This is a genomic window from Herbaspirillum sp. NPDC087042, from assembly GCF_044745245.1.
Classification (GTDB): domain Bacteria; phylum Pseudomonadota; class Gammaproteobacteria; order Burkholderiales; family Burkholderiaceae_D; genus Herbaspirillum.
Window position 1 is genome coordinate 115,093 of the sequence record NZ_JBIUZW010000003.1, and the last position, 57,671, is coordinate 172,763.

The 57,671-nt window shown below is 63.7% G+C and carries 51 protein-coding genes (2 of these 51 only partly in view); 19 read left to right on the top strand and 32 right to left on the bottom strand.

Annotated features, from left to right (window positions below; all coding sequences use genetic code 11):
* The 3 genes from ACIPHN_RS06245 to ACIPHN_RS06255 form a co-directional block, all read right to left on the bottom strand.
* Positions 1–2,592: the 5' portion of an MdtB/MuxB family multidrug efflux RND transporter permease subunit gene (locus tag ACIPHN_RS06245; protein WP_400434265.1), read on the bottom strand. The gene continues 567 nt to the left of window position 1, outside the view; 2,592 of the gene's 3,159 nt are visible here — the first part of the coding sequence; it begins with the start codon at positions 2,590–2,592; its stop codon lies off the left edge, out of view.
* 12 nt (positions 2,593–2,604) lie between these two features.
* Positions 2,605–4,224, bottom strand: coding sequence for an MdtA/MuxA family multidrug efflux RND transporter periplasmic adaptor subunit (locus ACIPHN_RS06250; RefSeq protein ID WP_400434267.1), 1,620 nt, complete (start codon positions 4,222–4,224; stop codon positions 2,605–2,607).
* 382 nt (positions 4,225–4,606) lie between these two features.
* The gene (locus tag ACIPHN_RS06255; RefSeq protein ID WP_400434270.1) at positions 4,607–5,137 is read right to left on the bottom strand and encodes a Spy/CpxP family protein refolding chaperone; all 531 of its coding nucleotides are present in this window, start codon (positions 5,135–5,137) and stop codon (positions 4,607–4,609) included.
* A gap of 226 nt (positions 5,138–5,363) precedes the next feature.
* On the opposite strand from ACIPHN_RS06255, the gene ACIPHN_RS06260 reads away from it, so the two are divergent.
* Entirely contained in the window at positions 5,364–6,101 is a 738-nt protein-coding gene (locus tag ACIPHN_RS06260; protein ID WP_400434273.1) for a response regulator, read from the top strand.
* Entirely contained in the window at positions 6,098–7,483 is a 1,386-nt protein-coding gene (locus tag ACIPHN_RS06265; protein ID WP_400434276.1) for an ATP-binding protein, read from the top strand. The genes ACIPHN_RS06260 and ACIPHN_RS06265 overlap by 4 nt, the downstream gene beginning before the upstream one ends.
* A gap of 82 nt (positions 7,484–7,565) precedes the next feature.
* Here the strand turns inward: ACIPHN_RS06265 and trpS are convergent, their stop codons facing one another.
* The 3 genes from trpS to ACIPHN_RS06280 form a co-directional block, all read right to left on the bottom strand.
* Positions 7,566–8,624, bottom strand: coding sequence for a tryptophan--tRNA ligase (trpS, locus tag ACIPHN_RS06270; RefSeq protein ID WP_400434279.1), 1,059 nt, complete (start codon positions 8,622–8,624; stop codon positions 7,566–7,568).
* A 273-nt stretch (positions 8,625–8,897) separates the two neighbouring features.
* Complete coding sequence (locus tag ACIPHN_RS06275) at positions 8,898–9,461, bottom strand: glycine zipper family protein (protein WP_400434281.1); 564 nt, start codon at positions 9,459–9,461, stop codon at positions 8,898–8,900.
* Positions 9,462–9,528: 67 nt separating this feature from the next.
* Positions 9,529–9,858, bottom strand: a complete 330-nt coding sequence (locus ACIPHN_RS06280; RefSeq protein ID WP_400434283.1) for a hypothetical protein — start codon at positions 9,856–9,858, stop codon at positions 9,529–9,531.
* A 364-nt stretch (positions 9,859–10,222) separates the two neighbouring features.
* On the opposite strand from ACIPHN_RS06280, the gene ACIPHN_RS06285 reads away from it, so the two are divergent.
* The gene (locus tag ACIPHN_RS06285) at positions 10,223–10,672 is read left to right on the top strand and encodes a hypothetical protein (RefSeq protein ID WP_400434286.1); all 450 of its coding nucleotides are present in this window, start codon (positions 10,223–10,225) and stop codon (positions 10,670–10,672) included.
* A 106-nt stretch (positions 10,673–10,778) separates the two neighbouring features.
* Here ACIPHN_RS06285 and fumC read toward each other — a convergent pair whose 3' ends face one another.
* From fumC to rpsP, 8 genes are all read right to left on the bottom strand, one after another.
* The gene (fumC, locus tag ACIPHN_RS06290) at positions 10,779–12,167 is read right to left on the bottom strand and encodes a class II fumarate hydratase (RefSeq protein ID WP_400434289.1); all 1,389 of its coding nucleotides are present in this window, start codon (positions 12,165–12,167) and stop codon (positions 10,779–10,781) included.
* Positions 12,168–12,396: 229 nt separating this feature from the next.
* A complete protein-coding gene (locus tag ACIPHN_RS06295) occupies positions 12,397–12,747 on the bottom strand; it encodes a DUF3579 domain-containing protein (protein WP_400434292.1) in 351 nt (116 codons plus the stop codon).
* A gap of 357 nt (positions 12,748–13,104) precedes the next feature.
* A complete protein-coding gene (locus tag ACIPHN_RS06300) occupies positions 13,105–14,064 on the bottom strand; it encodes a CobD/CbiB family protein (RefSeq protein WP_400434295.1) in 960 nt (319 codons plus the stop codon).
* Positions 14,065–14,230: 166 nt separating this feature from the next.
* Positions 14,231–14,902 (bottom strand): CoA pyrophosphatase, encoded by a 672-nt coding sequence (locus tag ACIPHN_RS06305; RefSeq protein WP_400434298.1) that lies wholly within the window; start codon positions 14,900–14,902, stop codon positions 14,231–14,233.
* A 167-nt stretch (positions 14,903–15,069) separates the two neighbouring features.
* Complete coding sequence (gene rplS / locus ACIPHN_RS06310) at positions 15,070–15,453, bottom strand: 50S ribosomal protein L19 (RefSeq protein WP_400434301.1); 384 nt, start codon at positions 15,451–15,453, stop codon at positions 15,070–15,072.
* Positions 15,454–15,645: 192 nt separating this feature from the next.
* Positions 15,646–16,398, bottom strand: coding sequence for a tRNA (guanosine(37)-N1)-methyltransferase TrmD (gene trmD, locus ACIPHN_RS06315; RefSeq protein WP_400434669.1), 753 nt, complete (start codon positions 16,396–16,398; stop codon positions 15,646–15,648).
* Positions 16,399–16,471: 73 nt separating this feature from the next.
* Positions 16,472–17,086 carry a ribosome maturation factor RimM gene (rimM, locus tag ACIPHN_RS06320; protein ID WP_400434304.1) on the bottom strand — a complete coding sequence of 205 codons (615 nt, stop codon included), beginning with the start codon at positions 17,084–17,086 and terminating at the stop codon, positions 16,472–16,474.
* Between the two features lie 71 nt (positions 17,087–17,157).
* Positions 17,158–17,412 carry a 30S ribosomal protein S16 gene (rpsP, locus tag ACIPHN_RS06325; protein ID WP_400434671.1) on the bottom strand — a complete coding sequence of 85 codons (255 nt, stop codon included), beginning with the start codon at positions 17,410–17,412 and terminating at the stop codon, positions 17,158–17,160.
* A gap of 305 nt (positions 17,413–17,717) precedes the next feature.
* Here rpsP and ACIPHN_RS06330 point away from each other — a divergent pair, with 305 nt between their 5' ends.
* The gene (locus tag ACIPHN_RS06330; protein ID WP_400434307.1) at positions 17,718–18,140 is read left to right on the top strand and encodes an NINE protein; all 423 of its coding nucleotides are present in this window, start codon (positions 17,718–17,720) and stop codon (positions 18,138–18,140) included.
* A 91-nt stretch (positions 18,141–18,231) separates the two neighbouring features.
* Here the strand turns inward: ACIPHN_RS06330 and ACIPHN_RS06335 are convergent, their stop codons facing one another.
* From ACIPHN_RS06335 to ACIPHN_RS06385, 11 genes are all read right to left on the bottom strand, one after another.
* Positions 18,232–20,016, bottom strand: a complete 1,785-nt coding sequence (locus tag ACIPHN_RS06335; RefSeq protein WP_400434310.1) for an acyl-CoA dehydrogenase — start codon at positions 20,014–20,016, stop codon at positions 18,232–18,234.
* Positions 20,017–20,112: 96 nt separating this feature from the next.
* Positions 20,113–21,042 (bottom strand): electron transfer flavoprotein subunit alpha/FixB family protein, encoded by a 930-nt coding sequence (locus tag ACIPHN_RS06340; RefSeq protein WP_400434313.1) that lies wholly within the window; start codon positions 21,040–21,042, stop codon positions 20,113–20,115.
* 2 nt (positions 21,043–21,044) lie between these two features.
* Positions 21,045–21,800, bottom strand: coding sequence for an electron transfer flavoprotein subunit beta/FixA family protein (locus tag ACIPHN_RS06345; protein ID WP_400434315.1), 756 nt, complete (start codon positions 21,798–21,800; stop codon positions 21,045–21,047).
* 228 nt (positions 21,801–22,028) lie between these two features.
* On the bottom strand, positions 22,029–22,988 hold the full coding sequence (locus ACIPHN_RS06350; protein ID WP_400434317.1) for a 2-hydroxyacid dehydrogenase: 960 nt from the start codon (positions 22,986–22,988) through the stop codon (positions 22,029–22,031).
* 175 nt (positions 22,989–23,163) lie between these two features.
* Positions 23,164–24,114, bottom strand: coding sequence for a sugar kinase (locus tag ACIPHN_RS06355; RefSeq protein ID WP_400434320.1), 951 nt, complete (start codon positions 24,112–24,114; stop codon positions 23,164–23,166).
* Positions 24,115–24,156: 42 nt separating this feature from the next.
* Positions 24,157–24,900, bottom strand: coding sequence for a sugar phosphate isomerase/epimerase family protein (locus ACIPHN_RS06360; protein ID WP_400434323.1), 744 nt, complete (start codon positions 24,898–24,900; stop codon positions 24,157–24,159).
* On the bottom strand, positions 24,897–25,631 hold the full coding sequence (locus ACIPHN_RS06365) for an amino acid ABC transporter ATP-binding protein (RefSeq protein ID WP_400434326.1): 735 nt from the start codon (positions 25,629–25,631) through the stop codon (positions 24,897–24,899). Before ACIPHN_RS06365 ends, ACIPHN_RS06360 begins: the two co-directional genes overlap by 4 nt.
* Complete coding sequence (locus ACIPHN_RS06370; protein WP_400434329.1) at positions 25,618–26,268, bottom strand: amino acid ABC transporter permease; 651 nt, start codon at positions 26,266–26,268, stop codon at positions 25,618–25,620. The genes ACIPHN_RS06365 and ACIPHN_RS06370 overlap by 14 nt, the downstream gene beginning before the upstream one ends.
* On the bottom strand, positions 26,268–26,963 hold the full coding sequence (locus ACIPHN_RS06375; RefSeq protein ID WP_400434332.1) for an amino acid ABC transporter permease: 696 nt from the start codon (positions 26,961–26,963) through the stop codon (positions 26,268–26,270). Before ACIPHN_RS06375 ends, ACIPHN_RS06370 begins: the two co-directional genes overlap by 1 nt.
* A gap of 157 nt (positions 26,964–27,120) precedes the next feature.
* Positions 27,121–27,924: a transporter substrate-binding domain-containing protein gene (locus ACIPHN_RS06380; protein WP_400434335.1), complete on the bottom strand. Its 804-nt coding sequence runs from the start codon at positions 27,922–27,924 to the stop codon at positions 27,121–27,123.
* Between the two features lie 239 nt (positions 27,925–28,163).
* Entirely contained in the window at positions 28,164–29,285 is a 1,122-nt protein-coding gene (locus ACIPHN_RS06385) for a LacI family DNA-binding transcriptional regulator (protein WP_400434338.1), read from the bottom strand.
* 379 nt (positions 29,286–29,664) lie between these two features.
* Between ACIPHN_RS06385 and ACIPHN_RS06390 the strand changes: the two genes are divergently transcribed.
* The 7 genes from ACIPHN_RS06390 to ACIPHN_RS06420 all read left to right on the top strand — a co-directional run bounded on the left by ACIPHN_RS06390 (position 29,665) and on the right by ACIPHN_RS06420 (position 37,687).
* Entirely contained in the window at positions 29,665–31,794 is a 2,130-nt protein-coding gene (locus ACIPHN_RS06390; RefSeq protein ID WP_400434341.1) for a TonB-dependent siderophore receptor, read from the top strand.
* 513 nt (positions 31,795–32,307) lie between these two features.
* A complete protein-coding gene (locus ACIPHN_RS06395; protein WP_400434344.1) occupies positions 32,308–33,495 on the top strand; it encodes an acyl-CoA dehydrogenase family protein in 1,188 nt (395 codons plus the stop codon).
* Between the two features lie 140 nt (positions 33,496–33,635).
* Complete coding sequence (locus ACIPHN_RS06400; protein WP_400434347.1) at positions 33,636–34,595, top strand: ABC transporter substrate-binding protein; 960 nt, start codon at positions 33,636–33,638, stop codon at positions 34,593–34,595.
* Positions 34,596–34,598: 3 nt separating this feature from the next.
* Complete coding sequence (locus tag ACIPHN_RS06405) at positions 34,599–35,396, top strand: ABC transporter ATP-binding protein (protein ID WP_400434350.1); 798 nt, start codon at positions 34,599–34,601, stop codon at positions 35,394–35,396.
* Positions 35,393–36,211 carry an ABC transporter permease gene (locus tag ACIPHN_RS06410; RefSeq protein ID WP_400434353.1) on the top strand — a complete coding sequence of 273 codons (819 nt, stop codon included), beginning with the start codon at positions 35,393–35,395 and terminating at the stop codon, positions 36,209–36,211. Before ACIPHN_RS06405 ends, ACIPHN_RS06410 begins: the two co-directional genes overlap by 4 nt.
* A gap of 74 nt (positions 36,212–36,285) precedes the next feature.
* Positions 36,286–36,846, top strand: coding sequence for a nuclear transport factor 2 family protein (locus tag ACIPHN_RS06415; RefSeq protein ID WP_400434355.1), 561 nt, complete (start codon positions 36,286–36,288; stop codon positions 36,844–36,846).
* A gap of 28 nt (positions 36,847–36,874) precedes the next feature.
* The gene (locus tag ACIPHN_RS06420; RefSeq protein ID WP_400434358.1) at positions 36,875–37,687 is read left to right on the top strand and encodes an alpha/beta fold hydrolase; all 813 of its coding nucleotides are present in this window, start codon (positions 36,875–36,877) and stop codon (positions 37,685–37,687) included.
* A 15-nt stretch (positions 37,688–37,702) separates the two neighbouring features.
* On the opposite strand, the gene ACIPHN_RS06425 is transcribed toward ACIPHN_RS06420, so the two are convergent.
* From ACIPHN_RS06425 to ACIPHN_RS06435, 3 genes are all read right to left on the bottom strand, one after another.
* Positions 37,703–38,026, bottom strand: coding sequence for an antibiotic biosynthesis monooxygenase family protein (locus ACIPHN_RS06425; RefSeq protein ID WP_400434361.1), 324 nt, complete (start codon positions 38,024–38,026; stop codon positions 37,703–37,705).
* 83 nt (positions 38,027–38,109) lie between these two features.
* Positions 38,110–39,000: an NADP-dependent oxidoreductase gene (locus tag ACIPHN_RS06430; protein WP_400434364.1), complete on the bottom strand. Its 891-nt coding sequence runs from the start codon at positions 38,998–39,000 to the stop codon at positions 38,110–38,112.
* A gap of 153 nt (positions 39,001–39,153) precedes the next feature.
* Complete coding sequence (locus ACIPHN_RS06435) at positions 39,154–40,080, bottom strand: LysR family transcriptional regulator (RefSeq protein ID WP_400434367.1); 927 nt, start codon at positions 40,078–40,080, stop codon at positions 39,154–39,156.
* A 194-nt stretch (positions 40,081–40,274) separates the two neighbouring features.
* Between ACIPHN_RS06435 and ACIPHN_RS06440 the strand changes: the two genes are divergently transcribed.
* The 3 genes from ACIPHN_RS06440 to ACIPHN_RS06450 all read left to right on the top strand — a co-directional run bounded on the left by ACIPHN_RS06440 (position 40,275) and on the right by ACIPHN_RS06450 (position 44,144).
* Positions 40,275–40,781 carry a flavin reductase gene (locus ACIPHN_RS06440; RefSeq protein ID WP_400434370.1) on the top strand — a complete coding sequence of 169 codons (507 nt, stop codon included), beginning with the start codon at positions 40,275–40,277 and terminating at the stop codon, positions 40,779–40,781.
* 283 nt (positions 40,782–41,064) lie between these two features.
* Positions 41,065–43,308 (top strand): catecholate siderophore receptor Fiu, encoded by a 2,244-nt coding sequence (locus tag ACIPHN_RS06445; RefSeq protein ID WP_400434373.1) that lies wholly within the window; start codon positions 41,065–41,067, stop codon positions 43,306–43,308.
* Positions 43,309–43,463: 155 nt separating this feature from the next.
* On the top strand, positions 43,464–44,144 hold the full coding sequence (locus ACIPHN_RS06450; protein ID WP_400434376.1) for a Fe2+-dependent dioxygenase: 681 nt from the start codon (positions 43,464–43,466) through the stop codon (positions 44,142–44,144).
* Between the two features lie 98 nt (positions 44,145–44,242).
* Here ACIPHN_RS06450 and hutH read toward each other — a convergent pair whose 3' ends face one another.
* Both hutH and ACIPHN_RS06460 read right to left on the bottom strand, forming a co-directional pair.
* Positions 44,243–45,871: a histidine ammonia-lyase gene (hutH, locus tag ACIPHN_RS06455; protein ID WP_400434379.1), complete on the bottom strand. Its 1,629-nt coding sequence runs from the start codon at positions 45,869–45,871 to the stop codon at positions 44,243–44,245.
* 29 nt (positions 45,872–45,900) lie between these two features.
* The gene (locus ACIPHN_RS06460) at positions 45,901–47,160 is read right to left on the bottom strand and encodes a urate hydroxylase PuuD (RefSeq protein WP_400434382.1); all 1,260 of its coding nucleotides are present in this window, start codon (positions 47,158–47,160) and stop codon (positions 45,901–45,903) included.
* A 550-nt stretch (positions 47,161–47,710) separates the two neighbouring features.
* On the opposite strand from ACIPHN_RS06460, the gene ACIPHN_RS06465 reads away from it, so the two are divergent.
* The 5 genes from ACIPHN_RS06465 (at position 47,711) to ACIPHN_RS06485 (ending at position 55,870) form a co-directional block, all read left to right on the top strand.
* A complete protein-coding gene (locus tag ACIPHN_RS06465; protein WP_400434385.1) occupies positions 47,711–48,655 on the top strand; it encodes a LysR substrate-binding domain-containing protein in 945 nt (314 codons plus the stop codon).
* Positions 48,656–48,892: 237 nt separating this feature from the next.
* Positions 48,893–50,287 (top strand): nucleobase:cation symporter-2 family protein, encoded by a 1,395-nt coding sequence (locus ACIPHN_RS06470; RefSeq protein WP_400434388.1) that lies wholly within the window; start codon positions 48,893–48,895, stop codon positions 50,285–50,287.
* 253 nt (positions 50,288–50,540) lie between these two features.
* On the top strand, positions 50,541–52,304 hold the full coding sequence (locus ACIPHN_RS06475; RefSeq protein WP_400434391.1) for an allantoate amidohydrolase: 1,764 nt from the start codon (positions 50,541–50,543) through the stop codon (positions 52,302–52,304).
* A gap of 578 nt (positions 52,305–52,882) precedes the next feature.
* A complete protein-coding gene (locus ACIPHN_RS06480) occupies positions 52,883–54,289 on the top strand; it encodes an 8-oxoguanine deaminase (RefSeq protein ID WP_400434393.1) in 1,407 nt (468 codons plus the stop codon).
* A gap of 24 nt (positions 54,290–54,313) precedes the next feature.
* A complete protein-coding gene (locus ACIPHN_RS06485; protein WP_400434396.1) occupies positions 54,314–55,870 on the top strand; it encodes a methyl-accepting chemotaxis protein in 1,557 nt (518 codons plus the stop codon).
* Between the two features lie 61 nt (positions 55,871–55,931).
* Here the strand turns inward: ACIPHN_RS06485 and pyk are convergent, their stop codons facing one another.
* Positions 55,932–57,350 (bottom strand): pyruvate kinase, encoded by a 1,419-nt coding sequence (pyk, locus tag ACIPHN_RS06490; protein WP_400434399.1) that lies wholly within the window; start codon positions 57,348–57,350, stop codon positions 55,932–55,934.
* Positions 57,351–57,545: 195 nt separating this feature from the next.
* On the bottom strand, positions 57,546–57,671 hold the final stretch of the coding sequence (gene glxR, locus ACIPHN_RS06495) for a 2-hydroxy-3-oxopropionate reductase (RefSeq protein ID WP_400434402.1). 762 nt of this gene lie beyond the right edge of the window; the window shows 126 of its 888 coding nt (coding positions 763–888); the start codon falls outside the window, past its right edge; it ends in the stop codon at positions 57,546–57,548.

Sequence of the window (57,671 nt, forward strand, 5' to 3'; positions counted from 1 at the left end):
CGCCAGGATCAGCCACAGGGTATTGGACAGCGAGGCCTGGAAGGCCAGCGCCGCACCCTGGAAGTTGGTGACGGTGGAGGACGGCATGCCGATCTCGTCCTCGGCAGCCTTGATGGCCTTGACCGCCTCGCCCAGGGACGCGCCCTTGGCCAGGTTGAAGGACACGGTGGCCGCCGGGAACTGGCCGATGTGGTTCACCACCAGCGGCGCGGTGCGCTCGGTGACGGTGGCAATCGAGGACAGCGGCACCTTGCCGCTGGCCGAGGTCACCAGGTAGATGCTGTCCAGCGCCATGGGGCCGTGCTGGAATTCAGGCTTGACTTCCATCACCACGCGATACTGGTTCGATTGCGTATAGATGGTCGAAATGAGGCGCTGGCCGAAGGCGTTGTAGAGCGCATTGTCGATGGCGGCCGTGGTGATGCCCAGGCGCGAGGCGGCATCGCGGTCGATCTGGATGTAGGCCTGCAAACCCTGGTCCTGCAGGTTGGTGGCCACATCGGCCAGCTCCGGCTGTTGCTGCAGGCGCGCGATCAGCTTGGGCACCCAGGTGCTGAGCATGTTGGGATCGGCATCTTCCAGGGTGAACTGGTATTGCGTGCGCGAGACGCTATCCTCGATGGTCAGGTCCTGCACCGGCTGCATGTACAGGGTCACACCCGGCACCTGCTGGGCCAGCGTAGGTTGCAGGCGGCGGATGACATCGGCGGCCGAGACGTCACGCTCTTCGTGCGGCTTCAGGTTGATGAGCATGCGGCCGCTGTTGAGGGTGGCATTGGTGCCATCCACACCGATGAAGGACGACAGGCTCTCGACGGCCGGATCGGCCAGTACCACCTTGGCCAGCTGTTGCTGCTTCTCGCCCATGGCGCCGAAGGAGACCGATTGCGTGGCTTCCGAGATGCCCTGGATCACGCCGGTATCCTGCAGCGGGAAGAAGCCCTTGGGTACGAACACATACAGCAACACCGTCAGGCCCAGCGTGGCCACGGCCACCAGCAGGGTCGACTTCTGGTGTTCCAGCACCCACTCCAGCATGACGCCATAGCGGGCGATGATGCTGTCGAAGAACACCTGGCTCTTGTGATAGAACCAGCCCTGCTCTTCTTCCGGCTGATGACGCAGCAGGCGCGCGCACATCATGGGCGTGAGCGTGAGCGAGACCACCGCCGAGATCAGGATGGAGACCGCCAGCGTCACCGCGAATTCATGGAACAGGCGCCCCACCACATCGCCCATGAAGAGCAGCGGGATCAGCACGGCAATGAGCGAAAAGGTCAGCGAGATGATGGTGAAGCCAATCTGCTCGGCACCCTTCAGGGCGGCCTGCATGGGCTTCATGCCCTCTTCGATGTAGCGCGAGATGTTCTCGATCATGACGATGGCATCGTCCACCACGAAGCCGGTGGCAATCGTCAGGGCCATCAGCGTCAGGTTGTTGATCGAGAAACCGGCCAGGTACATGATCGCGAAGGTCCCCACCAGCGACAGCGGCACCGCCACGCTGGGGATGATGGTGGCCGGCACATTGCGCAGGAACACGAAGATCACCATCACCACCAGCCCCACCGAGAGCAGCAGCTCGAACTTCACGTCCGACACCGAGGCGCGGATGGTGGTGGTACGGTCGGTCAGGATGTGGACGTCGATGGAGCCTGGCAGGCTGGCCTGCAGCTGCGGCAGGATCTTCTTGATGCTGTCGACCACGGCGATCACGTTGGCGCCGGGCTGGCGCTGGATGTTCACGATCACGGCCGGCTGAGCGTTGGCCCAGGCCCCCAGGCGCACATTCTCGGCGCCGTCGATGACGTCGGCCACGTCGGAGACGCGGATCGGCGCGCCATTCTTGTAGGCGATGATCAGGTTGCGGTACTCGTCGGCCGAGCGCAGCTGGTCGTTGGCGTCGATGGTGGAGGCGCGGGTGGGGCCGTCGAAGCTGCCCTTGGCCTGGTTGACGTTGGCGTTGCCGATGGCGGTGCGCACATCATCCAGGTTCAGGCCCAGCGCGGCCACGGCGCGCGGATTCAACTGCATGCGCACGGCCGGACGCTGGCCGCCCGACAGGCTCACCAGGCCCACGCCGGAGAGCTGGGAAATCTTTTGCGCCAGGCGCGTGTCGATCAGGTCCTGCACCTTGGGCAGGGGCATGGTGCTGGAGGTCACCGCCAGCGTGATGATGGGGGTGTCGGCCGGGTTGACCTTGCTGTAGACCGGCGGCATCGGCAGGTCCGAGGGCAGCAGGTTGCTGCCGGCATTGATGGCGGCCTGCACTTCCTGCTCGGCGATATCGAGGTTCAGGTCCAGGTTGAATTGCAGCGTGATCACCGAGGCCCCGCCGGAGCTGGTGGAAGACATCTGCTTCAGGCCCGGCATCTGGCCGAACTGGCGTTCCAGCGGCGCGGTCACCGAGGAAGTCATCACGTCCGGACTGGCGCCGGGGTAGAGGGTGACCACCTGGATGGTCGGATAGTCGACTTCAGGCAGGGCCGACAGCGGCAGCAGGCGGTAAGCCACGATGCCCACCAGCAGGATCGCCAGCATCAGCAAGGAAGTGGCGACCGGCCGCAGGATGAACTGGCGCGAGGGATTCATGCGTGACCTTGTTTATTTTGCGCCGTTGCCGTTGTTGTTGCTGCTACCGTTGCTGCCATTGCTGCCATTGCTGCCGGTGCCACCATTGCCGGCGGCCTCGCGCTGGCGACGCAGCTCCATCATCTTCTGGCGGCGCTGGTCTTCGGGCAGCTTCTTGATCTCTTCGCCGAATTCGCCGGCGTCGATGCGCTTGTTGATCTCGGCCCAGCGCTTCTGGCGCTCTTCGTCGCTCAGGCCAGCCTGGCCACCCTGACCGGCCGGGGCGCCCGCTGCACCCGCTGCACCCGCTGCACCTGGTGCGCCGCCCTGCCCTTGCCCCTGACCGCGCTTGCCATGGCGGCGCGCGTCCGGGTTCTCGGTGGTGAGCTTGTTGGCCGGATCATCGGCACCACCACGGGTGACGGCTTCGACCTTGGCGCCTTCGCGCAGGCGGTCCAGGCCATCGATGACCACGGTTTCGCCCGCGGCCACGCCGTCGGTGATAACGGTCAGGTCATCCTGTACCGGACCAGTCTTGATGTTGCGCACGGTGACGGTGTTGTCCTGCTTGACCACATACACGAACAGGCCCTTGGCGCCGCGCTGGATGGCCGCCGTCGGAATGACGGTCGCGCCCGTTTCGGTATTGAGCTGCAGGCGCACGTTGACGAACTGGCTGGGGAAGAGCGCGTAGTCCGTGTTGGGGAACTGGGCCTTGAGCTTGACGGTACCGGTGGTGGAATCGACCACGTTGTCGATGGTCAGCAGCACGCCATCGGCCAGTTTCTTCTTCTGTTCGCGGTCCCAGGCCTGGGCCGGCAGCTTGCGTCCGGTCTGCAGCTGGCGCAGCACGGCCGGGATATTGTCTTCGGGGATGCTGAAGATGGCCGTGATGGGCTGCAACTGGGTGATGATGACCAGGCCATTGGTATCGCTGGTGGTGACGTTGTTGCCCACGTCGGCCTGGCGCAGGCCCAGGCGGCCGCCGATGGGCGCCGTCACGCGGGTGAACGACAGTTGCAGGCGGGCGCTGGCCACCGAGCCTTCGTCGGCCTTGACCGTGCCTTCGTACTGCTTGACCAGCGCGGCCTGGGTATCGACCTGCTGGCTGGCGATCGAGTCCTGGGCCAGCAGGGTCTGGTAACGCTTCAGGTCGAGCCGGGCCGAGGCAAGCAAGGCGCGGTCACGCGCCAGCTGGCCTTCGGCCTGGGTCAGCGCGGCCTGCAGGGCACGCGGATCGATCTCGGCCAGCAGGTCACCGGCCTTGACGACCTGGCCTTCCTTGTAATGCAGCGTCTGCAATTGCCCGTCCACGCGCACGCGCACCGTGGCCGTGGCGGTCGGGGTCACGGCACCCAGGCCGTTGAGATAGACGTCCACGTTCTGTACCCGCGCCTGGGCCACGCCCACTGGCATGGTCTGGGCACCGAAGGCGCCCGCGCCAGGACGTCGCGCACCGGGACCGCCCGGACCGCCGGGCCCACCCATGGCGCCTGCCTGCACCTGCTCGGCCTTCTTCTTGGACCAGTACTTGTAGCCGCCGCCGGCGGCCAGGGCCGCCACGAGGACCCAGAACCACCAGCGCCGCAGCACGCTGCCCCGGGAAGTCTGATTGGAGGGAGTGTGCTGCCCGGGAGTTGGAGTATTTGTCATGTCAGGAAAACCAAGGAACCAATCATGTGGACGGGCCGATGCCGGCCTTGCCGATCAATAAGACGATGTATCCGGAAAACCGTCTTGTCCGTTTCCGCTGGCGCTGTCATTGGCGTTGCTATTGGAATGCGAAGCACAGGCCCTGAAGCGGAAACGCGAAAGCATACGGGAGGGCGCCCCTGCTACCGGCCGCCCTCCACTATTCTCTCTGAAAATCATTACAGCCTTACAACAATGTCACATCTATTTCCAGGCTGGCAGGCAGTGTACCCAGCTCTTTGGGGAGGTGCCAACAAAAACAGCCTTGCGCGGTCAACGCAGGGCTGTCTGGGGGTGAATCGGCGCCGGCACTGTCACCGGCGCACGACTGCTGCCTGAGGGATTACTTGGCCGGGGCGGCGTCAGGCGCCGGCTTGCCACCATGCGGCGGGCCCTTGTGGTCGCCATGGCGCATGTGCTCCCAGCGATGACGCTCCATCTTGGCGAACTCGGCGTCGAAGGTCTTCTGCTGCTCCGGCGACAGGGTCGCGTAGAATTCCTTGGTCGCTGCCACGCGCTGCTCGGCGAAGGATTCGCGCTTGCGCATCATGTCCAGCTTCTTGTCCAGGCGCTCCGGGGTGGACAGCTTGGCCCACTCATCCTTGCTGGGACGGGCGGCCGGATCCATCGGGGCCGGACGGGTCTTGTCAAGGAAGAGCTTCCAGCCGGCTTCCTGGGAGGCGGTAATCTTGAGCTTGTCGTGCAGCTCGGCCTGGTGCTTGGCACGCATCTGCTCGAACTTGGCGATCTGCTCGGGGCTGGGAGCGTGGCCTTGCGGGCCACCCGGCGGCATCTGGGCCATGGCGGCCACGGTCACGGCGGTCAGGCTCACGGCGGCGATGCCAGCCAGGATGCGGGTCTTGAATTTCAACATGTGATGCTCCTTTCGTTTGGTGCTGTCTGCACGGCGATGTGCTGTGCTTGCACGGTTCCCATTTAACCGGCCGCGTGTATCGCCAGTTTTTCCCCTGTGGCGTCATTTGTATCGTTTTGTATATTCCGGGGCCTGCCGGGTATCGTTTTATTTCTTCCCCGCAGCTTGTTAAGCCCCGATACAAATCCACCCGCCAGGGCCGGACAAGTTCGGCATAATGCGACTCATGGATACAAATACTCACATCCTCGTGGTCGATGATGACCGCGACATCCGCACCCTGCTGGCCGAATACCTGGACAGCAACGGCCTGCGCACCCTGACGGCCACCAATGGCGTGGAGATGCGGCGGGCCCTGGAAGAATCGCGGGTCGACCTGATCGTGCTGGACCTGACCCTGCCCGGCGAAGACGGCCTGACCCTGTGCCGTACCCTGCGCGCCACCTCCAGCGTCCCCGTCATCATGCTGACGGCGCGCGGCGAGCCGCTAGACCGCATCCTGGGCCTGGAAATGGGCGCCGACGACTACCTGGCCAAGCCCTTCGAACCGCGCGAACTGTTTGCCCGCATCCGCAGCGTCCTGCGTCGCACCCAGGCGCTGCCGCCCAACATGGCGCAGCCGGACGTGGCCGCCATGCGCTTTGCCGGCTGGACCCTGGACCTGACCGCGCGCCACCTGGTCAGCAAGGACGGCGTGGTGGTGGCGCTCTCGGGCGCCGAATTCCGCCTGCTCAAGGTCTTCCTCGATCATCCCAACCGTGTGCTCAACCGCGACCAGTTGCTGGAGCTGACCCAGGGCCGCGAGTCCGATCCCTTCGACCGCTCGGTCGATATCCAGATCAGCCGCCTGCGCCAGAAGCTGGGTGACGATGCCCGCACGCCCACCATCATCAAGACGGTCCGCAGCGAAGGCTATGTGCTGGCCACCACCGTCAGCACCGAGACCACGGGCCGCCCGACATGAGGGATTTCCTGGGTTCCATCGGCAACCGCATCTTCGTGCTGCTGCTGGCCGGGATTGCCGTATCCATCCTCGCCACCACCTGGCTGGCCGGCAACGAGCGGCGCAGCAGCCTGCGCGAGCTGCGCCTGCAGCATCTGGCCGACCGGGTCGAGCAGATCGTGCAGGCGGTCGACGATATCCCCCCGCTACAGCGCCCCATCGTCTTGCAGGCAGCGAGCAATTTCGGCTTCGAGGCGCGCATGGTGGAGGACATGAATGATGCCGTCGGTTCCAATGCCAGTACCGGTCCGCTGATCGACATGCTGCAGGCGCGCCTGGGGGAAGACCGCAAGGTCGCGGTGCAGCGCGAGACCGAATGCCCGCCCTTGCGCCGTGAAGGCCATGACGATGGCCACGGATCGCGCCATGAAACCTGCCGCGTCATCTATGTCAGCCTGCACGACCAGGCCCTGATGCGCCTGCGCCTGCACCAGCCGGGCGAACCGCCGGTGCTGCGCGGACGCGGTGGCCCAGGTGGGCCGTTCGGGCCGCAGTACATTATCTTGTTCCTGGCCCTGATCGCCCTGCTGGCCTGGCTGGTGGCGCGCATGGCGACCCGCCCGATCCGCCAGCTGGCCCAGGCTGCCTCGCGCCTGGGCAGCGATATCGACCACGCGCCACTGGCCGAGACCGGCCCCACCGAGATCCGCCAAGCGGCCCACGCCTTCAATGCCATGCAGGGGCGCATCCGCCGCCAGATCCAGCATCGCACCCACATGCTGGCGGCCATCACGCATGACCTGCAGACACCGCTGACGCGCATGCGTCTGCGCCTGGAGAAAGTGGCCGACGCCGAACTGCAGCAAAAGCTCATCGATGACCTGGGCGTGATGCATGGCATGGTGCGCGAAGGCCTGGACCTGGCTCGCAGCATGGATTCATCCGAGAAGATCCAGGCCTTGGACATCGACTCCCTGCTCGACAGCGTCTGCGCCGATGCTGCCGACGCCGGCCAGGACGTCACCCTGGAAGGCAGCACGCGCGCCTTCGTCATGGCCCAGCCGGGCGCGCTGCGGCGCTGCCTGACCAACCTGATCGACAATGCCTGCAAGTACGGCCAGCTGGCACGGGTGAGCATCGTGCTGGAACAGCAGAAGATCCTCATCCGCATCCGCGACCAGGGGCCGGGCATTCCCGAGGATGCGCTGGAATCGGTCTTCGAACCCTTCTACCGTCTCGAAATCTCACGCTCGCGCGATACCGGCGGTACCGGCCTGGGACTGACGATCGCCCGCAATATCGTCGAGAACCACCACGGCCACCTGCGCCTGCGCAACCTGGCCGAGGGCGGGCTGGAAGTGGCGATGGAGCTGCCACAGATATCGCCGGCCAGGACACGCTGAAGCCACAGGCAAAAGAAAACCGCCGCATCCCTCTCGGAATGCGGCGGTTTCACTTGATGGGGCCTGGTTCGGCCGAAGCAGTTCAGCCGAAGTAGTTCAGACCCAGTGCCGCATTGACCTCGGCCATGGTCTGCGCCGCCACGGCGCTGGCGCGCTCGGTGCCACGCTTGAGGATGGCCAACACTTCGCCGCGGTCCTTGGCGAATTCCTCGCGACGGCTGCGGATGGGTTCCAGCAGTTCCTGCAGGATGCCTTCCAGGCGGCGCTTGACCACGCTGTCGCCCAGGCCGCCACGGGTGTAGTGGGCCTTCAGTTCGGCCACGGCGTCGCGGTCGGGATCGAAGGCATCCAGGAAGGTGAACACCACGTTACCTTCGACCTGGCCCGGATCGTCCACGCGCAGGTGGTTGGGATCGGTGTACATGCGGTGCACGGCCTGCTTGATCTCGGCGGGCGTGGCGCCCAGGGCGATGGAATTGCCCAGCGACTTGCTCATCTTGGCCTTGCCGTCGATGCCCGGCAGGCGACCGGTCTCGGAGAGCACTTCCTTGCACTCCACCAGCACTTCGCGGTCCACGGTGGCATTGAATTTGCGCACCAGCTCATTGGTCTGCTCGATCATGGGCAGCTGGTCGCTGCCCACCGGCACCAGCTGGCCCTTGAAGGCGGTGATGTCGGCGGCCTGGCTGACCGGATAGGTCAGGAAACCGGCCGGGATATCGCGTTCGAAACCACGCAGGCGGATCTCTTCCTTGATGGTCGGATTGCGCTCCAGGCGCGACACCGTCACCAGGTTCAGCAACACCATCGACAGCTCATACAGTTCGCGCACCTGGGACTGGATGAAGATGGTCGATTTCTCGGGATCGATGCCGACGGCCAGGTAGTCCAGCGCCACTTCGAGCACGTTGTCGGTGACTTTCTGGTGACGGCCGACGTTGTCGGTCATGGCCTGGGTATCGGCCAGCAGCAGGAACTGGCGCGAGGTTTCCTGCAGCGCCACACGCGACTGGAGGGAGCCGATGTAGTGGCCCAGGTGCAGCGGACCAGTGGGACGGTCACCGGTCAGGACGACGGGCAAGGTGGTGGAAGCTGGGGATGCGGTGCTGCTGGAGGCGGAACTAGTGGCGTTCGAAGACATGGTCATTCCTGATCGTTAATCTGTCTGGAATGCTGCCGGTCCGAAGCGGAAAAAACAATGCCACCGGAACCGGCGGCATCACATGGTCAAGCTGTGTGAAAACGGGCCGCCTCGTTCAGGCGCGCCACCAATGCTGGGTTTTCGCAAGTTGATTCGGGAAAAGCATGGGCGCCAGTATAGCACCACGCGGCCAGGATGTTGCGCCGCATCGGACATTTCGGGCAATAAAAAACCGCATCCGGAGATGCGGTTGCCGGGATGTCCCGGAGCGCGTCAATAGGCGCCCGGCGGCGGGCCGTAGTAGACCGGCGGCGGACCATAGTAGCCCGGAGGCGGCGGCGGCGCGTAGTAGTAGTGGCGCGGATGATAGGTATAGACCGTGGTGGTCTGGACCGGCTGCTGGACCTGGTTGCCCTTGCTGTACATGCACTGGGTGTAGGTCATGTCGTAGCGCTGCTGCATCGAGTAATTGCCCCCGGCGGCGGCATTGCTGCCGGCGGCACTGCCCACCAGGAGGCCACCGCCTGCACCGATAGCCGCACCGGCACCGGCATTGCCCGAGGCCGCGCCGATGAGGGCACCGGCCACCGCACCCACGGCCGTGCCGACGGCGGCACTGTTGGTGGCATTGTTCTGGGTCTGGGCGGCCTGGCCACCGATGGCATCCTGGGCGTACTGCTGGCATTGCTGCTGGTCGGCCCGGAACTGTTCGTAGGTCTTGTCCTTGCCCGGCATGGCCATCACCGACGGCCCGGTCGGCACGCTCACGCAGCCACCCAGCGCCAACATGGCACCCACGGCGGAGACGGTCGCGGCAGTCTTGTAGATCGGTTTCACGTTGTTTCCTTTGCGCCGCACGGGGCGGCATGGCGTTATGTACCTGTGGTGACCGGAACGGCCCCGCTTACTGGGGTGGCGGCCCGCCTGGCACGCTGGGCGCGGTATTGGGAACCACCCTCATCCAGGGGCTGGGGCAACTTTGTACATACGGGTAGTACGATCGGGTTTCCTGGCAGTAGTACCAGTAATCCTGACGCGGCTGCTCCACATATACCGGAGGCGGCACGCGCTCCACATAGACCGGAGGCGGATAGTAGACTGGCGGTGGCACCCAGATCGGTCCGCCGATCACTACGCCACCATAGAAGTGTCCGTGTGCATACGCGGACGCGCTGGCCACAAGCCCGGCCACGGCCAGCATGCCGCAGACGCTGATTGCCGCTAGTTTTTTCATGTTATTGCCTTTGGGAGTGTCTCGAATTCCTGTCAGGAGGATGGCTGGCCGACTTCCCCAATCAGCCGGAAATCGTTTCCCGGCGCGGCTTGCAGGTCCCTCTGACGCATGAAGGCAATATACGCCGGGGCTACCGCGAAAGCCTGAGTTGTTTCAATTCGTAACCCAAATAAATATTGTTATACATAGGGCTGAAAAGGCTTTGCAATCAAGGGATTGCCGGAGGCATCCTGCCATGGGGCAGGTACTTCGATTTGATTCTAGAAGCTGGCAGATTCTGCTGCGTACTCAGGGTGGAACGCCGAAGCCCGCATGTCTGGTCGATATAATTTCCGCGAGGGAATTTCCGCCGCTGCGACCATTCATGCCGCTCTACATCGACAGTCTTTCTCTCATCAGGACGAATCTTCAGCTCATTGCCAAAGGCGAACGCGCCAGGGTGATCGCCATCGGAATGCTGACGTCCACGCAGTGGCAAGCCATCAACACCTACCGCGCACAAGCAGGCCTGCCGATACTCGAGGATCCAGAAATCCTGTTCCTGGGCCGGCATCTCCATGCCAGCCGTCGCGCCGATGGCTATTCGATCGAGGACATGCTTGCGCAGATCGCCAGCGCCTTGCATGCAGAATCAGAATTTGTCCCGACCAGGAAGATGACGGCGCTCCGCAATCCTGGGGCCAGGGAGGATGGATATGGCAATCATGTCCATGATCTGGCGGTGCTGGAACTGAGTGCCCGACGTCCGAAGGTTGAACTGTTTTCGACCATCCCGCGGGGTGACCACATCAAGCCGTCCGAAACAGTGAAATAGATACGCCAGAAACGCAAAACGGCCTTTTTCAAGGCCGTTTCGGGATGCAGTCCTGGGTAACTCAAAAGCTTCCAGCGCCCCTGCAACGTTTGGATCTTAGCATGAATCAGCCCGGCCGCGTCATCTGCTCCGGCTTGATCCACTCGGCAAACTGTTGCTCGGTCACATAGCCCAGCGCCAGCGCCGCCTGCTTCAGGGTGGTGCCGTCGTGGTGGGCCTGCTTGGCGATCTTGGCGGCCTTGTCATAGCCGATGTGCGGCGCCAGCGCGGTCACCAGCATGAGCGACTTTTCCATCAGGTCGGCGATACGGGCGTGATTGGCCTCGATGCCGCGCGCGCAATGCTCCTCGAAGCTGGCCATGCCATCGGCCAGCAGGCGCACGCTCTGCAGGAAGTTATGGATGATCAGCGGCTTGAACACGTTGAGCTCGAAGTTGCCGCTGGCGCCGCCAATATTGAGCGCCACGTCGTTGCCGAACACCTGCGCGCACAGCATGGTCAGCGCTTCGCACTGGGTCGGGTTGACCTTGCCCGGCATGATGGAGCTACCCGGCTCGTTCTCGGGGATGGTGATCTCGCCCAGTCCCGAGCGCGGGCCGGAGGCCAGCCAGCGCACGTCGTTGGCGATCTTCATCAGCGCGGCCGCCAGGGTCTTCAAGCCACCGTGGGAGGCCACCAGCGCATCATGGCCGGCCAGCGCGGCGAACTTGTTGGGCGCGGTCTTGAAGGGGAAACCGAAATACTTGGCCAGCTCGGCAGCGACGCGCTCACCGAATTCCGGATGGGCGTTCAGGCCGGTGCCCACGGCGGTACCACCGGCGGCCAGTTCGGAGACGGCATTGAGGGTGGTGATGACAGCCGTCTCGGCATGCTCCAGCTGGGCCACGTAACCCGAGAACTCCTGGCCCAGCGTCAGCGGCGTGGCGTCCTGCAGGTGAGTGCGGCCGATCTTGACGACGTCGGCGAAGCGGGTCGACTTCTCGCCCAGCGTGTCGCGCAGCTTGTGGATGGCCGGGATCAGGTGGGTCGCCACCGCCATGCAGGCCGCCACGTGCATCGCGGTCGGGAAAATGTCGTTGGACGACTGGCTGCGGTTGACATCGTCGTTGGGGTGGATCAGGCGATCCTCGCCACGTACCCCGCCCAGCAGTTCGGAAGCGCGGTTGGCCAGCACCTCGTTCATGTTCATGTTGCTCTGCGTACCCGATCCGGTCTGCCATACCGACAGCGGGAACTCCAGCGGATGACGGCCGGCGATCACTTCATCAGCGGCGGCGATGATGGCTTCGGCCTTCTTGCCGTCGAGCTTGCCCAGGTCGCGGTTGACTGCGGCACAGGCACGCTTGACCGCTGCCAGTGCCACGATCAGCTCGGCCGGCATGCGTTCGGTGGAAATGTGGAAGTGGTGCAGCGAGCGCTCGGTCTGGGCGCCCCACAAACGATCGGCCGGGACTTCGATCAAGCCAAAGGTATCGCGCTCCATGCGGTGGTTCATGATGCTGGTTCTCCGTGATATGACGGCCGAAAACGGCCCGAGGATCCCTGGCGGCTCTGGCGACAGGCGAACGGCTGAGCCACGGGAGTAACTGGAAATGCTGAGTGTAACTGCTGGCGGGACCGTCCGCTGGCGCGAACGGCAAAATGGCTGGCGATCTTGCGGGTGGAGCTTGCTGGCTGCCGTGCCACGGCAGCCTGTCGAAAAGACGGTAAAGACGGCATCAGGCTCAGGAGCCCTTCTGCTCCTTGGGCGGGTCCGGCAGGATACAGGCCTGGACCACTTGCAGGTCGTTGTCCTTGGCGAAGTTGACCACGAAGTGATAGGCCAGCGGCTCCAGCTCGCGCAGGGCCTCGTTGACCACTACCGAGCGCACGCCATCGATATGGGTGGGCAGCACGTAGGGAGAATACTTCAGGTGGGCGTTACGACCGCCACTGCCCTCGGGGCGGAAACACGACATCACGCCGCACAGGCGCTCCGCCCAGTCGCTGGGGCGGAACTGCCGGCCATCCGAGGTCTTGCCAAGGATGATGAATTCTTTAGCCGGTGCGTTTGCGGGTTTGATGGGATCAGCCATACATGCAGTTCTTCTAAAGCGCTTGCAACCGAATGCCCCGTCCTCTTGAGACCGGAGCCCTGGATTCCGCGGTGCCTGCGCAGAAATCTGCGTGGGTGCCTGCGGTGTTGAGTATTATATCTTATAGAAGACTTGGCTTCTACCGGTCTCCTCGCCTCCAGCTATTCCTGCCTGCATCGCCTTGCTTTGCGCTACGTTCTGGCCCTGCGCCGCTCATGCCTGCCGACAACATTTTCATGTCATCCGGCAGGATGCGATCTTGGTCATGTGAAGGCCGAAGTATACCGGGTTGGCAGCAATCGCGTGGACCAAAAAACAAAGCGGGCCTTCAGCCCGCTGTTGCAAGACCGCTCCGGTCTAGCCCATCCACACAGCCACCGACAGCAGCAGCAACAGGAACATCCACAGCAGCAAGGCGCGCCATACCAGGCCCACGGTGCTTTGCAGGGTGCGCGGCGACGGCGTGTCGCCAGGCAGGCCATCGGCTTCTTCTGGCATCGAATCCACAGTGGCAGCATCGGCCGGCAGGATGATGCCGGCTGCAGCCTCCTTCTCGGTGCCAAAGCGCACGCCCATGGCGCCACCGCCGGCGGCCAGGATGATGCCTGCGGCTTCGTCGTCCCAGCGGCTGGCGAAGTTGCGCCAGGCGTAGATGGCATCCTCGAAATTGCCGACCACGGCAAAAGCCGCCGCGGTCAGGCGCGCCGGGATCCAGTCGATCCAGTAGAAGGCACGGGCGGCGAAGCGGCCGAAGGCCTCGAACTTCATGTGATCGGGTTCGTTCCAGGCACGCGAGAGGTATTCGGCCACGCGGTACATCACCGCCAGCGCCGGGCCGGCCGGCATCAGGAACCAGAAGAACACGCCGAAGACGTGACGATGGGTGGTGATCAGGGCGCGCTCGGAGGCAATACGCGAGATCTCGCTCACGTCCATGCCGGCGGTGTCCTGCTTGGTCCATTCGGCCAGCAGGCTGCGCGCGGTCATCTCGTCGCCGCTGTTGAGGGCCAGCTGGATGGAACTGAAGTAATGGCTGTAATGGCGAAAGCCCAGCGTCAGGTACACCACCAGCACGTTCCAGGCAAAGGCACCTACCAGGCTCACGTGCAGCAGGATCCAGTAGACCAGCGCCACCGGGACCGTCAGTGCCCCCACCATCACCGCCCAGCCCAGGCGGCCGTGATGGGCATGGCCGGCATTGAACCAGCCCTCTATCGTGGCGGCAAAAGACTTGATCGATGCATAAACCGGATTGTCCGCACGCAGTGGTTTGAGTTGTTCGATTAACAGCGCAAAGAGAATGGAAAGAAATGTCATCAAGCAGCCTTAGGGGTCTCTATAGCCGGTACGATAGCGCAGTGCAAGATGGGAATCAAACAATAGATTCGTTGACCAGCGTCAACAGCGCAATGTCACGGATTTTTACTTATTTGAACACTAACAAAGACATTGCGTCGGATATTTCCAACGCCAGCGGAGGGACTCAGCTGCGCAGGAAATGGAAGAGGTTACGCAACATGCCGGCCGTGGCGCCCCAGATGAAATAGTGTTCATAGGGCATGGTGTAGAAACTGCGCCGCCCCACCGGAGGGGGCAGCTCCACCGAGCGGCGCTGGTGGTTCACGCCATCCATGAGGAAGGCCAGCGGCACCTCGAAGATCTCGTCCACCTCGCGCGGGTCGCCGACGGCCTCGAAGGGTGGCTGGATCAGGCCGGCCACGGGGGTGACGCGATACCCGGTGCCGGTGAAGTAATCCGGCAGCGAGCCGATCACTTCCACGTGCTGGCGGTCCAGGCCGATTTCTTCTTCGGTCTCGCGCAGGGCGGTGTCGATGGCCGAGCCGTCATAGTCTTCGCGACGACCACCGGGGAAGCTGATCTGCCCCGCATGATCCTTCAGATCTTCCGTGCGACGCGTAAAGAGCACGGTCATCCCCTCCTCCCGCAGCACGATCGGGATCAATACCGATGCCAGCCGGAAGCGCCCCTGGGACTCGGCCATGCGCGCCATCTGGTCACCGCTGTGCTCGGGCTCCCAGCGCGGCGGATCGGCGAAGCGGCGGCGCAGCCAGTCGGCGTTCAGGCGCGTTGCTTCCAGCGCGCTCTCGCCGCCGACGGCATCCACAGGCAGGGTGACAGGATCGAAACTGGCCACGGTAGGTTCGCTTCAGCTTTCAGTTAATCGTTGACTGCGTGAGTATGAGACAAAAACGAGACAAAAACGGGACAAATTCGGGACAAGAACGGACGCCGGATCGGTGCAGAAACGAAAAAGGGGCGTCGCGAGACACCCCTTTTCCTGACGCATCAGCATGCAGCCAATTACTCTGCAGCAGCAGCCTTTGCAGCGCGGCTGGGCAGCTTTTCCTTGATACGTGCCGACTTGCCCGAACGTTCGCGCAGGTAGTACAGCTTGGCGCGACGCACGTCACCACGACGCTTGACTTCGATCGAAGCGATCAGCGGCGAGTACAGCTGGAAGGTACGCTCAACGCCTTCACCGGACGAAATCTTGCGAACGATGAAGTTGGAATTCAGACCACGGTTACGACGTGCGATCACGACGCCTTCGTAGGCCTGGGCACGCTTGCGGGTGCCTTCAACCACGTTGACGCTGACGATCACGGTGTCGCCGGGGGCGAATTCGGGGATGTTCTTGGCGAGACGCGCGATCTCTTCTTGCTCGAGTTGCTGGATCAGATCCATTTTTTGCTCCTGTAACCATCTTGCCGGCGCCGTTGCCCGAAGGCTCATTGTGTGGCCCGGTAGAGGATGGGGTTTCAAACGCAGCGGCCAGGCCGCTGCACGGTGCCGGCGCATTGCTGTGCCGGCGGTACTGCTTGGTACGACTTCGTTGCGAATGCCCCGGTATCCCGGACATCCACGGCCTGCCGCGACCTACTGCGACAAACCGCTCAAGAACTTTTCATCCGACTTGCTCAGCAGTCCCTGCTGGCGCGCCTTCACGATGAGGTCAGGACGCTTGGCCTGGGTGGCCTCCAGCGCCCGCTGCCGACGCCATTTCTGGATCTCGGCATGGTGTCCACCCAGCAGGATGGACGGTACCGGCTCGCCTTCATAGACTTCCGGACGCGTGTAGTGCGGCGAATCCAGCAGCCCGTTGACGAAGCTGTCTTCCACTGCCGAGGCGCTGTCATTGAGCGCACCCGGCAAGAGCCGGATGACGGCATCCATCAGCGCCATGGCCGGCAACTCCCCTCCGGAGAGGACGAAATCACCGATGCTGATTTCTTCATCCACGCACTTGTCGAGCAGACGCTGGTCGATCGCTTCATAGCGTCCGCACAGCAACACCGCCCCGCTGTCCTGCGACAGCCGCACCACCCGCTCATGCGTGAGCGGCGCGCCTTGCGGCGACAGGTAGATCACGCGCGGCCTAGCCAGACCCAGCTCCTGCTGACGCTGCTGCGCCGCCTCGATGGCCGCCTGCAGCGGCTTGGCCAGCATCACCATGCCGGGACCGCCGCCATAGGGCCGGTCATCCACGGTACGGTGATTGTCGGTCGTGAATTCACGCGGATTCCACAGCGACAAGCCCCAGCGCTTCTGCTCCAGCGCCCGGCGGGTAATGCCGGACTGCGTCAACGCAGCAAACATCTCGGGAAACAGAGTGACGACATCAAACTGCATCACGCCTCCATTTCCTGGTATCTCTTGTATCTCTTGATCTCACCGGATCCGGAAATGAAAAAACTGACCGCAGTCAGTAATCCATGCCCCAATCGACGATGATCTTCTTTTCTTTCGGCTGTACCGTCTTGACGAACTGGTCGACAAACGGAATCAGCAGTTCAGGTGCTGCCGCGGATTTCTCCTTGGCGCCCTTCTTCGGCTTTGCATCAGCGGCGGAGTCAGGCTCCACGGCAGTTTCCTGCACCGGGGCCGTCACCTTCAGGATGGGATGTGCGCCGTTGTCCATCATGTCGGACACCACGCCCAAGGCCTCACCCTGGAGATTTTCCACCGCCGAGCCGATCAGATCGACCCAGTAGAACTCGTTGTCATCCAGCACCGGGAAGTGCTTGCGGGAGATGTAGACCACCGTCCCTTTCATGCCTTCGGCCGCATTGCGGTCGGCGACCCCGGTCAGGCGCGCAACGACATCGCCGCTGTGCTCCTTGGACTGCATGACATCGATATCCTGCTTGGGCTGGCCGGATCTCTCCAGCCACCAGGTCTTTGCATTGAGCAAGGCTTGCGCCTCTGCAGAATACGGACGCACGCGAATCCAGCCCTGGATACCGTAGGCTCCTGTCACATGGCCGACGGTCACGAGATCGTCGGGTGCGGAGAAACCCGCTTGGGCTGGATAAGTCATGGATACGCCAGACCTGCTCTTCTTCCATGCGACAGCGGTGCCGTGGGTGGAATCAGACAGGAAAAACTAGATTAGGCAGCAGCCTTCTTGCCAGCGTCAGCGACCAGGCGAGCAACGGTCGGCGACAGTTGTGCGCCAACGCCTTGCCAGTGAGCCAGGCGGTCAGCAGCGATACGCACGGTTTCTTCCTTGCCCGATGCAACCGGGTTGTAGAAGCCGATACGCTCGATGAAACGGCCATCGCGACGATTGCGCGAGTCAGTTGCAACGATGTTGTAGAAGGGGCGCTTCTTGGCGCCGCCACGAGCTAAACGAATAACGACCATAATGGTTCCAGTAAGAATACGGACACGGAAAAGCCGCAGATTATAACGGACTTCCACGCCACCGGGCAAGCTGCTTGCCACTTTTGTGCAGCGATCCAACGCAAAATGCCCACATAAACGCCCGAAACTGATGCCAAATGGCATCAGCACCAGGCCACCAACCCGCTTGCATGGCCGTTTCCGGCATGTCTGGCAGGCAATTCCTGTTGCCGCCGGGCTCCGCTATACTGCGGCGATACCCTGACGACAACAATGCCGCCGGATTCACTCCGGACGGCCCCGACGAGAAAAAAGAGACAACAGGCATGCCCCCATCTCCCCGCCACAAGAACAAGACCCTGACCACCCTGATCGCTGCCGTGCTCGGCGGCATCGGCCTGCACCGCTTCTATCTGTACGGCCTGCGCGACCGCTTCGGGTGGCTGCACATCCTGGCCATCCCGCTGTCGCTGGGCCTGATGAGCGCCCAGCCCCAGGCACCGCAACTGTTCACCGCCCTGCCCCTGGTGCTGTCGGTATTGATCGGCTGCCTGGAAGCACTGGTGATCGGACTCACGCCCGACGACAAATGGGATGCCCGCCACAACACCGGCAGCGGCCGCCAATCCGAATCGCACTGGATCCTGGCCGTGATCCTGGTGCTGACCGTGGGCCTGGGTGCCATGGGCCTGATCGCCCTGCTGGCACGCAGCTTTGACCTGCTCTTCACCGGCGGCGCCTTCGGCTGAGCGCCCGGCACACCGGACTGATTGACGCATAAAGACACAAGCCCGGAAGGCCGCCGCAACGGCCTTCCGGGCTTGCTGGTTCAATCCCTGCTCAGAACTGGTCTTCAGGCAAGGCCAGTACCGCCTGCCCGCCCTCGACGATGGCCGTGCGATAGGCCAACGCCTGCGGCAGGATCTGGTCGGCAAAGAAACGCGCCGTGGCCAGCTTGGCTTCGTAGAACTTGCCATCCCCTTCACCGGCCTTGAGCTTGGCCGCCGCGACCGCCGCGGCACGTGCCATCTGCCAGCCACCCAGCACCACGCCGGCCATCTTCAGGTAAGGCACGCTGCCGGCGAAGACCGCCTTGATATCGCTCTTGACGTTGCCCACCACGTAATCCACCACCTGCTCCAGCGCATCGGCGGATTCGCCCAGACGGGCGGCGATCGGCGCCAGTGCGGCATCGCCCTGCAGCTCGGCGACGGTCTTGCGCACCTGGGCGATGATGCCCTTGGCCACCGCACCGCCGTCACGCACGGTCTTGCGGCCGACCAGGTCATTGGCCTGGATGGCGGTGGTGCCTTCGTAGATGGGCAGGATGCGGGCGTCGCGATAATACTGGGCGGCGCCGGTTTCCTCGATGAAGCCCATGCCGCCATGCACCTGCACGCCGGTGGAGGTGACGTCGATGGACAACTCGGTGGTCCAGCCCTTCACGATGGGGACCAGGTATTCGTAGAAGGCCTGGTTGGACTTGCGGGTGGCCTCGTCGTCGCTGAAGTGCGCCGCATCGGAGGTCGCCGCCGCCACATAGGCCAGCGCGCGCGCCGCCTCGATCTGGGCGCGCATGGACATGAGCATGCGGCGCACGTCCGGCTGATGGATGATCGCCACAGGACCAGAAGAGCCGGCCAGGTCGCGCGACTGCACGCGGTCGCGGGCATAGGCCACGGCCTGCTGGTAGGCGCGTTCGGAGACCGACAGACCCTGGATGCCCACGGCGAAACGCGCCGCGTTCATCATGATGAACATGTATTCCAGGCCACGATTCTCTTCGCCCACCAGGGTGCCGATGGCACCGCCATGGTCGCCGAACTGCAGCACCGCAGTCGGGCTGGCCTTGATGCCCAGCTTGTGCTCGATGGACACGCACTGCACGTCGTTGCGTGCGCCCAGCGAACCATCGGCATTGACCAGGAACTTGGGCACGATGAACAGCGAAATGCCCTTCACACCCTCGGGTGCATTGGGGGTACGGGCCAGCACGAGGTGGACGATGTTCTCGGCCATGTCGTGCTCACCGTAGGTGATGAAGATCTTGGTACCGAAGACCTTGTAGGTACCGTCGCCCTCCGGCACGGCGCGGGTACGCACCAGAGCCAGGTCGGAACCGGCCTGCGGCTCGGTCAGGTTCATCGTGCCGGTCCATTTGCCGGAGATGAAGTTGGCAATGTAGGTCTCTTGCTGCTGCTTGGTGCCAGCCGTCATCAGGGCTTCGATGGTGCCGTCGGTCAACAGCGGGCACAGCGCAAAGGAGAGGTTGGCCGAGTTCAGCATCTCGATGCAGGGCGTCGCCACCAGCTTGGGCAAGCCCTGGCCGCCGAATTCCACCGGGTGCTGCACGCCTTGCCAGCCGGCATCGCCGAACTGCCTGAAGGCTTCCTTGAAACCGGGGCTAGTCGTCACACGGCCATCGGCCCAGGCGCTGGGCTCCTTGTCGCCACCATGATTGAGCGGGGCGATCACTTCGCCACAGAACTTGGCGTTTTCCTCCAGGATGGCCTCGGCCGTCTCGGGCGTGGCATCCTCGCAGCCGGGCAAGGCATTGACAGCCGACAGGCCCGCCAGCTCGTTCATGACGAACAACATGTCCTTCAAGGGCGCGGTATAACTCATCTCCAACCTCCAATAGGGAACGCTCTGGCGGCGTTCCTTGCGTACATGAAAACACCCCGGCGTAAGCCGGGGCGGATACTACCTGGATGCGCTTGCTCAGCCGAGCTGCTTGACCAGCTCCGGCACGACCTCGAAGAGGTCACCGACGATGCCGTAGTCGGCCACCGAGAAGATGGGCGCTTCTTCATCCTTGTTGATGGCCACGATGACCTTGGAGTCCTTCATGCCGGCCAGGTGCTGGATCGCGCCGGAGATACCGACGGCGATATACAGCTGGGGCGCGACGATCTTGCCGGTCTGGCCGACCTGCCAGTCGTTGGGGACATAGCCCGCATCCACAGCGGCGCGGGAGGCGCCCATGGCGGCGTTCAACTTGTCGGCCAGCGGTTCCAGGATCTTGAAGCTTTCCGACGAACCCATGCCACGGCCACCGGAGACGATGATCTTGGCGGCGGTCAGTTCCGGACGATCCGACTTGGCGACCTCACGGCCGACGAAGCTGGACTTGCCCGAATCGGTCACGGCCGGGATGCTTTCCACGGCGGCCGAGCCACCAAGCGCTGCCGGGTCGAAACCGGTGGTACGCACGGTGATGACCTTGATCGGGTCGATCGACTGCACGGTGGCAATGGCGTTGCCGGCGTAGATCGGGCGCTCGAAGGTGTCCGGCGCATCGACCTTGGTGATGTCGGAGATCTGGCCCACGTCCAGACGGGCGGCCACGCGCGGCAGGATGTTCTTGCCGTAGGCAGTGGCAGGGGCCAGGATGTGGCTGTAATCCTTGGCGATGGCCAGGACTTGCTCGGCGACGTTCTCGGCCAGGCCATCGGCGAATTGCGCGCCATCGGCCAGCAAGACCTTGGCCACGCCGGCGACTTGCGCAGCAGCGTCGGCCACAGCCTTGGCATTGGAACCGGCCACCAGGACATGGACATCGCCGCCAGCCTGCACGGCGGCGGTGATGGTGTTGAGGGTGCTGCCCTTGAGGCTGGCGTTGTCGTGTTCGGCAATAACGAGTGCGGTCATGATCAGATCACCTTGGCTTCATTTTTCAGTTTGGCGACCAGCGTCGCGACATCCGGCACCTTCACACCGGCGCTGCGCTTGGCCGGCTCGACGACCTTGAGCGTCTTCACGCGCGGGGTGACATCCACGCCCAGCTCATCGGGCTTGACGGTGTCCAGCTGCTTCTTCTTGGCCTTCATGATGTTGGGCAGCGTCACATAACGCGGCTCGTTCAGGCGCAGGTCGGTGGTGATGATGGCCGGCAGGGTCAGGGCCAGGGTTTCCAGGCCGCCGTCCACTTCACGGGTCACGCTGACCTTGCCGTCTTCCAGCACGACCTTGGAGGCGAAGGTGGCTTGCGGCCAGCCCAGCAAGGCGGCCAGCATCTGGCCGGTCTGGTTGCAGTCATCGTCGATGGCCTGCTTGCCCAGGATGATCAGTTGCGGTTGCTCCTTCTCGGCCAGCGCCTTGAGGATCTTGGCCACGGCCAGCGGCTGCAGCTCGACATCGGCACCGACTTCGGCCAGGATGCCGCGATCGGCGCCGATGGCCATGGCGGTACGCAGGGTTTCCTGGCACTGGGTCACGCCGGCGGAGACGGCGATGACTTCGGTGACTTTGCCGCCTTCTTTCAGGCGCACGGCTTCTTCCACCGCGATTTCGTCAAACGGGTTCATCGACATCTTGACGTTGGCGATATCGACGCCGCTGCCGTCGCTCTTGACGCGCACCTTGACGTTGTAATCCACGACGCGCTTGACTGGTACTAATACTTTCATCGCATGGCCCTTGCAAAAAGGAATTGACGTAAACGTAAACTTCCGCAGGATTATAAAAGCAAAACGAGGTGCTTACCGGAATTTAGCACGATCGTTCTTTTTGATGACGGAAGCATACACCAATACGCCGACAGAACGGAAGAAGAATTCGCCCTGGCGCGTACAAAACTTTAGATCATTGTTTCCTGACGAAATGTTCCGCAGGGCAATACAGGCAGCCCAGGTCGTTCAGGCCGCCCGATGCGCGACCGCCTCGCCGCGCAAACCCGCCACCAGGTTGGCCACGGCCAGTTCGGCCATGGCTTGCCGCGTTTCATGGGTGGCCGAGCCGATATGCGGCAAGGCCACCACATTGGAGAGCCTGAGCAGGGGAGAATCCGCCGGCAGCGGCTCGACCTCGAACACATCCAGCCCGGCGGCATGGATGGTCCGGGCCTGCAGGGCGGCGATCATGGCCGCCTCGTCGACGATGCGACCGCGCGAGGCATTGATGAAGATGGCGCTGCGCTTCATCAGGCCGAACTCGCGCGCACCGATCATGCGTTCGGTCTCGGGCGTCAAGGGCAGCATCAGGCAGACGAAGTCGGATTGCGCCAGCAGCTCGTCGCGGCTGACGTAGCGCGCACCGAGCTCGCGCTCGGCATCGGCATTGGGGCGGGTATTGTGATACAGGATGGGCATGCCAAAGCCATGATGGGCGCGACGCGCCACGGCGCTGCCGATGCGCCCCATGCCGATCAGGCCCAGGGTCTTGCCATGCACGTTCAGGCCGAACTGGGCTTCACCGATACTGCCCTTCCACTGGCCGGCCTTGACATACTCGGCCAGCTCCACCACGCGGCGGGCGGTGACCAGGATCAGGGCCAGGATGGTATCGGCGGTGGCTTCGTTGAGCACGCCCGGGGTATGCGCCAGGATCAGGCCGCGCTGGCGGAAATACGCCAGGTCGAACTGGTCGACGCCCACCGAGATGGTCGAGGCAATCTTCAGCAACGGGGCACCATCGAGCATGGCATTGGTCATCGGCAGGCTGGCGCCGATGATGCCGTGGGCGCCCTTGAGCGCCTCCAGGAAGGCGGGGCGATTGGCGTCGGTGATGCGGTCAAACAGCGTGACGTCGAATTCGGCTTGCAATCGTTCGGTCAAATGGCCTGGCAAGGTCTTGTACACCACTACACGCTGCTTCATCGCTATTCCCGTGAAATTAATACCTGATCCGTCAAGAGATCAATCAAGAACCTTCTACCGTTCGGACTGAGTAGCGGCAAGGCCGCGTATCGAAGGCGCAGCGAAGCCACGTCTTCGATACGGCCCTGACGGGCCTACTCAGTCCGAACGGGACCTGGAAATTGGTCAATCTCACCTAGGACGCGGCCTCCAGCTCGGCACGGGTCGGCAGCCCTTCCATGTCGCCGACCACCTGGATGGCAAAGGCACCGATGCGGTTGCCCCGCATCACCGCCGCCTCCACCGGCAAGCCTTCCAGCATGCCGCTGATGACGCCGACCGCAAAGCCATCGCCGGCACCCACCGTATCGACCACTTCGCGCACCGGCACGCCCGCCACCCTGCCCTCGCCCTGCGCGCTGCGCCAGTAGGCACCCTCGGCGCCGAGCTTGATGACCACCATCTGCACGCCGCGCTCAAGATAGAAGGCGGCGATGTCACGGGCCTCAGTGTAGCCGGTCAGGATCTTTCCTTCAGACAAGCCCGGCAAGACCCAGTCGGCCTTGAAGGCCAGCGCGTTCAACTGCTGCGCCATCACCTCCTGCGAGGGCCACAGCATGGGTCGCAGATTGGGATCGAAGGAAATCGTCTTGCCCTGGCCGCGCATGAAGTCCATCGCATGATGGGCAAAGGCCATGGTGGTCGCCGACAGCGCCGGGGCGATGCCGGTAGCATGCAGGTGGCGCGCGGCGCCGAAGTAGGCGGGATCGAAATCCTCCAGCGACAGATGACTGGCTGCAGACCCCTTGCGGTAATACTCGATGGCCGGATCGGCGCCATCCACGGCCTTGGCCTTGAGCTGGATGGCGGTGCGGAATTCCATGTCGGTCAGCACCCGGCTGACATCAACGCCCTCCTGCGCCACGCGCTGGCGGATGAAGCGTCCAAAGGCATCATTGCCGACCCGGCTGGCCCAGCCCACCTTCAGGCCCAGCCGAGCCAGGCCGATGGCCACGTTGGTTTCGGCGCCGGCCAGGCGGCGCGTGTATTTTTCGACTTCCTCGAAGGGGCCGACCTCGTCGGCCACCAGCAGGGCCAGGGCTTCGCCCCAGGTCACGACATCCAGTTCCATTGCCTTGTCCGTCATTGTGGCACTCGCCTAAACCGTCTTAAATTGTCTTAAATTGTTTTAAACCGCCGCCAGCATGGCCACGTGGCGGCGCGTCGTTTCTTCCAGGTCGCTGCCCACCAGCGGGAACTCGATGGCCCGCAGGATGCCGCCGGGAAAATGCGCAATCAGCGCCTGCCAGTGGCTGTCCTGGGCCTGCAGCGGCACCGCCCGCAGCTTGCCCTTGTGTTCTTGCACGCCCTTGCAATGCACATAGCGCACATGCGGCGCCAGCGAGCGCGCCGCCACCTCGGGGTCCACGCCCTGCCAGTGCCAGTTGCCCATGTCGAAGGTCATGCCGAAGGCATAGCCATTGCCGGTGCACAGCGCCAGGAAACTGACGATGGGCTCCAGCCGGCCGCCTTGCGGGGTCTGGTCGTTCTCCAGCAGGACTTCGATGGGGGAATGCGAGAGGAAGCGCAACAGCGATTGCAGGTCGCTGGCCGCCGAGAAATGACCCAGCGATACCTTCAGGAAACGCGCCCCGACCTCTTCGGCCTCGCCCATGGCCAGGGCGATCTGCTCGCGATCGAAACGGCCATCGGCACCGAACAGTTCGAACGGCGCCGAATAGACTGAGAACAGCTTGTGCTGGTTCAGCAGCTCACGCAGGGCCGCCAGATCCTGCGGCCCGTCGAAGAGCTCGCGCCGTATCTCCAGCCCCGAGGCCCCGGCTGCCGCCACCATCTGCACCAGGTCGCCATGGCCGACACGCCGCACCAGGTCGGCGCCATAGGCCGATGCGGCAACCAGGACCGGGCTCATTTGAGTGCGCCCGCACCGATGAACTGCTTGGCTTCGGGCGTCTGCGGATCGGCGAAGAATTCCTCGGAAGGCCGGGCCTCCCACACCTTGCCCTGGTGCATGAAGACGGTGAGATCGGCCACCCGGCGGGCGAACTCCATCTCGTGCGTCACCAGCAACATGGTCATGCCGCCCCGGGCCAGTTCTTCCATCACCTTCAGCACTTCGGCCGTCAGCTCCGGGTCCAGCGCCGAGGTCACTTCATCGAACAGCATCACCTGCGGCTCCATCGCCAGCGAACGGGCGATGGCCACGCGTTGCTGCTGGCCGCCCGAGAGCTGCTCGGGATAGGCATCCCGCTTGTGCTCCAGGCCAACCTGCTTCAATACCTTGATGGCCGTCTCACGGGCCGTCTCGGTGGCAGTCTTCTTGACGATGCGGGGTGACAGCATGATGTTCTCCTCCACGGTCAGGTGCGGAAAGAGATTGTAATGCTGGAACACCATTCCCACATCCTTGCGCAGCTCAATCAGGTGTTCATGCTTGTTGGTCAGCTTGTGGCCTGCCACCGTGATGCTGCCGCCATCAATGGATTCCAGCCCGTTGATGCAACGCAGCATGGTGCTCTTGCCCGAGCCCGAGCGGCCGATGATGGCGACCACCTGGCCGCGCTCCACCGACAGCGAGATGCCGTTCAGGACCTGGTTGCTACCGAAGCGCTTGGTGATGTTGTCGATCTCAACGATGGGCATGTAATTTCCTCTCTAGGGCGAAGCTGACGCGCGACAGCGGATAGCAGAATACGAAGTAGATGCCGGCCACGATGGGGAAGACCAGGAAGGGCTGGAAGGTCGCATTGCTGACCAGCTTGCCCGCCTGGGCCAGTTCCACCAGGCCGATGATGGAGGCGATCGAGGTGTTCTTGACGATCTGCACCAGGAAGCCCACGGTCGGCGGCAGCGAGATGCGCACCGCCTGCGGCAGGATCACGTAGCGCAGCTGCTGCCAGCGCGTCATGGCCAGGGCGGTGGAGGCTTCCCACTGCGGCAGCGGCACGGCCTCGATGCAACCACGCCAGATCTCGCCCAGGTAGGCGCTGGAGTAGATGGTCATGGCGATGGTGGCGGCCACCATCGGGGGCAGCTTGTAGCCGAAGATCGCCAGTCCGTAGAACGACAGGAACAGGATGATCAGCACCGGCGTGCCCTGGACGATCTGGATATACACCGCCGAGAGCAGGCGCAACGCGCCGATGTGCGAGGTGCGCATCAAGGCCACGATGAAGCCGGCGATGCCGCCGCCAACGAAGGCCAGCACCGACAGCAACAGCGTCCACTGCGCCGCTTCCAGCAGGAAGATGAAATTATCTAGGGAAAATTCAGCGAGCATTACATTCTCCTCGGACGCGCCACGCCCAGGCGGCGACGGCGTTTGAACACGACCAGGCCGATCAGCCAGAAGGCCAGCCGGAACAGCAATGCCAGCAGGATGTAGAGCACCATCACCACCAGGTAGATCTCGAAGCTGCGGAAGGTCTCGGCATCAAGCAGGTTGGCCGTGGCCGTGAGCTCCTCGGCCGAGATCGCCGAGACGATACTGGAGGCCAGCATCATCAGCGTGAACTGGCTGGCCAGGGCCGGATAGACCTTCTCCAGCGCCGGGGTCAGCACCACGTGGCGGATCACCTGCCCGCGCGTCATGGCCAGCGCCTGTGCGGCCTCGATCTGCGAGGGATGGATGGCCATCATGCCGGCGCGCACGATCTCGGTGGAATAGGCTCCCAGGTTGACCGTCATCGCCACCAGCGCGGCGATGTTGGCATCGACCTGCACGCCGATGGAAGGCAGGCCAAAGAAGATGATGAATAGCTGGACCAGGAAGGGCGTGCTGCGGATCAGCTCCACATAGGACGTCACCGCGAAGCGGGCCGGCGCGCTGCCATGGATGGAAATGATGGCGCCGAAGATCCCCACCGCCAAGCCGCAGATCATCGACAGCGCGCTCAGCCGGATGGTAAGCAGCGCGCCGTACAGCAACTGGTCAAGATGCTGGAAGATGAACGCGAACTGAAAGTCATAATGCATCGTGTGTTCCTCCGACAAATCCGCGCCGGCCGCTCATGGCTTCATGCAGCAGCCGGCGCGCGATCTGTTCTTCTCAGGCTGCGGACCGGCTGCCATCGCCATTGCTCCCGGCGATCACAGCCACCCGCAGCCGCTTCTGCTGCGCAGATTCTGTCAATCAGAACACTGGCAGGTTGGGCAGCGGGCCAGCCCACTTGCGCGAGATCGCATCCAGTTCGCCATTGAGCTTGACGTAGTAGATGAAGTTGTTGAGCCACTGCTGCAACTCGTAGGAACCCTTGCGCACGGTCATCGAGTTGGGTTGCACCGAGTAGGGGAACTTGACTTCGATCTTGCCCTGGCCGCGGCTCTTGACGATCTCGTTGGCCATGGTGTTGGGGATGGAAATCGCATCGACCTGGTTCGACAGCAGCGCCTGGGTCACGGTGGAATCATCCTCGAAGCGCACCAGGATCGTACCGGCCGGGGCCAGACGGGTCAGTGCGGTGTCGTTGGTGGAGCCGCGCGAGACACCCACTTTCTTCTTCACCAGGTCATCGAGCTTCTTGTAGTTGCTGCCGACCGGGCCGACGATGGACAACTCGAAGCCGCTGTAGGGAATCGTGAAGAGCACCGACTTGGCACGTTCCGGGGTCGGTGCCAGGGTCGCGGCCAGCATGTCGACCTTGCCCGACTCCAGCGCCGGGATGCGGGCCGGCGGTACCAGCGGCACGATCTCCACTGGCAAGCCCAGATACTTGCCGATCAGGTTGGCGACATCGACGTCATAGCCGATGGGCGTACCCTTGGCATCGACCGAGCCGAACGGCGGCGTGCCGCTGACCACGCCGATGGTGATCTTGCCCTTCTTGGTCAGCTCGGCGATGCTCTGCGCGCTGGCACTGGCGGCGGTCGCCACCGCACAGGTCGCAGCCAGCGTCAGTGCGATGAATTTGGTACTGAAAAGGTTCTTGATGCTCATCCTGGTCTCCTGAAAATACGCCGTCCTGACGGCGGTCCTTGTTGGCACCTGCCCCGGCCCTCCCCTGCGGCCGGACGCTTGCGCCCCTCTTTGCTGCAATGCCTGCTGTGTTCCCGCTCCCACCCCGGCCCGTATGGCGCCGGTACCACTGATCCCTGCTGCTGCGCCCTTGCACTGCGTTTTAAGGTCTTACCAATAGGGCGAATTGTGTCTGGTACCGGTTCCACTCCGGTGCCGCGCTATGCGCGGCTATGGCTTGTATAGGTCGATGAAGAGATTTTCTCGGTCAAGCGTGCGCTCAGGGCGCGCTCGGGATGATCGGCCACGGCGGCAGTCGAGCCGCGACTGATCAGCTTGCCATCCAGCAGGATCTCCCGGCGCATGGAGCGCTCGCCATGGATGCGCACCAGCAGTCGCTCGATGGCGGTAAAGCCGATTTCATACGTCGGTTGTTCGATGGTGCTGATGCCGCTGCCCACCAGGGGCGACCAGGCCAGTTCATCGAAGCACAGCAAGCCCACGTCATCGGGGAAGTTCAGCTTCATGCTGCGCAGCGCCAGCGCGATCTGCAGCGACACCATGCCGTTACCGGCCAAGAGCGCCACGCGCCCGCCACCATCGCGCCGGCGCAGGAAGAATTCGCGCAGCACGGTGGCCACATGGCCGGGCTCGTCCAGGTCCACCTCCAGCGTTTGCGCATGGCAACCGGGCCGCTCCGACATGGCCTGCAGGAACCCCGCCTGCCGTCCCTGGCGCGAACTCACGCCAAAGAGCGACTGCACCACCAGCGCGATATCGGTATAGCCCTGCCCCAGCAGGTGACGCGTAGCCAGTTGCGCGGCCCTGACGTTGTCCAGCCCGACCAGGTCGAAGTCGCAGCCCTCCACATGCCGGTCCAGCAATACCACCGGGAAGGACGCCTGCCCCAGCTCGCGCAGCGGCGTCACGTTGCGCCCCTGGGTGTTGAACAGCAGGCCCTCCACGCTGTAGGAATGCAGGGCCGCCAGCGACTGCTTCTCGCGCGCCTCGTCATTGCCGGTATTGCACAGCATGAGCGTATAGCCATGCTTCTGGCAGGCCGCCTCGGCACCATGCAGCACGGCCACCGAATAGGGATTGAGGATGTCGGCCACCAGCATGCCGATCAGGCGCGTGCGGCCACCCTTCAAGCCACGCGCCATCTGGCTGGGCTGATAGCCCAGACGCGCAATGGTCTTGCCGATCTGCTCGCGCAGCTGCACTGACAGCGCATCGAACTCGCCGCCCAGGTAACGCGATACGCTGGTCTTGGACACACCGGCCTCCCGCGCAACCTGTGCGATGGTGACCCGGTCGTTGCCGGTCTTGGTACTTTGTCTCACTGTTGCCCGCCAAATCAGTTGAACTGCGTCTATCGATTTGTGCTTCACCGGGTTCCGGGCTGCTCATTTATTTGAATCTTTTGGAACCGGTTCCAAGATAGCAGCGTGAATCGGCCAGGTCAAACTTATTTCAGATGAAAAATTTGAGGCCCGGTGATGAAGCCGGGACCATTTTCCTGATGCTACCGAAACGCAACATCACCAACATTGTCACCACGATGCCGGCAGAAGCACTCTGTTGCTGCATTGCAGCCAAGACCGCGCGGCGAGCCCGGGCTCGCTGGACTAGTCCGATCCGGCAGCTTCCATCTTCATGTTTGCTGCATCGCACATGAATACGATATGATGAATAATAATTATTCTCATTATTAATTAACTCATGCCCTCGCTCTCCCCCGGCGCCCTCGCCATCCTGCTCGCATTTACTCCCGCGCTCGTCCTGGCCCAGGTCCAGGCCGACAACAGCACCGCCAGCACCACCAGCGCAACCACCTCTGCCGGTACCGGCCAGCTGCCCACCGTGAACGTGGTCGCCGACGGTCCCTCCCTGAGCAGCTACAAGGCCACGCAAAGCCAGGTCAGCAAATCCGCCACGCCGCTGTCGGAGACCCCGCAATCCATTTCGGTGGTGACCCGCTCGCTGCTGGACAGCCAGCAAGCCGTCTCCCTGGCCGACGCGCTGGAGAACGTACCCGGCGTGGTGGCGCAGCAGTATGGCCGGCGCGGCTGGGATGACCTGATCATCCGTGGCCAGGTGGCCTCGGACTCGCTCTACCTGGATGGCTTGCGCACCGCCGCCAGCAATCGCGTGGCCGAGCAACTGTTCGGCCTGCAGCAGGTGGAAGTGCTCAAGGGACCCGGCTCCCTGCTCTACGGGCTGGTGCTGCCGGGCGGGCTGGTCAACATGGTCAGCAAGCGTCCGCAGGGCGAGGACTTCGCCAACGTCGACGTGACCGTGGGCAGCCACGACTTCTACCAGACCACGGTGGACCTGAACAAAGCGCTGTCGGAGAATGGCAAGCAGGCCTTCCGCATCAATGGACTGGTGTCCAACTCCAATGACGCCACCGACAATGTCTGGTTCAAGAACCGCTACATCGCCCCCTCGCTGTCGCTGGACCTGGGCGCACGCACCGACTTCACCATCCTGACCAGCTACCAGGAGCGCAACTACGTGCGCCAGCAGGGCCTGCCCCTGTCGGGCTCGATCAACAGCAACAGCAACGGCGCACTGCCGCGCAGCCTCTTCATCGGCGAGCCGGGCGCACGTCCCTACAGCGCCACCGAGACCCGCATCGGCTACGCGCTGACCCACCGCTTCGACGATGGCTGGACGCTCAACCACAACCTGCGCTACCAGCAATTCGAGATGAGCGGCCAGCTGGTGGCCAACAATGCGCTCTCCAGCACCGGCACCAGTCTCACCCGTACCGGCACCGACCAGACCTTCGAAGGCCAGACCTTCACCATGGATACCAATGTGCAGCGCAGTTTCCGCACCGCGCTGGGCAAGCACCAGCTGACCCTGGGAACGGACTACATCAACACGCGTGAAGACACGCTCTCCTACACCTGCACGGTGGCCGCCCTCAACGTCTACAACCCGGTCTATGGCGCGCGCCTGAACTGCCCCAGCACACCCAGCACCTACACCTCGACATCAGTCCGCGACACTGGTCTCTACGTGCGCGACCAGATCGACTTTGCCGAGCGTTGGCAGTTGCTGGCCGGCCTGCGCCACGACACCGCATCGACCTACAGCACCAACAAGCGCACCAGCGTCTATACCGACAACCCGGCCAGCGCCACCACCGCATCGGCAGCCCTGATGGTCGAGATGCTGCGCGGCGTGCGTCCCTACATCAGCTACGCGACCTCGTTCTATCCCAACACCGGCACCGACATCAATGGCGGCACCTTCAAGCCCGAGAGCGGCAAGCAATGGGAGGCCGGCGTGAAGTTCGAACTCGATGAAGGCCGCACCAACCTCAATGTCGCGGTGTTCGACCTGCGCCGTCGCAACGTGCTGGTGAGCGACCCCAACAACACCGGCTACAGCATCGCCGTGGGCGAACAGCGTTCGCAGGGTGGCGAGATCGGCATCACCTCCGACTTCAGCAATGGCCTGAGCCTCAACGCCGGCTATTCCTACACGGCCGCCATCGTCACCGACGACGGTGGCCAGAAGACCACCACCGTGGGCCAGTGGCTGGACAACGTGCCGCGTCACAACTTCACCAGCAGTGCGCGCTATCGTCTCAGGGGTGCGCTGCAGGGATGGGAGCTCAATGGCGGCGTGCATGGGCAGAGCATGATGCGCACCAATGGCTATACGCTGCCGGGCTATGTACTCACCGACCTGGGCGTGGCCTACAACGCCGAACGCTGGCGCGCGGCACTGAACGTGAAGAACGTCTTCAACACGCACTACTATGCGGGGGGATTGGCCAAGGCGGTGGCGCTGGGGGATGACCGGACGGTGATGCTGACGCTGGGGTATCGCTACTGAGAATACCCCGATGAATCAAAGCCGGCAGTCGTGAAAGACTGCCGGCTTTTTTTTGCCCTCGACACATCGCGAGATGCGCATCGATGTCCGTCGCAGCAGGTCATTTTCGCGCACGCAAAAGAGGCGATCCCCTTGCAGGGATCGCCTGGAAATAAAGGCCAGAAGGAGCCTATAACGAAACTGAACAACGTTCATGTCAATTCCGGTGTCGATACTAGCCAGCCTGCCCCACGCAATGCAAATCCGCATCGCCTATTCTTCCCATAAATACCGTAAATGATTTGCCGAGCGGCCTCCAACGCCTCTCGCGTTTGGTGCATGACCGGCCGCTTTTCCCGTCCCATGGCGGATTTGCGCTTCATCGGGGTGCGTGCACGGGGGGCCGCGTGCGCAATCCCGGAGCGTCCTAATCATTATTACTAATATTCATCCAGCCGATTCCTAAATAGAATTTGACCGTGTCATGACCCCGGTTGACACTCAGCCACCTCCTTCCTACGAAAGTGGTCTGCCATGAATTCGATTACGCTCGATGTCTACCCCGTCCAGAAGAAAGTCGTCACCGCCGCGCCACCGCATGCGGACTCTCCCGAGATGGATACCCTCATCGCCGACGTCACCGCGCGCCGCGATGAATTCGACCAGCTGGGCCATGTACCGCGCGACCTGATCGCGACGATGAAGCAGGCCGGCATCTTCCGCTCCAGCACTCCGCGCAAGTTCGGTGGCGAGCCGCTGGCACCGGCCGCCTTCCTGGCCATGGTCGAGCGCATCTCCCGCGCCGATGGCTCGGCCGGCTGGGTGGCCGCCTTCGGTTCGGCCAACACTTACCTGGCGGCACTGCCCATCGAGACGCAACGCCAGATCTATGCCGACGGCCCCGACCAGGTCTATGCCGGTGGCCTCTATCCCCTGCAGGAAGCCCGCGCCGTGGACGGTGGCTGGCAGATCTCCGGACGCTGGCATTTCGCCAGCGGCTGCAAGGGCGCCGACTGGATCGGCGTAGGGATCAAGGATCCCGGCGAGAACGCCGACGGCACCGCCAAACCGGCACTGATGGCGGTGATGCCTGCCGGGGAAGTGGAGATCATCGACAACTGGAACGTGGTCGGCATGCAAGGCACCGGCAGCCACGATACGCACTTGCAAAACAAGTTCGTCGCCCACGACTGGACCTGCGCACGCGGTGCGGCCGGCCTCATCGACGAACCGCTGTATCGCTATCCGGCGCTGGCCTACCAGGCGGAAGTCCATGCGGCCGTCAACATCGGCCTGGCGCGCGCCGCACTGGACATCGTCACCGACATGGCCGGTGGCGCCAAGATCATGCCGGGGGCGCTGCGACTGGCCGACCGCGCCTACTACAAGATCAAGCTGGGCATGTCAGAAGCCAAGTGGCGCAGTGCGCGCATGTTCTTCTACGACGCCTGTGAGCAGGCCTGGGAGCAGGTCGTGGCCGGCAATCCCGTCGATGAAGAAACCGACATGATGCTCAAGCTCTCAGCCACCTATGCCGCACGGGTCTCGATGGAAGTGGTCAACGACGCCTACCAGGCCGCCGGCATGGCCGCCATCCAGCGCACTCACCGCCTGCAGCGCATCGTGCGCGATGCCATGGTGGTCACGCAGCATGCGGCCCTGTCCGAACTGAATTACGAAAGCGCTGGCGCGCTTTTTGCAAAGCTGGGAATCAAACGCTGACGCGCCAAGCGTCTGACATCTTTCCCACCCTGCGCGAATACGTTGCAGGTAGATCCTGATCAGCACCTTCTGTTCTGTATTGCCGCCGTGCCTGCCATCTCCACTGGCATCCCACTCACTTTGACAAGAGGACCAAGCTCGTGACCCACACCACCGTCTCTCCACAACGCCGCAAGCTCCTGCTGGGTGCCGCGTCCATGCTCGCCGCAGGGGCCGCCCCTGCCCTGCCAGCCCTGGCCCAGGGTGCGCCTATCACCATCGGGGTGGGCGCCGATCCGGTGTTTACCGCCTTCTTCGTGGCGGCCAACGAAAAGCTCTTCGCCAAGTACGGCGCGCCCAATGTCACGGTGCAGTCCTACACCGATGGCGGCGAGGCGCTCAACGCGCTGGTGGCCAACCAGGTCAACCTGGGCTGTGCCGGCGAACCCACGCACATCGTGCGCCTCTCGCGCGCCGAGTTGCGTCCGCTGGCGGTGACCTACCAGTCCAAGACCTATCTCAAGCTGGTGGCCCGCAAGGAAATCACCTCGGCCGACAAGATCAGGAAGTTCGGCATCGTCGCCGGCTCGGTCTCGGAATACGTCACCGGCCTGACCATCAAGAAACTCAATCTCGATGCCAGCAAGATCGAGATGGTGCGTTCCGGCCCGCCCGAGCTGCCGGCGCTGCTGGCGCGCGGCGACATCGACGCCTACTTCGTCTGGGAACCCTGGCCCACGCTGGGCGTGCAGCAAGGCGGCCACGTCCTGATGACCTGTGGCGACGTCGGCTACACCAGCACGCTGTGGCTCTCGGCCACTGCCGGCTGGCTCGCCGCCAACAAGGAAGTGGCGGGCAATATCCTCAAGGCCCTGGCAGAGGCCGCCGAGATCACCCGCAAGGATCCGCCGCGCGCGGCGCAATCGGTGCAGGCCATCACCCGCATCCCGGTGCCGCAGACACTGAACTCGCTCAAGGACATGGAACCGGTGGTGCGCGACTTCAGCGATACCGACCTGAAGACCGCCAATGCCATCGGTGACTTCCTGCTCTCCAAGCAAGCCATCAAGGCCCCGGTGGATATGGCCAAGGTGTTGCAGCGCGGTTTCTACAAGGGGTAAGCGATGGCCTCGGGATCTTCTGTTTCCATCAAGCGGGTGGGATTGACCATCGGCGCCAACGAGATCATGGCCGGTATCGATCTCGATATCCGTGCCGGTGAATTCGTCTGCCTGCTCGGCCCCTCGGGCTGCGGCAAGTCCACCCTGCTCAATGCGATTGCCGGCTTCCAGGAAGTCAAGGGCGAGATCAGCATCGACGGCCAGCGCGTCAAGGGGCCGGGGCTGGATCGTGGCGTCGTGTTCCAGTCCTCGGAGGCGCTCTTTCCCTGGCTGTCGGTACGCGAGAACGTCGAGTACGGTCTCAAGCTGCGCAGCGTGCCAGCCACCGAGCGGCGGGCGGCGGCCGAGCGCTATGTCTCGCTGGTGGGCCTGAAGCACGCCATCGACAAGTTCCCCGGCGAGTTGTCGGGCGGCATGCGCCAGCGCGCGCAGATCGCCCGCGTGCTGGTCAACGAACCCTCGGTGGTGCTGATGGACGAGCCCTTCGGCGCACTCGATGCGCAGACCCGCGAGGTCCTGCAAAGCGAACTGGACCGCATCTGGAAAAGCACCGGCTGCACCATCGTCTTCGTCACGCATGACATCTGGGAAGCCATCCTGCTGGCCGATCGCGTGGTCACCATGACGGCCGGTCCGCGCGCCCACATCAAGGCCATCGAAAGCATCGACCTGCCCCATCCCCGCGACCCGGCCGATCCGGCCTGCATGGCCCTGTATGCGCGCATCCGCGACGACATCGGCGCCGAAGTCACGCGCGTGCTGCGCGCCCAGGGATTGATCGAAGAGGAACTAGTGAAATGAGCCAGCTCACACAGACAGCCACGCCGGCGGCGCAAGATCCGGCCACGCCCTCCACCTTCGCCCGTCGCCTCAAGGCGGCGCGGCCCTTTCTCATCTCGGTCATTGCCATTGTCGGTGGCCTGGTGCTGTGGCAACTGGTGTCGATGACCACCTCGCCGCTGTTCCTGCCATCGGTCTCGATGACCTGGGCGGCGGCGCTGGAGCTGATCGGCGACGGTACCCTGCAGCAATCGGTGCTGGCCTCGTCCGGACGCATCCTGGCCGGCTGGGGCGCGGGTGTGCTGATCGGCGTGCCGCTGGGGATCTTCATGGGGCGCTTCGAGACGGTGCGGCAATTGCTGGATCCGTATATCGAGTTCTTCCGCTTCATCCCGCCGATCGCCTTCGTCACCCTGGCGGTGATCTGGCTTGGCCCAGGTGAATTGTCGAAAATCGCCCTGATCTTCTATACCACCGTCTTCATCGTCACCTTGAACACCATCGCCGGCGTGCAGGCGGTGAACCCGCTGCGCCTGCGGGCGGCGGCCTCGCTGGGCGCCGGACAGTGGAAGATCCTGACCACCGTGATCCTGCCCTCGACCGTGCCCTTCATGGTCACCGGTGCGCGCATCGCGATGGGCAATTCCTTCCTCACGGTGGTCTCGGCCGAGATCGTGTCGGCGCGTGAGGGCCTGGGCGCCCTGATCTGGACGGCACGCAACTTCAGCCGCACCGAATGGGTGTTCGTGGGCATCATCGCCCTGGGCCTGCTGGGCTACCTGTTCGACCGTGTACTGCGCGTGGCGACCCGCAAGCTGCTGGCGCGCTACCTGTAATCCCCTGCTGCATCCTGCCCGCCTTGCGCTACCGTGCGCAGGGCGGTCCCACAATAAAAGAGAGACTCTGCACCATGACCGACCTGAACCACGAAATCCTGCAACTGAAACGCCGCCTCGACGTGCTCGAAGCCGAGGCCGATATCCGCCGCATCCAGGCACGCTACATGTTCCTGTGCGACACCCCCTGCCCGGAACCGGTGGTCGACGACGCCGAGCGCATCGAAAAGATCCTCGACCTCTATGCCGAGGATGCCATCTGGGAAGGCGTGGGCGCCTACTACGAAGGCCAGTTCGGCCAGGCCGTTGGCAAGGAGGCGATCCGCAAACACTTCCAGGCCTTCTGGGGCCAGAAGAAGGATCCCGAACTGCTCTTGAATGTCCACTACCTGACTTCGGAGCAGATCCACGTCAACGCCGAATGCACCCATGCCGATGGCCAGTGGGTACATTGCCAGCCCTGGATCTTCGGTGACGGTTCCTCACTGCTGCGTTCCAGCCGCCTCAACAACCTGTTCAAGAAGGTCGATGGCGTCTGGAAGATCGCCCGCACCCGCACCGAGAACGTCTTCGTGGCGCCACTGACCAGCGGCTGGGCCAACAACGTGCCGACCTACTCGGTGCTGATGAAGTAATCATTCATATCATTTACTGTTATCCACCATGACCACCCCTCATCCCGCGATCCGCCGCAGCTTCGTCCAGACCAGCGCCGGCGCCATCCATGTCGCCACCGCTGGCGAAGGCAGGCCGGTGCTGCTGCTGCACCAGACGCCGCGCTCCTGGGATGAGTTCCGCGATGTGCTGCCGCGACTGGGGCAGCAGCATCGCGCCATCGCCATCGATACCGTCGGCTTTGGCGATTCATGCCAATTGCCTTTGGAAGAACACAGCATCGAACGCTGGGCCGGCATCGCCATCGAGGTACTGGATCGGATGGAGATCGCCAGGGCCGTGATCGTGGGCCATCACACCGGTGCCGTGACTGCGATGGAAATCGCCGCCTCGGCGCCGCAACGCGTCACCGGCCTGGTGCTGTCGTCCTGCCCTTACAACGATGAGGCCAGGCGCATCGCCCATGCCGGCAAGCGCACCATCGACGACGTCGAAGCCCGCCCTGACGGCAGCCATCTGCAGGAACTCTGGCAGCGGCGCCAGCCTTACTATCCCGAGGGCGATATCGACCTGCTGTCACGCTTCATGGTCGATGCGATCAAGGCCGGACCGATGGCCTCGCAGGGGCATGTGGTAGTGCGCAACTACCGGATGGAAGAACGTATCGGCCTGGTACGGGCACCGACGCTGGTGCTGCAGGCGGGACGCGATCCGCACTCCGCACCCTATGCGCAGCGCGTGGCCGATGCCATTGCAGGAAGTCGCCTGGTCACGCTGGCCGAGGGTATGGTGCCGATGCCGGACCAGTTGCCGGCACCTTTCTCGGAAGCGATCAGCCGCTTCATCGACAGCCTCGCCTGAGGCCGTCGCACCGGTTCAATCGCGCGCGAAATCGTAGTCGCGTTCGACCTTGCAGATGCGGGTCTTGTAGGCCTGGTACCACTTCTCGCGGCCCAGGCGTTGTGCGTGCAGGTGGTCGATGTCGCGCTTCCAGGCGGCAATCGCTTCCAGGCTCTGCCAGTAGGAGACGGTGATGCCGACCTCTTCCCGCGCCGACTCCACACCCAGGAATCCCGGTTGCCTGGAAGCCGCCTCCACCATGGCCTCGGCCATGTCGCCATAGCCGTCGTCGCCGGCGGTACGAAGGGAGGTGAAGATCACGGCGTAGTAGGGGGTGTCCCCGGTGTGGGCTATGGACATGGCTTCTCGCTGGCGGTAGTGGTGAGCAGATAGCAGAACGAGGCGCCATTGTGCCTGCTTTCAGGCAGGGTCGCACAAGGCGGTCAGGTGAGGTCCAGCACCAGCCTGCCACGCGTGACGGCCCCCTGCTCCAGCAGTTCATGCGCACGGGCGATCTCTGCCATCGGCAACACCCGGCTCACGGCCGGTCGCCACACGCCTGCACTGGCCAGGTCGACGACCTGCTGCAGGATGTCCCGGTCTTCCGCGATCATGGCGCGCGTGACCGTGACGCCAAACTCCGCCCCGCGATCGCGTATCGGCGCGGCGACCAGCCAGACCAGATGGCCGCCACGACGCAGTACTGCATAGGAGCGCTCATGCGTGCTACCGCCGACCAGATCGACGACCACATCCTGATCGCGCAGCGTAGAGAAATCCTCGCGGTCGTAGGCGATCACCCGATGCGCCCCCAGCCCGGCCACGTACTCGGCATTGGCATGGCGGCAGGTGGCCGTCACCTCGGCACCAAGATGGCGTGCCAGCTGCACCATCAGGCTGCCCACCGCGCCCGACCCGGCGTGGATCAATACCTTCATGCCGGGCTGTATCGACGCGGTACGCATCAACGGAATCCAGGCGCTGGCACCGGGCTGCAGCAGGGCCGCCGCTTCCTGCATACCCAGGCCAGCCGGCTTGCGCACCAGCTGCTGTTGCGGCAGCACCGCCACCTCCAGCGTGGTGCCGCGCGCCAGCATGCCCGGCATCACGCAGACGGCATCACCGACCTGCACGTCCTCCACGCCTGCGCCGATGGCCGTCACGATGCCGGCACCATCGCGCCCCGGGATCTTGGGCAAGCTGATTGGCACAAGCTGTTGCAACAACCCCGCACGCAGCTTGGTGTCGACCGGTGCCATGCCGGCGGCCTGCATGGCCACCCGCACATGGCCGGGCAAGAGCGGGGCGGCGTCGATGTCGGTGAGCTGCAGCACGGACGGCGGTCCGTATTGATGGTAGGTGATGGCGCGCACGAGGGGCAAAAGCGATGAGTCCAGCCGACAGTGTCGGCGCGGCCGGCGCAAGGGTCAAATCAGTCGTTCTTATCGTTCCGATCCGGGGCAATCATCTTGCCGGCGCGCTGCGATCTAGCCTTGGATCTCTTCGCGCCCGAACATCTCGATGAGCAGGCTGCGCAGCCACTGGATGCCGGAGTCGGACGAGAAGCGCGTATGCGTATAGATGCTCACCGGAATGCGCGGCATCTCCAGCGGCAGGTCCAGCAGCACGAAGGCATGGTCGAGGTTGTGCCGCTCGGCGATGCTGCGCGGCAGGAACAGGGCCAGGTCGGTGATGCGCACGATCTGCGGCGCCACCGTGAAATGCGGCATGCGCAGGGCAACATCGCGCTTGACGCCGGCATTGCGCAGCACATCTTCGGCCAGCTGGTGGCCGGTGGTGTTGGTGGCAGTGTAGACATAGCGCAGCTGCAACAGGGCTTCCAGCGTCAGCGGCCCGTTGGCCAGCGGGTGCTCCCGGCGCAGCATGCAGATGTAGTCGTCGTAGAGCACCAGCTGGCTCTGGCAATCCTCGGGCAAGCCCGGCAGGTAGCCGAAGGCCAGGTCGATATCGCCATTGCGCATGGCCGCGCCCAGGCTGTCCATGGCCATCTGCTGCACCTCGATGGAGACATGCGGCGCGGCATGAGCCAGCTCTTCCATGAGCAGCGGCAGGACGTGGCTGCAGGACATGTCCGACATCACCAGCCGGAAAGTGCGCGTGGCCGTGGCCGGATCGAACTGCGCCTGCGTATGCAGGGCGTCGTGGAGGATGGCCAACGCGCGGGAAATCGGTTCATGCAGGCGGATGGCGGTCTCGGTGGGCAGCATGGTCGAGGTGCTGCGCACGAAGAGCGGATCGTCGAACATCTCGCGCAGCCGCCGCAAGGCATGGCTGACCGCAGGCTGGGTCAGGTGCAGGCGATCGGCGGCGGCGGTGAGGCTGCGCAACTCCCAGATGACGATGAAGGTCTTGAGCAGGTTCAGGTCCACGGTGGCGATATTCATTTGCTTCATGCGCGACATTCCAGACAATCATTTGACCCATGATTTGCTCACGGTCTATTGTTCATCCCAGAACGCACGCCTGTGTGCGCTGCGTTCTCCCTCTCTCCTGCTGATCGACATCCGCCTTCCCGGTGCCAGTGTGCGTAAAAGGATAACGGCGCCCCGCGCCCGGTGTCATCTCTTTTTTTTGGAAAGCATACGACATGAAAACCGAATTTCGCGATGCCATGGCGCGCCTGTCGGCAGCGGTCAACATCATCACCACCGATGGTCCTGCCGGGCGCGCGGCCATCACGGTCAGCGCCGTCAGTTCGGTCTCGGACGAACCGGCGACGCTGCTGGTGTGCATCAACCAGAAGAGTGCCGCACACGCCATCCTGGTGGCCAATGGCCGGCTGTGTGTCAATGTCCTGGCCGCGCATCACGAGGACCTCGCGCGCCTGATCGCCGGCATGACCGGACTGGCCCCGGCCGAGCGCATGGATCACGTGCAGTGGGAGACCGGCGAGCACGGCCAGCCTACCCTGCCCGATGCACTGGCGGTGCTGGAGGGCGACATCGTGCTGCAACAGCAGGCCGGCACGCACGGCGTGTTCTTCGTGGAGATCCGGCATATCCGTCTGGAGCAGACGGCGGGCGACGGCCTGGCCTATTTCGGGCGCCGCTTCCATCGCATGGCGGCCACGGCCGCGCTAGCAACGGCGGCCTAGAAGCGGCCCGCAACGACATCCTGAACAACAGGCAGGGGCCCATCCGCATGCCGTTCAGGAATGGTCAGGAAATTTTTTTGCTAATGAGAATCATTTTTATTGAATGTTGTTTATAATTGTAAAATCCTGTATCAAAAAGAAACACTTCACCGGATCCAGGATACAAAAACCAGAAATCCGCCAGCCACCCTCACGATGACGGCGCGGTCCGCTGTGACCGCCGCTCTATACGTTGCTCAAAGCCAGCCAGGAGAACATCAACACTTTCTCTCGGACCCTTGCCATGAGCTACATTAAAAGCCGCAAGCACGCGCAGGCTGCGCGCCAGCCTGCACTGACCGCTACCCACCTCGCCGTTGCCGGCGCCCTGCTGTTGCCCGCCATGGGCGCCCACGCCCAGGCCACCGGCAGCACGCTTCCCAAGCTGGAAGTCACCGCCACCCAGGAATCGGATTACAAGGCCGACAAGGCCTCCTCCGCCAAGTACAGCCAGCCGCTGGTGGATACCCCGCAGACACTGACCGTGATCAAGAAGCAGCTGATCGACCAGCAAGGCGCCACCACCCTGACCGAAGCCCTGCGCAACAGCCCCGGCGTCGGCACCTTCTATCTCGGTGAGAACGGCAGCACCAGCACCGGCGACGCCATCTACATGCGCGGCTTCGATGCCTCCAGCGCGATCTTCGTCGATAACGTGCGCGACCTCGGCTCGATCTCGCGCGACATGTTCAACATCCAGCAGGTCGAAGTCCTCAAGGGCCCCGCCGGCACCGACAACGGTCGCGGCTCGCCCACCGGCTCGATCAACCTGGTCACCAAGCAGGCCGAGATGAGCAACTTCTTCAATGCCTCGGCCACCTACGGCAGCTGGAACCAGAAGCGCGCCACCGCCGACTGGAACAAGGTCCTGGACGAAGACCGTGGCATCGCCATGCGCCTGAATCTGATGAAGCAGGACAGCGGCGTACCCGGCCGCCACGAAGTCAAGAACGACCGCACCGGCATCGCGCCGTCGCTGGCCTTCGGCCTGAACAGCCCGACCCGGGTGTTCCTGAACTACGTCCACATCGACCAGGACAACGTGCCTGACGGCGGCGTGCCGACCATCGGCCTGCCCGGCTATACCTCGCCGGATACGCGCAGCTATCTCACCTCGGCGGCGCGGGTCAATTCGGCCAATTTCTATGGGCTCTCCGGAGACTACGACAAGGTCACCTCCGACATGTTCACCGCGCGCGTGGAGCATGATTTCTCGCCCGACGTGAAACTGCAGAACACCACCCGCTACGCCAAGACCAGCCAGGATTACCTGCTGACCTCCTTCATGGGAACGGCAGCCAACCTGGTTACGCCCTCGGCCAGCAATCCGTCCGGCTGGACGATCTCGCGCTCCAACCCGACCCGCAAGGACCAGAGCAACGAGATCATCACCAACCAGACCAATATCACCGCCGACCTGCAGACCGGTGGCCTCAAGCACACCCTGGTCGGCGGCGTCGAGTTCACCGAGGAAAAGCAGCACGCCCTGTCCTTCACGCGGGGCGGCACGCTGTCGGTGGCCAACCTGTACAACCCCAATCCGAACGACCCCAAGACCTACACGATGACGGCCACCGGCTACAACGATGGCAAGACCGATACCGTCTCGGCCTATTTGTTCGACACCCTGAAGTTCAACGAGCATTGGTCCCTCAATGGCGGCATCCGCGAAGACCACTACCGCACCACCTACTACTCCAACGCGGCGGGTACCATCACCAACCTGTCGACCTCGGGCAACCTGTTCAACTGGAAACTGGCCGCCATCTACAAGCCCACCAGCTACAGCAGCATCTACGCCTTGTACGCCACCTCCCAGCAACCGCCGGGCGGCGCCAACTTTGCCCTGAGTGCCGCGTCCAACAGCGCCGCCAACGCCAACTACGTGCCGCAGAAGACCAAGACCTCGGAGCTGGGTACCAAGTGGGACCTGCTCGACAAGAAGCTGGCCGTGACCGCCGCCCTGTTCCGCACCGAAGTCAACAATGAGGTCGAACTCGACGCCACTTCCGGCCAGTACTTCCAGACCGGCAAGAAGACCGTGCAAGGGATAGAGCTGGGCGTCACCGGTGACGTCACCAGCAACCTCTCGCTGACGGCCGGCTACACCTACATGAAGACCAAGGTCGACAGTGGCGCCATCGTCACGGCGGCAGGCGAAAACAACCTGGCCTACACGCCCAAGCAGGCCTTCACGTCCTGGGCCACCTACCGCCTGCCGCAAGGCTTTACCGTGGGCGGCGGTGCACGCTACGTGAGCTCGCTGCTGCGCGGCACCGATGGCGCGGTCGGCACGCCCAAGTATGCCAACGCCTACTGGGTCTTCGATGGCATGGTCGGTTACGTGATCAACAAGAACGTGGACCTGCAGTTGAATCTGTACAATATTTTCGACAAGGACTACGTAGCGGCGATCAACAAGAGCGGCTATCGTTACACCCCGGGTACACCGCGTTCCGTGGCACTGACGGCCAACTTCAAGTTCTGATCCTGCGCATGGCAATGGCTTGATCTGCCTCAGCCCGGTTGACACCGGCCTTGTCCAGAATGGTGTCGCCGGCCGGATCCAGCCAAGGAACAGCCAGACTTGACGGCCCCTCCTTCCCGGAGGGGCTTTTTCATTCGCAACAGGAGAATTCCATCATGATGCTGCATATCCCAGAGGTCCTCACCACCGAGCAGGTCCGTCACATTCGCACCGAACTGGCGCGCAGCGACTGGGTGGATGGACGCGCGACCGTGGGCGACCAGGGCGCCCGGGTCAAGCGCAACCGGCAACTGCCGGAGCATTCGCCGCTGGGCTTCCAGCTGGGCGAGATCATCCTGGAGGCGCTGCGCAAGAATCCCCTGTTCTTTGCCGCCGCCCTGCCCAGGAAGACCATGCCGCCGCTGTTCAACAGCTACGAAGGCGGCGAGCACTACGGCCTGCATGTGGATGGCTCGGTACGCCACCTGCCCAATGGCGCGGGCAGCATCCGCACCGATGTCTCATCCACGCTGTTCCTGTCGGACCCCGAGGAATACGAGGGTGGCGAGCTGGTGGTGGTCGACACCTATGGCACCCACGAAGTCAAGCTGCCGGCGGGTGACCTGATCGTCTACCCCTCCACCAGCCTGCACCGAGTCGAGCCGGTCACCGCTGGCGCGCGCGTGTGCTCCTTCTTCTGGAGCCAGAGCATGATCCGCGACGACTGGAAGCGCAGCATGCTCTTCGAGCTGGACCGCAACATCTACAGCCTGCGCGAGAAGATCGGCGATACCGAGGAAGTGTTGGGCCTGACCGGGCACTATCACAACCTGCTGCGGCAGTGGGCGGAGATCTGATTTTTTAAATTGTTTACTCGCCACAACGCAAATCAAATGCAAAGGCCGTCCGGCATGACCCGGACGGCCTTTTTTACTGCCACTTCAGTTCGGTGCTATCAGACGAAGCGCCCGATCGCCGCGATCACCGCATCGCGCACGGAGCCGCTGACCACGAAGTCCTGCGCGGCGCGCACGTCGTCATGGAACCAGCGATCCCCCTCCAGGCAAGCCGGGATCTGGCGACGGATTTCCGCGTAGGCGGCCTGCGTGCCCTGACCCAGTTCGAAGCCCTTGAGCAAATCCTCGGTCATGGTCAGTGCCTGCGCCGCCAGCAGCATTTCCACACCGATGATGTATTGCGTGTTCTGCACCACCGTCATGGCCTTGCGCGCGCACCAGGTCGAGTTGGAGATGTGGTCTTCGCTATTGCCCTTGGACGGGATGCTGTCCACGCTGCCCGGCATGCACAGGGTGCGGTTTTCCATCACCAGCGAACTCATCGAGCATTGCACCACCGGATAGCCGGTGTTCACGCCACGGATACCGCTCATCAGGTTGCGTGGCAAACCCCACGACAGGGTCGGGTCGATCAGGCGGGCGATGCGGCGCTCGCAGATGCTGCCCAGGTCGGTGATGGCCATGGCCAGCAAGTCCATCGCCTGTGCCAGGTACTGGCCGTGGAAGTTGCCGCCGGAGATGATCTCGAAACCCTCGCCGTCTTCCTTGTTGAAGATCAGCGGGTTGTCGGTGGCGGAGTTGGTCTCCTTCTCGATGATGGTGTCGATGTAGTCCAGCGCATCGAACACCGGGCCATACACCTGCGGTGCGCAGCGCAGCGAATACACGTCCTGGATGCGCGCGGTATAGGGAATGTCGGTGCGACGCAGTTCGTCCGGCAGTTGCACCGCGCGGGCCTCATGGGTGGTGCGGGTGGAGCCCTTCAGGAGCGTGCGGATCACCGCCGCCGTCTTGATCTGGCCCGCATGCGGACGCGCCTGCTGGATGCGCGGATCGAAGGCCGCCATCTCGGCGCGCATCGCTTCCAGTGTCAGGCCCAGCGACAGGCAGGCATCGGTGAGCAGGTGACGGGCATCGTGCGCGGCCAGGATGGCCACGGCCAGCGAGGCGGTGCAACCGTTGATGAGCGCCGAGGCATCCTTGGCCTTGAGGTCGAACCTGACCGGGCCGATGCCGGCCAGCTCGATGGCTTGGGTGGCGCGCATGCGCTGGCCCTGGTACATCACCTCGGCCTCGTCGAAGCCGGCGATGGCGGCGGCCAGATAGGCCAGCGGTGCCAGGTCACCGGAGGCGCCCACCGAGCCCTTCTGCGGCATGATCGGGTGGATGCCGGCATTGATGAAGGCCAGCAGGCGATCCACCACTTCCACGCGCGGCGCGGAATAGTTGGAGGCGAAGGCATTGGCGCGCAGGAGCATGGTGGCGCGGCTGACCTCTTCCGAGAAGGGCTCGCCGATGCCGCCGCTGTGGGCGCGGATCATCTGGGTCTGGAACAGCTCGATGTGCTCGACCTTGATGCGGGTGTCCTTCAACAGGCCCACGCCGGTGTTGAAGCTGTACATCATCGGCGCTTCATCGTGCATCCAGGTGCTTTCGATGTAGTCGCGGCTTTGCTTCAGGGCAGCGCGGGAAGAGTCGGCCAGGGCCACCTTCAGGTGCGGCGCGCGGGCCACGCTGATGACTTGCTGGGCGGTGAGGTTGAAGCCGTCTATGGTAATGGTTTGCATCGTTTTTCCTGACAGGTTGGAGATCACGCTTACTTGGCGCCGGCCTGGAACCAGGCCGCCACTTCGGCGCGTTCCTCATCGGTCATCTGGGTCATGTTGGCCAGCGGCATGTCCTTGGTCTGGACCGCACGCTGGAACACCTTGGCCGCGTGCTGGTGGATCAGTTCCGGGGTCTGCAGCATCATGCCGGCCGGTGCGGTGGCGAAGCCGGCCTGGGTCGGCTTGTCCGAGTGGCAGGTGGCGCAGCGCTGGCTGATGATGGCCTGGATGCGGGTGAAGTCGGGCGCCGCCGCAGCCGGTGCACTGGCTTGCGCCGAAGCGCCCGCCGGGACAGCGGCAGCCGCTGCCGGCATCACCGGCGCCACCGGACGCGGTGCGATGGTGATGGCGACCACCAGCAACAGGATCACGCCGGCAATCGGATAGCCCACCGACACCTGGCCCTTGTGACGCAGGTTGAAGAAGTGGCGGATCAGCACGCCCGCGGCCATGATGGCCGCCAGCACCAGCCAGCTATACGCATGGGTATAGGTCATCGCATAGTGGTTGCTGATCATGATGAACAGGATGGGCAGCGTGAAATAGTTGTTGTGCACGCTGCGCTGCTTGCCGCGACGACCGTGGATGGGGTCCGGCGCGCGGCCGGCTTTCATCGCCTCCACCAGCTTGCGCTGGCCGGGGATGATCACCATCAGCACGTTGCCCACCATGATGGTGCCGATCATGGCGCCCACGTGGATGTAGGCGGCGCGGCCCGAGAGCAGGTGCGTGAGCATGAAGGCCACGGCCACGATGAAGACGAACATCACCAGGCCCAGCAAGCCCTCGCGCTTGCCCAGCGGCGAGCGGCACAGCAGGTCATAGACGATCCAGCCGGCCACCAGGGTGCCGATGCCCACGCCCACGGCTTCGAAGCCGCTGAGGTTGGCCACCGACTTGTCCACCATCATCGCCGAGGCATTGAAGTAATAGACGATGAACAGCATGGCGATACCGGTGATCCAGGTGGCATAGGCTTCCCACTTGAACCAGTGCAGTTCTTCCGGCAGCTCGGCCGGCGCCACCAGGTATTTCTGGGGATTGTAGAAACCGCCACCGTGTACCGCCCACAGCTCGCCGGACACGCCCTTCTTCGCCAGGTCGCCGCCCGGCTTGGGCGGACGGATGGAGTTGTCCAGCCAGACAAAGTAAAAGGATGCGCCGATCCAGGCGATACCGGTAATCAGGTGCAGCCAGCGAACCAACAGATTGGCCCATTCCAGGCCATACGAAACCAAGAGTGCTTCCATGTCTTCCCCACGCAGTATTGCTGTCCGCCACCGCGACTTACTCCGGACAGGCGAGGCATTGCCTCAGGAATGGGCCGCCATGAAAGTCTTCCCCCGCCATGCATGCCACATGGAAACTGCTGGATGAGTGGAGTGAAGGCTTCCCGCGCGCCAGGAAGCCGAGACGACGCGATACGCTGCGCATCGCCTCCTCTTGTCTCCTGGTCATCGCTGCCGCTACGACCCGATGGCTGCTGCCATCTGTTATCACCGGCCTCCCCTGCGGCGCTGCCCTCGTGAGGCTGGCAATGGCTGGCTAGTACCGGTTGCACGAACGATAAACGCCGGGGCCGTCCAAAACATGGCTATCAACGTATATTTGACATACGAATGTCCATATACAAAAATGCCCCCTGAATGTGGGACGCTTGCGCTCGCTTCATGCCAGACTGCGTCCACGCCCGGTCCCGGTTACCTAAAACGATAAAGTGCCTGCCCCGATGCAGGCACCCCAGAGTGAACGAAAAACCGTCACCTGCCCTGCTAGAACGAAGACCCCGGAGACATCCACATGTCCAGGCTGCCAGACCATCTCGATATCCACCTCATTCGTATCCTTTACCTGTTGCTGTGCGAAAAGAATGTCTCGCGCGTGGCCCTGAAGCTGAACCAGCCCCAGCCCTCGATCTCGGCCTCGCTGCGCAAGCTGCGCGAACTCACCGGCGACCCGCTGCTGGTGCGCGGTGCCCGCGGCATGGTGCCGACCCAGCACGGCGAGAGCCTGCTGAAACCGGCCAAGCGCATCCTCGACGAGACCGAGCGCCTGTTCGTGCCCAAGACCGCCTTCGTGCCGCAGGAGGAAGAGCGCACCTTCCACATCGCCGCGCCCGACTACATGAACACGCCCTTCTTCACCGAGGTGATCGCGCGGCTGCGCCGGGAGTCGCCCAGGAGCCGCATCGTCATCCACGCCCTGGGGCCGGATACCGACTACGTGCGCCTGCTCTCGGACGGTGAGCTGGACCTGGTGATTGCCAACTGGGACGAGCCGCCGGCGCACCTGCATCTCTCCAAGCTCTTCGACGATCCCATCGTCTGCCTCATGCGCGCCGACTGCGCCTATGCCAAGCGCACCGCGCGCGATGCCATGAGCATCGAGGATTACCTCTCGCTGCCGCATGCCGCACCCTCACAGATCCTCCCCGGCTACCATGGCACCATCGATACCTTCCTCGAAAAACAGAACCTGCATCGCAACGTGGTGGTGGAGTCGGCGCATTTCCGCATGCTGCCCTACATGGTCTCGCAGACCGACCTGGTGCTCACCGCCGGCCAGCAGTTCGCCAGCTTCTATGAAAAGCTGCTGGCCCTGAAAAGTTATACGGTGCCCATCAAGTTCCCGCCGCTGCGCTTCTACCAGCTCTGGCACGAGCGGGTGCACCAGGCCACCGAGCACAAGTGGCTGCGCGCCCAGGTCAGCGCGGCGGCCAAGCTGATCGCCCAGGTACGCAGCTAGGGCCGTGGGCGGGGTGCTTATATCAGGGACTCGCCAACCGGTATGCGGCCCCTTATATATCGCACCACCCGGATTGCATTAGTATCGCCAGCATCAGGCCGGTATCCGCCTCCAGAAGCGGAACACGGTGCTGAGCCGGAACCACCACTCAAGCGACAAGGCACGTCTGCCACCCTACGGGGCCAAGGGCGCGGTCACATGTCAGGTTCCTTCATAAAAAATACTAGGAGACAAGCCATGCAAACCCCAAGCCATCCGGTGGATGAACGCCTGCCCATATTCAAGTTGTTTGCCCTGGGCATGCAACACGTACTGGTGATGTACGCCGGCGCCATTGCCGTGCCCCTCATCATCGGCGGCGCCCTGAACCTGCCCAAGTCCGAGATTGCCTACCTGATCAGCGCCGACCTGTTCTGCTGCGGCCTGGTCACCATCATCCAGAGTGCCGGCATCTGGAAATTCGGCATCCGCATGCCCGTCATGATGGGCGTCACCTTCGCCGCCGTGGGACCGATGGTGGCCATGGCCAACAACCCCTCGCTGAGCATCCTGCACATCTATGGCGCCGTGATTGCATCCGGCGTTTTTTGTATCCTGGCCTCGCCCTACATGAGCAAGCTCATGCGCTACTTCCCGCCGGTGGTGACCGGCACCGTCATCACGGTGATCGGGGTCTCGCTCATGGGCGTGGGCATCAACTGGGCCGCCGGTGGCCAGCCGGTGATCGGCAAGCTGGTGGACGGCGCCTTCGTGAAGGTGCCCAATCCCGACTACGGCTCGCCGCTGTCGCTGTCCATTGCCGCCATCGTGCTGGTGTCCATCCTGCTGATCACCAAGTACACGCGTGGTTTCATCTCCAACATCTCGGTGCTGATGGGCATGGTGGTGGGCTTCGTGATCGCCTTCGCGCTGGGGAAGATCAGCTTTGACGGCCTCGATGCAGCGCAATGGTTCGCCTTCATCCAGCCCTTCCACTATGGCCTGCCGCAATTCGACCTGGCCTCCATCGTCAGCATGTGCCTGGTGATGATCGTGACCATGATCGAATCGACCGGCATGTTCATGGCCTTAGGCGACATCGTCGGCCGCAAGATCGATGACCGCACCCTGGCCAGCGGCCTGCGCGTGGATGGCCTGGGCACGGTGATCGGTGGTCTCTTCAACACCTTCCCCTACACCTCGTTCTCGCAGAACGTCGGCCTGGTCGGTGTGACGGGCATTCGCAGCCGCTTTGTCTGCGTGGCCGCCGGCGCGATCCTGATCGCCTTTGGCCTGTTCCCCAAGATGGCGCACGTGGCCGCCTCGATCCCGCAGTTCGTGCTGGGCGGCGCCGGCATCGTGATGTTCGGCATGGTGGCCGCCACCGGCATCAAGATCCTCTCCAAGGTGGATTTCCACGCCAACCGCAACAACCTCTTCATCGTGGCCATCAGCATCGGCGTGGGCATGATCCCCATCGTCGCCCCCACCTTCTTCGACAAGATGCCGCACCTGCTGGGCACCATCTTCCACAGCGGCATCCTGCTGGCCTCGGCCATGGCAGTCGGCCTGAACCTGTTCTTCAACGGCCGTGGCCGCGACGAAGACGTGGCCCGCTATGCCGTGGCCGCCGCGCAAAGCTCGGACCACTGAAGCTCTTGCCGGTGTGATACGCCAAATCACATACGGCCCAGATGAAACCATTGATGCCATCCGGGCCAAGATGTTTTAAAGTCTGGTATGCGCCGCCCGGCCCGCCTGGGGTGGGCGGCGCAACAGCAGAACGCAACCAGAGTACGCAACAATCGGCGCCGACAATCCTGATTTTCAGATCAGGCGCGCGCCGACCCACAGAATCATCGACGAACAACCGAGGACGCTGGCGGCCGCACCGCCCGGCAAGCACATGACGACGACACTGGAACAATTGAACGGAGCAGAAGCCTCCGCCTTCATCGCCGCGCTGCACGGCATCTACGAGCACTCGCCCTGGATCCCGGAACGAGCCGCGCTGCTGCGCCCCTTCCGCAATCTCACGGCCCTGAAGCTGGCCCTGCAGAAGGTCGTCACCGAGGCCAGCCGCGCCGAGCAGCTGGGCCTCATCCGTGCCCACCCGGAACTGGCCGGAAAAGCCGCCATCGCCGGCGAACTGACCATCGAATCCACCGGCGAGCAAGCCCGTGCCGGCCTGAACCTGTGCAGCCCGGAGGAATTCGCCCGCCTGCAACAGCTCAACGGCGACTACAACGCCAGGTTCGGCTTCCCCTTCATCCTGGCCGTGAAAGGCCCGACCGGCGCCGGCCTCACGCGCCAGCAGATCATCGCCACCTTCACCCGCCGCCTGCGCAACCAGGTCGAAGACGAACTGCGCGAAGCGCTGCGCCAGATCGGCCGCATTGCCGAGATGCGCCTGAACGACCTGGTCGGCCACCGCCCCGCGCTGGGCGCCACCGTCATGCAATGGGCCGAAGAGATCGGCGCCCTCTCCGAAGACGAAGGCGCTCTCACCTGCACCTACCTCACCGAGACCCACCGCCGCACCGCCGACCAGATCGCGCACTGGATGCGCGAAGCCGGCATGCACGTGCACATCGACGCGGTCGGCAACGTGGTCGGCCGCTACCTCTCCACCGACCCGCAAGCCAGGACGCTGTTGACCGGCTCGCACTACGACACGGTGCGCAACGGCGGCAAATATGACGGCCGCGAAGGCATCCTGCTGCCCATCGCCGTGGTGAAGCACCTCAACGAACGCGGCGAGACCCTGCCCTTCCACTTTGAAGTGATTGGTTTCTCGGAAGAAGAAGGCGTCCGATTCAAGAGCACCTTCCTGGGCAGCAACGCCGTCACCGGCCACTTCGACCCAAAGCTGCTGGACCTGCAAGACCGCGACGGCATCAGCATGCGCGATGTCATCACCCAAGCCGGTCACGATGTCGCCGCCATCCCGCAGATCGCCCGCGACCCGGCCGACATCCTGGGCTATGTGGAAGTCCACATCGAACAAGGCCCGGTCTTGCTCAACCGCGACCTGCCGGTAGGCATCGTCACCTCGATTGCCGGCAGCTCGCGCTACCTGGTCGAACTCAAGGGAGTCGCCAGCCACGCCGGCACCACACCCATGGACATGCGCCGAGACGCCGCCGCCGCCGCCGCCGAGATCATCCTCTACGTCGAACAGCGCTGCGCGCAAGACCAGCACGCCGCGCTGGTGGGCACGGTAGGCCAGCTGCAGGTACCGCGCGGCTCGACCAACGTCATCCCAGGCGCCTGCCAGCTCTCGCTGGACATCCGCGCCGCCCGCGACGACATCCGCGAAGCCGCGGTAAAGGACATCCTGGGCAAGATCGAAGAGATCTGCGCCAGGCGCAGCATTGACGCCAAGCTCGAAGAGACCCTCTCCGCCCCCGCCGCACCGTGCGCCCCCTGGCTGATGCAGCAGCTGAGCGCCGCCACCGAACGCGCCGGTGTGAAGCCCTTCGAACTGGCCTCGGGCGCAGGACATGACGCCATGGCGATCACCCGAATGACGGATGTGTGCATGTTGTTCACCCGCTGCGGCAATGGCGGCATCAGCCACAACCCACTGGAGACGATGACGGCCGATGATGCGGAGGTATCGGGACAGATCCTGCTGGACTTCCTGCGCAGCTTCAAGGCCAAGGACTAATTTTTTATATGATTTAGAGGCAGTCGCGCCTTCGATACGCGGCGCTGCCGCTACTCAGTCCGAACGGGAGTGAGAAAAGAAAAGGCAAAGGAAGGCCCAACAAAGCCGAAGGCGAGTTGGAGCCCACGCGAGGCCGAAGGCGAGCCGGACAGGCAGTCCGCTTCTGCCCCGCCGCGTTGGTGCTGCAAAAAATGGATCAGGAAAATAGTTTGAGCGAAGCGAATCTATTTTCCCCATTTTTTGCAGCATCAACGCGGGCACCCTCCGAAGGAGGGCGGAGGCAGCAGCGGTCGCCTTCTTTTGCTTACTTTTCTTGGCGAGACAAGAAAAGTGAGCGGCTGCCGGGCCGCCCCCGGCGCGTCCTCCCGACCGGAGAGAGATCAGCATTAAGCTAGAGCGCAGGATGACATTCCGTGCAAATAGCCCAAGAAGCCTCAACCAATCGAGAAACAAAAAACCGCCGAGCAACAACACCCGCCGCAGCGTTAATAGGGCAAGAAAGGGACTCCCCCCTGTCACCTGCGTCGACCCGCAAGCCAACCCACCCGAAACAAGGAAGCCAAGAAGGAGTCCCACCCATGCAAGCCAGCAAAGCCGCAAGCAGCAAGACCCTGCTGATCAGGAACGCCCGCGTCCTGGTCACGATGAACGAAGCAAGAGAAGAGATTACCGAAGGCGCGATCTACATCCGAGACAACGTCATCGAACAGGTAGGCAAGAGCACCGACCTCCCGCAAGAAGCCGACGAGATCATCGACGCCCGCCACCACATCGTCATCCCCGGCCTGGTCAACACACACCACCACATGTACCAGAGCCTGACCCGCGTCATCCCCGCCGCGCAGGATGGCGAACTATTCAACTGGCTCACCAACCTGTACCCGATCTGGGCCGGCCTGACCCCGGAGATGATCCAGGTCTCCACGCTCACCGCGATGGCCGAGCTGATCCTCTCCGGCTGCACCACCAGCAGCGACCACCTCTACATCTACCCCAACCAGACCCGCCTGGACGACAGCCTGGAAGCCGCCGCCACGATAGGCATGCGCTTCCACGGCGCACGCGGCGCCATGAGCGTAGGCCAGTCCAAAGGCGGCCTGCCCCCAGACCGCGTGGTCGAAGAAGAAGACGCCATCCTCAAGGACAGCCAGCGCCTCATCGAGACCTACCACGACCCCGAGCGCCACGCCATGCAACGCATCGTGGTCGCGCCCTGCTCGCCCTTCTCGGTCTCACGCGACCTGATGCGCGAAGCCGCCGGCCTGGCGCGACACTACGGCGTCTCGCTGCACACCCACCTGGCCGAGAACGTCAACGACATCGCCTACAGCCGCGAGAAGTTCAACATGACCCCGGCCCAGTACGCCGAGGACTGCGGCTGGGTCGGCCACGACGTCTGGCACGCCCACTGCGTGCAGCTGGACGAGCACGGCATCGACCTCTTCGCCCGCACCGGCACCGGCGTGGCGCACTGCCCCTGCTCCAACATGCGACTGGCCTCCGGCATCGCCCCCATCCGCAAGATGATCGATGCCGGCGTGCCGGTCGGGCTGGGCGTGGATGGCAGCGCCTCCAACGACAGCGCCCACATGCTGGGCGAAGTCAGGCAAGCCATGCTGCTGCAGCGGGTCGGATTCGGCCCGGACGCCATGACCGCGCGCCAGGCCCTGGAAATCGCCACCCTGGGCGGCGCCAAGGTCTTGAACCGTGACGACATCGGCGCGCTCAAACCCGGCATGTCGGCCGACCTGGTGATGTTCGACACGCGCCAGATCGCCTTCGCCGGCGCCCTGCACGATCCGGTGGCCGCACTGGTGTTCTGTACCCCGGCCAACGTCGACTACAGCATCATCAATGGCCGCGTCATCGTGCGCGAAGGCCAGTTCGCCACCATCGACCTGGGGGTGGTGCTGGAGCGTCACAACACCTTGTCGCTGCAACTGGCCGAAGCCGCCCGCTCATCGGCCCACTCATCCGCCCACTAAGCCGCCCTCACCCCGGAGTCGAACATGCGTATCTCGGACATGAAGATCGGCGCCCGCCTGGCGCTGGGTTTCGGCGCGGTCATGGTGCTGCTGCTGGCCATCGCCGTACTGGGCAACCTGCAACTGGGACGGCTGGCCGATGGCATCGGTCTCATCGTCAAGGACCGCTATCCCAAGACGGTGATGGCCAACACGGTCCAGATCCAGGTCAACAAGATCGCCCTGGATATCCGCGACATCCTGCTCACCAGCGACCCCGAGCGCATCAAGGCCCTGGCCGCCGATGCCACGGCGGCCGACCGCAAGATGAACGAGTACCTGAGCAAACTGCAACAGGTGGCGCGCACCGAAGAAGACCGGCGCTATGTCGACGCCACCATCGCGGCGCGCCAGGCCTACGTCCCCGCGCGCGACCAGCTCATGGCCCTGGCCATGGCGGGTCGCATCGATGAAGCCCGGGCCTACCTGCCGCAGCAATTCATGCCGGTGCAGATCAAGTACTTCATTGCGCTCGATGCCATGTTCGACTATCAGGGTGGCCTGATGGATGCGGCCGGCGAGGCCGCCACCCGGGATTCGGCCAGTGCCCGCATCCTCATCAACGGCCTGGCCGTGGTCGCCCTGCTGCTGGCGGCAGCAGTCGCCTGGCTGGTCTCACACAGCATCTCGCGCCCGCTCGGCCATGCCGTGGGTGTGGCGCGGCGGGTGGCCGAAGGTGACCTCACCACGCAGGTGGAAGTCAGCTCGCGCGACGAAACCGGCGAGCTGATGGCGGCCCTGAAGCTGATGAACGACAACCTGCGCAACATCGTCGGTCGCGTGCGCCAGGGCACCGATACCATCCACCACGCCGCCGGTGAAATCGCCAGCGGCAACCTGGACCTCTCGGCCCGCACCGAGCAGCAGGCCGGCTCCCTGGAAGAAACCGCCTCGGCCATGGAAGAGCTGACCTCCACCGTCAGGCAGAACGCCGACAACGCCCGCCAGGCCACGCACCTGGCCAGCACCGCCTCGGGCATTGCGGTACAGGGCGGGAGTGTGGTGCATCAGGTGGTCGATACGATGGCCGACATCAATGCCTCCTCACGGCAGATCGTCGATATCATCGCGGTCATCGACGGCATCGCCTTCCAGACCAACATCCTGGCGCTCAATGCCGCCGTGGAAGCAGCCCGTGCGGGCGAACAGGGACGCGGCTTTGCAGTGGTGGCCTCCGAGGTACGCTCGCTGGCCCAGCGCAGCGCCAGCGCCGCCCGCGAGATCAAGACCCTGATCCATGACTCGGTGGGAAAGATCGAAAACGGCAGTACCCTGGTACAGCAGGCCGGCAGCACCATGGAAGACGTGGTGGCCAGCGTACAGCGGGTCAATACCATCATCGCCGAGATCAGCCGGGCCAGCCAGGAGCAGAGCACGGGCCTGGAAGAAATCAACCGCGCCATCACCCAGATGGATGAATCGACCCAGCAGAATGCCGCCCTGGTGGAACAGGCCGCTGCAGCAGCGCAGGCCATGCGGGATCAGGCGGTGCAGTTGCAGGAGGCGGTGGGCGTGTTCAAGCTGGCCTCCGCGCATCCATGAAAAAAAGCCGTTCAGCATGATGCTGAACGGCTTTCTCCGGCCGACATGATGGTTATCCGGCCTATCCCCACACCTCCGCCACCCGCAACAGATTGGTACTGCCCGGCTGCCCGAAGGGCATGCCGGCGGTGATGGCGATCTGGTCCCCCTTGCGCGCAAAGCCTTCCCGCAAGGCGGTCTGGCAGGCGGCACTGACCATCTGGCTTTCATCATGCACCTGCTCGCTGATGGTGGAATGCACGCCCCACACCAGCGCCAGCCGGCGGGCCGTCCCCAGTTGCGGCGTGATGCTCAGAATGGGCGCAGCCGGCCGCTCGCGGGCTGCGCGCAGGCTGGTATGGCCCGAACTGGTATAGGTCACCGTGGCACTGGCGCCGAGGATGCCGGTGACATCGCGCAGGGCCGAACAGATGGCGTCGGGGCGATTGCGCTGCGGCGCCGGATGCTGGGCTTCCATCAGATTGCGGTACAGCGGGTCGCGCTCCACCTCGGCAATCACCCGGTCCATCATCTCGACTGCCTGCAGCGGATAGGCGCCGTTGGCTGACTCGGCCGAGAGCATCACCGCATCCGAACCGTCATAGATGGCGCTGGCCACGTCCGAGACTTCGGCACGCGTGGGGACCGGTGCGGTGATCATCGATTCCAGCATCTGGGTAGCGATCACGATGGGCTTGCCCTGCTGGCGGCAGGTGCGCAGGATGCGCTTTTGCGTGCCTGGCACGCGCTCCGGCGGCAGTTCCACACCGAGGTCTCCGCGCGCCACCATGATGGCGTCGGACACCTCGACGATCTCTTCCAGGCGATCCAGCGCCGCCGGCTTTTCCAGCTTGGAGAGGATGGCCGCACGCCCGGCCACCAGCGCGCGCGCCTCCAGGACATCCTCGGGACGCTGCACGAAGGACAGGGCGATCCAGTCCGCGCCCATGTCCAGGGCGAAGTCTAGATCACGCCGGTCCTTGGCGGTGAGCGCCGGGATCGGCAGCACGGCATCAGGCACATTGACACCCTTGCGGTCGGACAGCACGCCGCTGTTGACCACGCGGGTGCGGATGCTGGCGCCATCGCTGGCGTCCACCTGCAGCCGCACCTTGCCATCATCGATCAACAGGCTTTGGCCGGCGCCGATGACCTCGAACAGTTCCGGATGCGGCAGGCAGACCCGGTGGGCGTCACCGGGTGTGGGATCGCGATCCAGCACGAAGACCTGTCCGGCCTCGACACTCACGCGACCTTGCGCGAACTGGCCGATGCGCAGCTTGGGGCCCTGCAGGTCGGCCAGCACGGCGATGGGACGGCCCACTTCCTGCTCCACCTGGCGCACGATCTGGTAACGGGCGTGATGGTCGGCGTGGCTGCCGTGACTGAAATTGAAGCGGAATACGTCGGCCCCTGCCTCGAAGAGGGCGCGGATCATCTCCGGCGTGGCACTGGCGGGGCCGAGGGTGGCGACGATTTTGGCCTGGCGTTGGCGGCGCATAAACATCCTCTTTCAATTATTTGGATCATTAAAAAGCCGTTCGGACTGAGTCGATCCGAAGGATCGTATCGAAGGCGCTCAGAGGTCTGCGCGTCTTCGATACGCCGCATGCGCGGCTACTCAGTCCGAACGGGATGAGGTGCGCCATGGCCATGATCATCCCTGGCCGCACCTCATGCCGGTAGCATCAACGGCTCACGCCTTGGCGATCTCGTGGTTGGACATGATCTCCACGGCACGGCACAGCGCCGAGTGATCCAGGCCGCTCATGCCGTGGGCGGCGCAGGCATTCATCAGTTCCTGCGCGGCGGCGGTATTGGG

Coding starts and splice junctions, on each gene's coding strand:
- ACIPHN_RS06485 (WP_400434396.1), top strand. CDS start 54,314: ATGCGTATCTCGGACATGAAGATCGGCGCCCGCCTGGCGCTGGGTTTC.
- pyk (WP_400434399.1), bottom strand. CDS start 57,350: ATGCGCCGCCAACGCCAGGCCAAAATCGTCGCCACCCTCGGCCCCGCC.
- ACIPHN_RS06355 (WP_400434320.1), bottom strand. CDS start 24,114: ATGACGGACAAGGCAATGGAACTGGATGTCGTGACCTGGGGCGAAGCC.
- ACIPHN_RS06440 (WP_400434370.1), top strand. CDS start 40,275: ATGAAAACCGAATTTCGCGATGCCATGGCGCGCCTGTCGGCAGCGGTC.
- ACIPHN_RS06475 (WP_400434391.1), top strand. CDS start 50,541: ATGACGACGACACTGGAACAATTGAACGGAGCAGAAGCCTCCGCCTTC.
- ACIPHN_RS06365 (WP_400434326.1), bottom strand. CDS start 25,631: ATGCCCATCGTTGAGATCGACAACATCACCAAGCGCTTCGGTAGCAAC.
- rimM (WP_400434304.1), bottom strand. CDS start 17,086: ATGACTTATCCAGCCCAAGCGGGTTTCTCCGCACCCGACGATCTCGTG.
- ACIPHN_RS06350 (WP_400434317.1), bottom strand. CDS start 22,988: ATGAAGCAGCGTGTAGTGGTGTACAAGACCTTGCCAGGCCATTTGACC.
- ACIPHN_RS06340 (WP_400434313.1), bottom strand. CDS start 21,042: ATGACCGCACTCGTTATTGCCGAACACGACAACGCCAGCCTCAAGGGC.
- ACIPHN_RS06395 (WP_400434344.1), top strand. CDS start 32,308: ATGAATTCGATTACGCTCGATGTCTACCCCGTCCAGAAGAAAGTCGTC.
- ACIPHN_RS06420 (WP_400434358.1), top strand. CDS start 36,875: ATGACCACCCCTCATCCCGCGATCCGCCGCAGCTTCGTCCAGACCAGC.
- fumC (WP_400434289.1), bottom strand. CDS start 12,167: ATGAACCACCGCATGGAGCGCGATACCTTTGGCTTGATCGAAGTCCCG.
- ACIPHN_RS06415 (WP_400434355.1), top strand. CDS start 36,286: ATGACCGACCTGAACCACGAAATCCTGCAACTGAAACGCCGCCTCGAC.
- ACIPHN_RS06425 (WP_400434361.1), bottom strand. CDS start 38,026: ATGTCCATAGCCCACACCGGGGACACCCCCTACTACGCCGTGATCTTC.
- hutH (WP_400434379.1), bottom strand. CDS start 45,871: ATGCAAACCATTACCATAGACGGCTTCAACCTCACCGCCCAGCAAGTC.
- ACIPHN_RS06255 (WP_400434270.1), bottom strand. CDS start 5,137: ATGTTGAAATTCAAGACCCGCATCCTGGCTGGCATCGCCGCCGTGAGC.
- trmD (WP_400434669.1), bottom strand. CDS start 16,398: ATGCAGTTTGATGTCGTCACTCTGTTTCCCGAGATGTTTGCTGCGTTG.
- rpsP (WP_400434671.1), bottom strand. CDS start 17,412: ATGGTCGTTATTCGTTTAGCTCGTGGCGGCGCCAAGAAGCGCCCCTTC.
- ACIPHN_RS06390 (WP_400434341.1), top strand. CDS start 29,665: ATGCCCTCGCTCTCCCCCGGCGCCCTCGCCATCCTGCTCGCATTTACT.
- ACIPHN_RS06295 (WP_400434292.1), bottom strand. CDS start 12,747: ATGGCTGATCCCATCAAACCCGCAAACGCACCGGCTAAAGAATTCATC.
- ACIPHN_RS06280 (WP_400434283.1), bottom strand. CDS start 9,858: ATGAAAAAACTAGCGGCAATCAGCGTCTGCGGCATGCTGGCCGTGGCC.
- ACIPHN_RS06370 (WP_400434329.1), bottom strand. CDS start 26,268: ATGCTCGCTGAATTTTCCCTAGATAATTTCATCTTCCTGCTGGAAGCG.
- ACIPHN_RS06285 (WP_400434286.1), top strand. CDS start 10,223: ATGCCGCTCTACATCGACAGTCTTTCTCTCATCAGGACGAATCTTCAG.
- ACIPHN_RS06445 (WP_400434373.1), top strand. CDS start 41,065: ATGAGCTACATTAAAAGCCGCAAGCACGCGCAGGCTGCGCGCCAGCCT.
- ACIPHN_RS06410 (WP_400434353.1), top strand. CDS start 35,393: ATGAGCCAGCTCACACAGACAGCCACGCCGGCGGCGCAAGATCCGGCC.
- ACIPHN_RS06375 (WP_400434332.1), bottom strand. CDS start 26,963: ATGCATTATGACTTTCAGTTCGCGTTCATCTTCCAGCATCTTGACCAG.
- trpS (WP_400434279.1), bottom strand. CDS start 8,624: ATGTCTTCGAACGCCACTAGTTCCGCCTCCAGCAGCACCGCATCCCCA.
- ACIPHN_RS06265 (WP_400434276.1), top strand. CDS start 6,098: ATGAGGGATTTCCTGGGTTCCATCGGCAACCGCATCTTCGTGCTGCTG.
- ACIPHN_RS06465 (WP_400434385.1), top strand. CDS start 47,711: ATGTCCAGGCTGCCAGACCATCTCGATATCCACCTCATTCGTATCCTT.
- ACIPHN_RS06330 (WP_400434307.1), top strand. CDS start 17,718: ATGCCCCCATCTCCCCGCCACAAGAACAAGACCCTGACCACCCTGATC.
- ACIPHN_RS06450 (WP_400434376.1), top strand. CDS start 43,464: ATGATGCTGCATATCCCAGAGGTCCTCACCACCGAGCAGGTCCGTCAC.
- ACIPHN_RS06260 (WP_400434273.1), top strand. CDS start 5,364: ATGGATACAAATACTCACATCCTCGTGGTCGATGATGACCGCGACATC.
- ACIPHN_RS06380 (WP_400434335.1), bottom strand. CDS start 27,924: ATGAGCATCAAGAACCTTTTCAGTACCAAATTCATCGCACTGACGCTG.
- ACIPHN_RS06345 (WP_400434315.1), bottom strand. CDS start 21,800: ATGAAAGTATTAGTACCAGTCAAGCGCGTCGTGGATTACAACGTCAAG.
- rplS (WP_400434301.1), bottom strand. CDS start 15,453: ATGGATCTGATCCAGCAACTCGAGCAAGAAGAGATCGCGCGTCTCGCC.
- ACIPHN_RS06460 (WP_400434382.1), bottom strand. CDS start 47,160: ATGGAAGCACTCTTGGTTTCGTATGGCCTGGAATGGGCCAATCTGTTG.
- ACIPHN_RS06470 (WP_400434388.1), top strand. CDS start 48,893: ATGCAAACCCCAAGCCATCCGGTGGATGAACGCCTGCCCATATTCAAG.
- ACIPHN_RS06250 (WP_400434267.1), bottom strand. CDS start 4,224: ATGACAAATACTCCAACTCCCGGGCAGCACACTCCCTCCAATCAGACT.
- ACIPHN_RS06300 (WP_400434295.1), bottom strand. CDS start 14,064: ATGACATTTCTTTCCATTCTCTTTGCGCTGTTAATCGAACAACTCAAA.
- ACIPHN_RS06335 (WP_400434310.1), bottom strand. CDS start 20,016: ATGAGTTATACCGCGCCCTTGAAGGACATGTTGTTCGTCATGAACGAG.
- ACIPHN_RS06360 (WP_400434323.1), bottom strand. CDS start 24,900: ATGAGCCCGGTCCTGGTTGCCGCATCGGCCTATGGCGCCGACCTGGTG.
- ACIPHN_RS06480 (WP_400434393.1), top strand. CDS start 52,883: ATGCAAGCCAGCAAAGCCGCAAGCAGCAAGACCCTGCTGATCAGGAAC.
- ACIPHN_RS06405 (WP_400434350.1), top strand. CDS start 34,599: ATGGCCTCGGGATCTTCTGTTTCCATCAAGCGGGTGGGATTGACCATC.
- ACIPHN_RS06435 (WP_400434367.1), bottom strand. CDS start 40,080: ATGAAGCAAATGAATATCGCCACCGTGGACCTGAACCTGCTCAAGACC.